The following is a 57671-nucleotide window of genomic DNA, read 5'->3' on the forward strand; positions in this document are numbered from 1 at the left end:
CCCGCCCAGACCCACCCAACCGGGCGCGGCAGCCCGGACCATCGAGCGCGCAGAACCCCCGGCGGGCGGCGGCGTCCTGCAGGCCGCGCACGTCTTCACCGCGCTGGCCGACCGGATCGCACGCAACACGGTCATCGTCGAGGAGAGCCCGTCGAGCCGATCGCTGCTGCACGCGCTGATCCCGGCCAGGGAACCGCTGGGCTTCCTGAGCGCCGCGATGGGCGGTCTTGGCTTCGGGCTACCCGCGGCCGTCGGCGTGAAGATGGCCCAACCCGACCGGCCGGTCATCGGCATCATCGGCGACGGCTCCGCGATGTACGGCATCCAGGCGTTGTGGAGCGCCGCGCACTACGGGGTCGGCGTCCTGATCGTCGTCATGGCGAACGGGCGCTACGCGATCATGGATCAGCTGGCCGCAGCACACGCCGAGAACACCGGTACCGGAATGGGTTCCCCGCCCTGGCCGGGGTTCGAAGAGATCAGCATCAGCCGCATCGCCGGCGGCTTCGGGTGCCCCGCCACCACGGTGCGAACGTTCGACGAACTCACCGCCGTGCTCGATGATGTCCTGCCGACGCTGCCGCATCGCCGGGAGCCGCTGGTACTCGAGGTGGCCGTGGCCTGACCCGAGCAGTGGCCGAGCTGAGCAGTGACCCGAGTGGTGCCCGAGGCGAGCAGTGGTCCGAGGCGGGCGGTGGTCCGAGCCGGGCGGTGGCCCGACCTGCGTGCCCCGGTGGCCGCCGGACCGGCAGACAACGGAAGAGAACAGCAATTCCAGCGCACAGTGAGGTGACGTGATGGTGTTCCTGGACAGAAGCATCTGGGAGGGCAGGATCTACGCCGGGGGGTGGACGGCCGGTTCGGGCGGGGAGTACGACGCCGTCGAACCGGCGACCGGCGACGTCCTGGCACGGGTCGGTGCGGCGACCGCCGCGGATGTGGACAAGGCAGCCGAGCAGGCCGCGCAGGCCCAGGTCGAGTGGGCGGCGATGACCTACGACCGGCGGGCCGCCGTTCTTCGCCGCGCCGGTGATCTCTTCATCGAGCACGAGGACGAGATCCACGACTGGCTCGTCCGCGAGTCCGGCGCCATCCGGCCGTTCGCCCAGTTCCAGACCAGGGCGGTCGCCGCCGAGGAGTGTTACGAGGCGGCGGCACTCGCCAGCCATCCGATCGGTGAGATCCTTCGTTCCAGTCAGCCGCGGCTGTCGCTGGCCCGGCGGCGCCCCGTTGGTGTGGTCGGGGTGATCGCCCCGTTCAACGCGCCGATCATCCTGGCGATCCGGGCGATCGCTCCGGCGCTGGCGCTCGGGAATGCGGTGATCTGCAAGCCCGACCCGCGGACCGCGATCTCCGGCGGCGTCGTCTTCGCCCGGATCTTCGAGGAGGCCGGCCTGCCGGAGGGGCTCTTCCAGATGCTGCCCGGTGGTGCCGATGTCGGCGCCGCCGTGGTCGAGAGCCCGCTGATCCGGGTGATCGCCTTCACCGGCTCCACCCGGGCCGGAAAGGTGATCGCAGCCGCCGCCGCCCAGCGACTCAAGCGCGTGCACCTGGAGCTGGGTGGTAATTCCGCCTTGATCGTGCTGGACGACGTCGACGTCGAAAGAGCCGTCTCCGTCGGTGCTTTCGGGTCTTTCAATCACAGCGGGCAGATCTGCATGGCGACGAGCCGGCACCTGGTCGCCGAACCGATCGCGGCGGAATACGCCGCTGCACTGGCTCGGCACGCCGACCGGATCCCGGTCGGCGATCCCACCCGTGACGACGTGGGAATGGGGCCGATCATCGACGCCAAGCAACGGGACAACGTCCACCGGATCGTGACCCGGTCGGTCGACCAGGGCGCCACCCTGGCTGCGGGTGGAACCTATGACGGCCTCTTCTATCGGCCGACCGTGCTCACCGACGTTCCGCTCACCGCGCCCGCCTATGCCGAGGAGATCTTCGGCCCGGTCGCTCCCGTCGTGCCGTTCGCGGATCTGGACGAAGCGGTCCGACTCGCAAATGGCACCGAATACGGCCTGTCCCTCGGGATTCTCACGGCCGATGTGATGAAGGGATTGGCGCTGGCGGAACGCATTCCGTCGGGATTGGTGCACATCAACGACCAGACCGTGAACGACGAGGCACTCATTCCCTTCGGCGGCGTGGGGGAGTCGGGCACCGGGTCACGGCACGGCGGCACCTCCGCAAATCTCGATGCCTTCACCGACGTCCAGTGGGTCACCATGCGCGGCGACCTTCCGCAGTACCCCTTCTGAGAGAAAGACCCCTCCTGAGAAAGGCGACGTCATGATCGATCGTGGTGGCCCGGTCAATCCCCGCGCGCACTACGCGGGCTGGGTGGCCCCGCTGTGCTGGTCCGCAGTGGCCCTGGAAGGGTTCGACCTCGTCGTACTCGGCGTGGTCCTGCCGTCCCTGCTGAAGGAACCCGACTGGGGACTCAATCCCAACTCGGCATCGGTCATCTCGGTGATCGGGTTGGTCGGGGTGATGATCGGGGCGCTCGCCGTCGGTCCGATCAGCGACATTGTCGGCCGTCGTCGGGCGATGCTGTGGACTGTCGTCAGCTTCTCGATACTGACCCTGCTGTGCGCGTTCGCGCCCAACCCCTGGGTGTTCGGCCTGCTGCGATTCCTCGCCGGTCTCGGACTCGGCGGCGTACTTCCCACCGCGCTGGCGCTGATCAACGAGTATGCGAAGCGCGGCCGGGGCGGCAGTGCGACGACGTCGCTGATGACCGGGTACCACGTCGGGGCGGTGGCGACGGCGCTGCTGGGCATCGTCGTGATCGAGCGCTTCGGATGGCATTGGATGTTCATCATCGGCGCCCTTCCGGCGTTGCTGCTGGTGCCGCTCATCGTCAAGTACCTGCCGGAGTCCAACGCTTTCCTGCGCGCCAAGGCGGCCGGCGTTGTGCATCCGGTGTCCGGGACGGCCCGTCCGGCGACCAAGAACCCGGTCGGGATGCTGTTCCACAACGGGCTCGCCCGTTCGACTCTCGCGTTCTGGGTGACGTCCTTCATGGGGCTGCTGCTGGTGTACGGCTTGAACACCTGGCTACCGCAGATCATGCGCGAGGCGGGCTACGAATTGGGTGCCGCGCTCGCCCTGCTGCTGGTGCTCAACGTGGGCGCCGTCTTGGGCCTGCTGGTCGCCGGCCAGGTCGCGAATCGCATCGGCCACCGCAAGTCCACCATCGCGTGGTTCGCGGCCGCCGCACTGTTCCTGGCCCTGTTGAGCATCAAGCTGCCCGGCGTCGGTGTGTACGTCAGCGTGCTGCTCGCGGGCATGTTCGTGTTCAGCGCCCAGGTGCTGGTGTACGCCTATGTCGCGCACGTCTATCCGGCGGCCGCCCGCGGAACCGCTCTCGGCGCGGCCAGTGGGATCGGCCGGCTCGGAGCGATCACCGGGCCGTTGCTGACGGGCGTCCTGCTGACTGCGGGTCTGGCCTACCCGTGGGGCTTCTACATGTTCGCCGCGGTGGCGGCCATCGGTGCCGTCGCCGTCGTCCTGGTGAATCGCGACCCCGCGCCGGACGAGCCGATGCCGGTGTCCGAGAACGAGGCACAGAGCATGGATTACCCGGCCGACCGTTGACGGGCGCGTCGCCATCGACACCTCCATTCACTGCTGGCATCACTGCTGGCATTCACCGCTGGCATTCACCGCTGCCAATCACGAGCCCTGAAGGAGTGAACTTCCGTGCGAAATCCCGAAGTGATCACCACCCGCGTCGGAATCGTCGGCGGCGGGCCCGCCGGTCTCATGCTGTCGCATCTTCTGTCCAAGTCCGGGATCGACAACGTCGTGGTCGAGAAACGTGACTACGACACCATCCGCACGACCCATCGCGCCGGGATCCTCGAGCACGGCAGCGTGAACATGCTGGTGGACTCCGGAGTGTCGGACCGGGTGCTGCGGACCGGCTACAAGCACGAGGGCATCGACCTCCGGTTCGGCGGGGAGAGCCACCGCATCGACTTCGCCGACCTGGTCGGTGAAGCCGTCTGGCTGTACCCGCAGAACGAGGTGTTCGTCGACCTCGCCGGTGCCAGGTCCCGGGACGGCGGGGAAGTCCACTTCTCGGTATCGGACACCGAAGTTCTGGACCTCACCAGCGACCGTCCGAAGATCCGCTTCACCGACAAGGACGGCGCTCTCAAGGAAATCCACGCCGAGATCCTGGTGGGCTCGGACGGTTCGGCCGGAGTCTGCAAGTGGTCCATTCCGCAGGAGCATCGCACCGACAATTTCGTCGAATATCCTTTTGCCTGGTTCGGCATCCTGGCGGAGGCGCCGCCGAGCGCTGAGGAACTGATCTACTGCAACTCCCCGGAGGGTTTCGCGCTGATCAGCCAGCGCGACGATCACATCCAGCGAATGTATTTCCAGTGTCCGTCGGACGAGGATGTCGACGGCTGGTCGGAGGAGATGATCTGGGCGGAACTGCAGCGTCGGCTCGACGGGCCGGACGGCTTCCAGCTCAAGCAGGGGCACATCTTCGACAAGGTCGTCCTGCGTTTTCGTAGCTACGTCTGTGAGCCGCTGCGGTACGGCAATCTCTTCTTGGCGGGCGACGCCGGGCACACCGTTCCACCCACCGGCGCGAAGGGCCTCAACCTGGCGTTCGCGGACGTGCGCGTGTTGTTCGAAGGCATCGACTCCTACTTCTCGACGGGCTCCCGAGATCTGCTGGACAGGTACAGCGACCGTGCGCTGCAACGGATCTGGAAGGCGCAGAACTTCTCCCTCTGGATGACGACGATGCTGCACGAGCGGCCGGACACCACGCCGTTCGAGCGCAAGCGCCAACTGGGCGAGCTCACCGCCGTCACGTCATCCCGGTACGGGTCTGCCTACCTCGCGGAGGCTTACACCGGGTGGCCTTCCTACTGACCGTCGCCATCTGAGGATCAGCTGGGCGCGAATCCGTCCCCGGCCAGCGCGGCCACCATCCCCGGCGCCAGCGGAAGCCGGGGGATGACGGTCGCCTGCACCGCGTGGTAGAGGTCCGGCTTGCCGGGCCAAACGGTGTCGGTCGGCCGGTTCTGCTCGTCCAACTGGTGGTGCCAGGAGCCGAACTCGTTGTCGAGCAGGAACTCTCGCGCGTACTCCCACCATTGGTCATGCAGCCGGGCATACCGTTCATGGCCGGTCTCCCGGTACAGCGCGACGGCGGCGGCGACCCCCTCGGCGAGCACCCAGTGCAACCGGTCGCGCACGACGGGGGTGCCGTCCCAATCGGTGGTGTAGACGAAACCGGGTTCGCCGTCCGGTGCCCACCCGTCGGTGGTCGCGCGGGCGAACAATTGCTGGGCGGCCTCGCCGAGCCAGCGCGGAGCGGACTCGCCCAGGGATGCCTTGAGGTGCAACAGCAGCCGCGACCACTCGAGCCCGTGTCCGACCGTCGCACCGAACGGCTCGAAGCGGTCGTCAGGCCGGCCCCGGTTGTGCTCGAGCTGGGGATTCCAGGATGCGTCGAAGTGTTCGGGGATGCGCCAGCGGTTCTGCCGGGCGAAGTGGTTGATCAACCGGTCCGCGATCCGAAGCGCGCGGCTGCGCCACTCCGGATCACCGGTGGCATCCGACGCGGCCAGCATCGCCTCGACCCCGTGCATGTTGGCGTTCACCCCGCGGTAGGGGTCCAGTCGCGACCAGTCGTTGTTCCAGTGGTCGACGAACAGGTCGACCTCTCCGTCCCAGAACCGGTCGTCGAGGACCTCGAGGGCGTTCGCGAGCAGCGCGTCCGCACCGGGCCGGCCGGCGATGGTGCCGGAAGCGCCGGCCAGCACGACGAAGACATGGTCGTAGCAGCTCTTCCGGTCCGCCGTCGGTCGTCCGTCCATGACATGCGTGAACCATCCCCCGTTGTCATCGTCGTTCAGCACACCGGTCAATCCGTCCAGTGCGGCGTCGGCGATGGCGTCAGCACCCGGGAAGCCCAGCAACGCGCCGACCGCATAGACGTGCACGGTCCGGGCGGTGATCCAGGTGTGGACGCCCTGCGTCAGGTCCGGCCGCCCCCGCTCGTCGAGCCACGCGGCGCCGCCGTCCGGGTGGGGCAGGGCGCGGCCGAACTCGAGCAGTCGGCGGCATTCTCGATCGAGTTCTGCGGCGTCGGGTTGCAGTTGCCGGTCGATCATCATGTTTGAAGATTCCTTCCCTTGATCCCATCACCGCGCTCGGCGCACCGCGTCAGTCTCGCTGACGTCCGTCATGTCGGCAGATGGCGGATCGCCCGCGGCGACAGCGGACGTCGCAGGACGGTTCGGCACCGTGATATCTGAGGATCAGCAGATCGGTGGCTCATGTTCGCAGACGGGACAGCACAGGCCTTCGGCACGGCTTGATATCGGGCCATCTCGCGGCGATTGCTTCACGTCAGTGGCACATCCCAAGGACGTTCCGAGGACTCGATCACGCATGGTAGTCACGTTCCGTAACTGCTCATTACGTTCAGTGATAGGGTCACTCAACCGTCTCCGTGAGGCGGGGCGCGGGAGACGTCGTCAACGGGGCTCGCAGTCGCATACATGACAGCAGGAGTTCCTCGACTGCCGACGTCGTCGACGCCGCTCCGGGACCTCGACGCTGATTGGCGATCTTCTTCGTCAATGATGCGCGCCCCCTGTTGTCGGACTGATGAGTGATTCGAAGTGACCGTTGCACGAGGCCGGATTTCGGCACGTTCGCACTCAGCGAAGAGGGGAGCGTCTGTGGCAAGCGCACCGACGACCGGGCCGACGACCAAGCGGCTGACGAGAGCGAGTCTCGTCGCGTTACTCGTCCTAGGGGGCAGCTTCACACTGGCTCAACAGACATCCGCTGCTTCGGAGGCAGTCACCATTTCCGCCGCAGCGGATGCCTACACCAGCTCCGCCTACCCGAACAAGAACTTCGGATCGGCGGCAACCCTGCGCACGGACGGCACTCCTCAACAGTCCGCATACGTGAAATTCCACGTCCCCGGACCGGTCGTCACAGCAACGCTGCGCCTGTTCGCGACCACCGACAACGCGAAGGGTGTCGACGCCTTTCAGACCTCGTCAACGAAGTGGTCCGAGAACTCACTCACCCATACCAACAAGCCGACCGTTGGTGCACGGGTGGGAACTTCAGGTGGCATTGTGGCCAATCGATGGGTCGACATCGATGTCACCGAGTCGATCACAACGGCAGGCGACTACAGTTTTGCACTCATCGCGAAGGATTCTCACCATGTGAGTTACCGGTCCCGCGAGGCGGCAGCCAACAGCCCGAGACTGATCCTCGAATTGGCGGGTGATCCGGCTACGACGTCGACCAGCAGTAGTGCGACTCAGCCCGCTTCGACCACCTCGCCGCCACATCCGGTGGAACCGGCAACTGTGCGGGCCGCGTTCTACTATCCCTGGTTCACCGAGACGTGGGGCCGCTCGACGGATCCGTTCAGCGTTTACCACGCGGGCCTGGGCTATTACAGCTCGGATGACAGTGCCGTGCTCGCCAATCATCTCGCCACCATGCAATACGCGAATCTCAATTCAGCGATTGTGTCCTGGTGGGGTCAAGGGGAGCACAGCGAGCAGACAAGGGTCCCTGGACTGCTGAACGCTGCGGCCGGTACCCAATTCACCGAGGCCCTGTATTACGAGAAGGAAGGCTTCGCTGATCCAGGTGTCACCGAACTCTCCGCCGATCTGAACTATATCCAGCAACGCTACGCATCCCATCCCAACTACCTGACCCGGGGCGGGCGTCCAGTGCTCATGGCGTTCGGCGACGCAGATGACGGTTGCTCGATGGCCAGCCGATGGAAGCAGGCCAACGCAGGGCGCTTCTTCATCGTCCTGAAGGTTTTCAACGGATATCGAAACTGTCCGGATCAGCCGGACGGCTGGCACCAGTACGCCCCCGCGGTTGCGCAGGATTCACAAGCAGGCTTCTCCTATTCCGTTTCTCCAGGGTTCTGGCTGAAAGGCGAGCAATCCCCTCGACTGATCCGGGATCCGAGCCGCTTCGCGACCAATCTGCGCGCCATGGTGGCGTCGGGGGCGCCATTCCAGCTGATCACGACGTTCAACGAATGGGGCGAAGGGACTGCGGTGGAATGGGCTGACCGCATGGCAAGTGGCGCCTCCGGGGGATGGTCGTCATCGACCGGGCGTGGCACCTACGTAGACCTGATGCACTCGATCCTGCCGGCAACCGCGTCGGGGCCAACCATGACTTCGTCGTCAGCGACTTCAACGGTGACCACCTCGCGTTCGCCGACGATGAGCTCTCCCACATCAGGCTCGACCACCGCCTCTTCAGTCACGCCGGTCTCGACAACGCCGGTCTCGACAACGCCGGTTTCGACAACACCGGTCTCGACAACACCGGTCTCGACAACGCCCGCTCCGTCCGCAACCGGGCAAAAGATCTTGGTGATAGTCGACGAGAACCACACTCAGGCTCAGGCGCAGGCTGGGATGCCCTACCTGGTCAGCCTGCAGAATCAGTTCGGCGTGACCACGAGGCACACCGCGCCGACACATCCTTCCCTCCCCAACTATCTCGTCATCGCCGGCGGCAGCACGTTCGGTGTCACTGATGACAATTCTCCTGCTTCCAATCCCGTGCGCGGGCAGTCCGTATTCGGTGCCGCGATCGCAAAGGGCAAAACGGCCAAGACCTACAACGACGCTATGACGGCGAACTGCCAGTTGTCCTCCAGCGGGCGGTACGCCGTGAAGCACAACCCCTGGGCCTACTTCGTCGATGAACGGACGCAGTGCCAGCAGGGAGATCTGCCGCTCAGCCGACTGGCCGCCGACGTGAGCGCCGGCGCTCTACCAACAGTCGGGATGCTCACCCCGGACATGTGCAACGACGGGCATGACTGCTCGCTGGCAACAGCGGATGCGTTCCTGCGGAACTGGGTGCCACTGATCATGAACGGCCCGGATTACCGAAACGGCAAGCTCACCATCGTCATCACGTTCGACGAAGGCGTCGGCACCTCACAGACCATCGAGACGGTGGTCGTCAACCCGACGATCCACGGTGCCGTCATCACCACGCCACTCACGCACGCATCTCTGAGTCGCTGGCTCTACCGCGTCAGCGGGTCGACGCCGCTGCGGGACGCCGCATCGGCCGTTGATTTCGGTGCGGCATTCGGCTTGTGACCACCCCTGGTCTGCCTCATCCGACGGCCGAACGTTCTGACGGCTACCCAACTCCACCCTTCAACCCAACGGGATCACCATGAAAAAGCAAGGCGCACTGCATCGTCGGACTCGGTTGCGCAAGGTGGTGGCAATGGCTGCGAGTGTGACGATGTTGTTCGGGTTGGCAGCGGCGCCATCGAATGCATCGGCCACCGTGGCTTCGGCTCGCGCAACAACCACCTCGTACGCCACGAAGGCACCCGTCTTCGCGTATTACTACTTGTGGTGGAGCCGCCGGCATTGGCTGGACATGCTCGGGCCCAACTACCCCACCGCAGCGACTCCTTTGCCGCTGCCGGCGACGCTCGATGCGACGGGATGCAATACGGTCAGCCGCTATGCCGGCAACCGCCTCACCGATGTGCCCGCCAAGCTGTACAGCCAGGACGACGCCGGGTTCATCGAGCGTGACGTGCGCGAGGCCGCGGCTGCGGGCCTCGACGGATTCGCCGTGAACTGGGCCGGGACCGGATCGGCCGCTCAGCTCACCACGGACAACGTCTACAGTCGCCGTTTGCGGTTGATGGTGGCGGCCGTCCACAAGGTCAACTCGGAGGGTATTCCGTTCAAGCTCTGGTTGAGCTACAAAGCGTCGGCGAAGATCCTGCCAACCGCCTACATCATGGGTGATCTGAGCTATTTCGTGCGTACCTACGGCCGTGATCCGGCTTTCGATCGTTCGCGATCATCGAAAACGACGGTCATCTGGCAAGGAAGCCGGAAGTATGCGGTATCGGTATTGCAGACGGTGAGTTCATCGTTCCGGTCCTCGATCCGGGTGATCGGCGACGAGAAGGTGTGGTCATCCTCTCGCGCGCCGTATCTCGACGGTGACGCCTACTACTGGTCGTCGCAGAACCCATGGTCCAATCCAGCTTCGTTCAAGCAGCTCGCGACATTGGCGACTGCCGTCAGGAGCAGCGGTCGGAATGCCGATGGCACGGCAAAAGTGTGGGTCGCACCGGCGGCCCCCGGTTACAATTCGAAGTTGATCGGTGGAACCTCCTGCGTTCCGCGCCGCGGGGGAGAAACGCTGCGAGCACTGATGTCCGGCAACGGATCGACATCTCCGGACGCCTTCGCCTTCATCAGCTGGAACGAGATTGCCGAAGGAACATATATCGACCCGATGACACGCTACGGGCGGCAATCGTTGGATGCACTCAGCGCCATCATCAGATGAGCCGAGGATGATATGGGGGAAGCGATCATCTCGGAATGATTGCGCCGTCGCAGGGTCAGCCACCACCTACCTACCTGCTTGGAGGCCCGGAATTTACTGAAGGCCTGACCCGGGGAGGGGACCGACCCGCATCCAGGCGACGGCTCCGGCGGGTCAGGAGCGTCACGACCGTGATGAGACCGAGTAAGAAGGCACCGAGAAGCGTGATGTTGAAGATGAAGTCGCCGCCATCGGCTGTGGCGGACGAACTGCTGTCCCCCATGTCCGTCTCGGTGGGTGGAGCGGTGGCCGCCGAGTCGGGGGACGTCAGTTGTCGCAACACCGTCAGGTAGCGGTCGCCGAAATTCTCCGACGGTTCCACATGGGTGTTCTCGCTGAACTCATTCCAGCTGATCAACCCCAGAAGGTCCGGTGACGAGCGCAAAGCGGTCTGATATTGCGTGATCAGCGTCGCCCCGTCCTTGCGATCGACCGTGTCGGAACCGCCGACGAGTCGGGCGTCGAAGCCAGGTGAGAAGGGGGCTATCCAGATTTTTCCGTCGGCGTGGACGGCGTTGCCCATGGCGCCTAGCTTCACGGCATAGTTGGAATTGGTGTCCGGGTCGACCGATGACCAGTAGTAGGCGTCACCATCGGTGACGTCGGCGAGTCGTCGGTAGCCGTCAAGGCTCTTCTCGGTCGACAGCACGAGGAGCGAGTCCCGGACGGGGTCGGTGATCGACTGGACCGCCGAGTGATCGAACTCCCAGGAGCCACTGAAGATGGTCAACGGTTTCCCGTCGATTCGGTAGAAGACGGGATCTCCGGCGAAGGTGTCCCTGAACACCTTGAAGTCTGCTGCTACTCGAGCCGTGGGCTGTGGTTTGCGGTTGAAGTCCAGGCCCTGGTAGATCATTGCCAACTTGAATTGTTCCTCCGCGGCGACGGTCATCAACAGCCGGAGCCGGCGGTTGTTGGTCGCGGTGCTCTTCCAGCTGACGATGAACCCGTCGATTCCGGCGCCCTTTGCAGCACGGATCTGCCCGCGAATGATGTCGGGATCGTCGCTGGAGTAGCGGCCCACCGCGGGAAAGTCGATCTTGGCGCGATCCCAGGAACCCGGGTCGAACCACTGGTAGAAGTAGGCAAGGACCGGGGGCCCGCCGTCGGCCAGCGGCGCACCTGCGATGGGACTGCTCTCATCCGGAGCCTTCACGGCTACGGACCACGGGCCGGCGGTGAGGCTCAATGTCAGCGAAATGGCGACGAACATTGCCCGAATGCTCACGTCGATTCAACCTTGGCCGCTCGCGGTCCGGAAGCTCGCAGTCCGGGAAATGGTCTGAGAATTTTACTGCGAAGGGTCCTCCGGCCGATCAACAGCACGCCGATTGCGATGAAGGCGAGAGCAACAGTCAGTACAGCGAGGTCGAGGATGCTGATGACGGGCACGGCGACGGTGACATCTCGGGAGAGGCGTAGGTGCTCGCTGTTGATGATCGCGGGGCCCGCACGGACGACCGCCTGGTAGGTACCGCGGGGGATATGACTGAACACGGCCGTTCCGGAGTCGGCCATCGGCGCTACTTGGACCGATCCGTCGGGGAAGGTCAGGACGACCTCCGTGCCCGTGGGGAAGCCGAACAATGCGTCGTGTGCGGAGACTGTGAGGTCGTGGAACTGTCCTTCGACTGTCGGCGCCGTGGTTTCCGCGGGTATGAACGATTGCCGTCCTGAGTCGATGACATTCGAACCGTCGACCAGAACGGATTGCCACGAGTACGACAGTTCCTCGACCTGGAGGTCGACGCTTGATCGATAGATGACGCGGTTGCTCTCCAGCCACGTTTTCCCGGTCGGTGAGACGGTCACCGTCGCTCCGGTGCTACTGCGCGCCGTGACGGCGGACACCCGAGCTGGGTCGACCGCGTGGCCCTGTTGATCGACGAACTGCGGGCTGATGGCACGCTCAACCGTGAACACGGCTGTGATGGTGTTCCTGGTACGCGTCGTCACGTTGTCGAGGGTCGGCGTGAACGCTTGACTGAAATCCCGCTGCCCGGCCCACCGGGAGAAGGTGTAACGGGTGTCTCGAATTTCGCGCTGGGTGTCCAGCACGGTCAACGTGTGGGCGTCCTGGTTGCGCGCTGCGGTGAATGCCGCTGTTCCGGACGCGTTCGTCGTCGCCGTCTCGCTGTCGAACTTCAGCCTCAACCCCGCGACTGCCGGAACCGTGGTGACGGTCAGTGTTGCGGTCGGCGTGGGTGGTGCGGTGGGTACGGTACGCGCGATCCACGTCGGGGCGGCCGTGAGGGAGGTCAGCGGTGCGACGGCGGCCGTTTCGGGCGCGACGCCCGCAACCGCGGCAGCCGGCGCAAAGCCCATCGCCAGGGTCAGCAGCATTGTGGCGGCAGCGACCAGTCGGATTGTGGCGGCAGCGACCAGTCGGATTGTGGCGGCAGCGACCAGTCGGATTGTGGCGGCAGCGACCAGTCGGATTGTGGCGGCAGCGACCAGTCGGCGGGTACGCCTCATCCGGACAGCTCCAGGGCCGCGGGCCCCCGGTGCCGTCCCCGACGCAACGTGAGCACGCGACGGGCCCGAGGGAGGACCGCCGCCCCGATCAACAGCGCTGCGATGACTGCAACGGCGGCACCGTACGTCCAGTAGACCGCGCTGCTGGACCCGGGGGAAACGACTACAGTGGGCTCGCCGATCGGTAGCAACTGGGCGGGACGGGGCTGGCTGGTGAAGTCGAACGCACCGGCGATGCTGGCTGCAGTGGCGTCGCGCTGGGACAGGGGCGGTAATCTCCAGTTGTCCTGGATGAAGCGCAATGCACTGGTCGAATCGGCCATCGTGTGATCGATGAGTCCCTGCTGTGCGTAGGGACTGACCAGCAGTGCGGGAACCCGCAGTCCGTAGCCGTTCTCATCCACCTGCGTCGGTGCAACGTGGTCGTACCACCCGCCCGGCCCGTCGTACGACATGAAGAACGCCGATTGCTTCCATGCGCTGCTCAGCATCAACGAGGTGACCAGGTTCTTCACCGTTTGCTGGCCGGCCTGCAGTGATCTTCCCGAGCGTTCACTGGATGAGTGCGTCGCGATGTAGGCCACCGCCGGCAACGTTCCGGCGATGAGATCGCGGTAGTACTCACTCAGGTCCACAATTCTGGACCTCAATGCTGGGTTGTCCAGGAAGCGGTCCTGGTTGAGCAGCGGGACACGGGTCGGTTGCGTGGTGGGATCTGTGACAGTTGACGTTCGGTAGGTCTCGTCCGGCCGGTAGTCCTCCACGTAGAACTTCCAGCTCACTCCCGCATCCTGCAGACGGTCGAAGATCGTCGGCTGATCGATCCGGCCTTGGGTGGCGCCGGCTGTCGCGGCAGCATCTCCCGCCCCGGCCGTGGCCGCGGGGGCCCCGCTCACCCAGTAATTTCGGTTGGCGGCCTCGCCGAGTCGGGACGAGGTGAAGAACTTGTCGAACAGCACATAGTTCTGTGCGAGGCTCCAGTAGAAGGGGAGGGCCGCAGCATCGTAATGGCCCATGGCCGTCGTACCGTCGCGCCCCTGAGAGCGAAAGGCCGCCACGAAACGGTCCATCGCGCCGTTGTTCCACTGCCGGTTGATGAGGTTGGGCCCGGCGCTGAGCGATGCGGGCTCATCGTCCTTCATGAGGAAAGGTGTGACGCAGCCCGTCTCCGGCTGGCCGATCACCAGTTCCTGGCAGGCGTCCGCCGGTATTCCGTCGGCGCCTGGGAATGTCCCGAAATAGTTGTCGAATGACCTGTCACCTTGCATCAGGTACACGAAATGCCCGATCGGGGTGGTCGGTTCGGCAGTACCGGCCGCGGAAACCGGCATCGTGCTGGTGAGGGCCACCAGCGCGGCGCTGCCGGCGAGGACGAAGAACCTTCCCCTCATGGCGCTGTCACCTGATAGACGATGACAAGCGGAGTTGGTCCTGCGCCGGAGGTCTCGTCGTCGGGAGTGGATGCGGTGAAGACCGGTGTCCCGTTGTACCGGGCGACCAACGTCTGCAACTTCGCCGCGAAGAACGGAGTCCGCGCAGCGGTGTAGGCATCCCAAACGAGATAGTGGATGTCTCCACTGCGAACGGCGAGGTCAGGGTTGACGATCGGTGTGTAAGACGGGTTGCGGCTTTGCGGATTCGGGCTGACCGACAGCGCGAACGAGGTGTGATGTCCATAGAACTGCAGGATGTTGGCCATCGACGGGCCGATCGTCATCAGCTTCGCCCCCTCCGGAACATTGTCCTGCAGCCAGAGTCCGGCTTCTCTCCCGCCCGCCACGCCTCCCGTGCCCGCGAGGAACGTCCCCTGCGGTGGCGACGTGATCTGATTCCACGTCGGGATGACGGCACTGACGACCACCAGTGCCGTCGCGGCGATGGTCACTCCCAGCCCTGCCTTCGGTCGAATGGCGAGGTTTCCGGCCGTGCCCAATCTGGCGAGCGTGCGCCCGGCCATGAGGGCCACCACCGGTGCAATGGGAAGCAGGTACTGGTAGCCCTTGACCGGCCACACGGTGAAGAAGGCCACCGGAACCACCAGCCAGCACATCAACAAACGCTCGCGCCAGGTGTTCTCGTGACGCAACCACACCAGACCCGCGAAGGCCACTGCCAAGACGAGGAATCCGAGGGCAGCGGGCAGCACTGTGAAATAGAACGGCAGCGGGTGATTGGCGGGACGAAACAGCTGCCAGAGGAGGTAATTCTGACCGGTGCCCGTCGTCCCCGACAAGGTGAGCGCCAAGGGAAATGCCAGCACGATGCCGACCGTGGTGAGCGCTGCAATGAGGAGATGGCGGAAATGTAGCCGGATCGACGGCGTCAGCGCGAAGAAGCAATACAGCGCTCCCACCAGGATGACGCTGTTCTCCTTGGCGAGGATCGTGGCGCCCAGCAGCGCTCCGGTGGCGACGAGCCACCGCAGGGCGGCGCTCTCGCTGTAGCGAACGACGCAGTACAGAACGCCGGTCGCGAACAGCGTCATCAGTCCGTCGAGGAGGACCTGCCTCGTGACGACGACGTGGTAGGTCATCACGGCCAGCAGCAGGGCTGCGATCAGCCCTGTTCGGTGCCCGTACATGCGGCGACCGAGCACATACGTCACGGCCACCGTCAGCACGCCGATCACAGCCGGGACGGCGCGCGCGGTCAAGTCGCTGACGTCATCGCGGAGGAACAGCGACAGCAACATCTGGAACAGCACAGGATGGGCACGGAAGATCGGGAAGATCGATGTGAACGAAGGGTTGCCGTCGATGGAGGCCGCAGTCCCGGTGTACACCGCCTCGTCGCTGTTGAAACCGATGCCGTCGAGATCCCAGAACCGGAACAGGCCGGCGAAGGCCAGGACGAGGAACACCGGTAGTGCCGTCCGCAGCCAGCCCCCGAGCATCATCGGAAGAGGACGCGTCGGCCGCTCCGGGCTATGGTGCCGCCCGGGCTGCCGCTCCTTCTGCTGCTCGTCCTGCCGCTCGTCCGGGTCGTCCCTCGGATGCGCGGTGGCCGTCATGCCAAGGCCGCGTCGGCTTCCGCAACCCTGCCGGCGACGACACGCGGGACGGCCTCGGCGCCCGGCGGGGTGACCCCGAGCAGGACCGGGATCTTGTCCGCCCAGGAGAAGTCGTCGGTGACGACGCCCCGGACCCGTACATTGCGCATGGCCGAGGCAAGGATCCGCTCTTCCTTCAAGCGTAGATTCCGATAATCGTCGTCGCCGATCACGATCGAGGGTGCCATTTCCCGGAATGGTGGGAATCCGTAGGCATCGTCGGTGTTCACGATAAGTGTCTCGAGCGCGGATTTGGCATCGATCTCGCGCAGCGACTGTTCGCCCCGTTCGATGACGAAGAGATTTTCCACCTGCGTGGAGGTCGTCGTGGTGCACTCCACCAGACGATCGACTGTGTACTTCGGCGGCGGGATGATCCGCTGGGTCATCGAGTTGAATCCCATGATGGGGATGTTCAATCGCGCCAGCAGCATGCCGAAGTCGCGGCCCTCCTTGGAATGCAGACGGCTCTGCACCTTCAGACGGCGCCATTCAGCCGGAGTCAGATCACCGGCTTGCACGGCGCGGAGGGTGTGATGGCTGATCGTCAGGGGCTTGGGGAAGCAGTACGCGGTGCCGTTCATGTCCATGACAGTCATGTCATCGGACAGGAATTTGGCACCCTGCTCGCGGAGCATTCGCAGCACGGTCCCCGTCTTGCCGGTGTCCGTGCGTGCCGACAACAAGAACCCGTGCCCGTTCAGTTCCATACATGCCGAATGAAGAAGAATGCAGTTCTTCGACACCATGATGAACCGGAGCAGAGCCTCGATGACGTTGGTATACAGCACATGCGGTGACCGTGCGAGGCTGGGCGAGACGGTGACGTCGACCGGATGACCGATATCGACCCGGAAGTTCGCACCCAGACGGCCGAAGTGCTCCTCATAGCTCAGAGCCGACGGAGCGACATACTGCGTCATCTGGGCTCGGGTTCGCGGGGCGCTGCGTCCCACCTGGCCGATGCGGATGGAGAGGTCGACGTCGCTCCCGACCCACTGGGCCCTGAAGTACTCGAGCTCCGGCAGCTGAACATGCGACCCGATCGTGATCAATCCGTGAATGGAGTACCGGTAGGGCAGGTACCTGTGACCGGGTGCGTGCGGGCGATGCTTGCGCGGGGGAGTCAATTCTGCGGGCGTGACGATGATGCGCATGGGCCGTTTCGCGACCTCGTTGCTGGGCGCCGCATAGATGGCCGCATCTGCAATCAGGAACCGCACGAGGAACAGGGTGACCAGCGTCATCACATTGGCGACCAGCAGATTGATACCGAGTCCCTCGACGAGAAGAGCAAGGAGCGGAATCCGTAGCAGAAGCGCGGTGTTGTTGAGGATGAAGAATTTCACGCCCCTGCTGGTGGCAGAACCGGGTTTGGGGCCGGCGAACACCAGGAGTTCGGTCCACAGCAGGTTCCATGCCGTCGACACCTGAGTGGCGAGTACAGCTGCCAGCAGATAGTGATCCTCGCCCATTCTCCCCGCCAGAAACCACAGCGCAGCCGTGTTGACGAAGATGCCGGAGAGGCCGACCAGCCCGAAGAGAACGAGACGTCGCAAGCGGACACCTCTGCTCTGTGCTGACGACCGTTTGACCTGGGACCGGAAGACGTCCGCGCGCAGCCGGGCGAGATGGTGGAGGTAGCGCAGGCCCTCGCGAAATGAAGCCTTGCTCTCACCGTCGTTTCGCTCTCCGAACACGAAGGGGACCTCGGCGACGAGAAGGTTCGGCTGTCGCACGGCAATCTCGAGCAGAATCTTGAAGCCGGTCGGACGGAGTGTCGCCACATCGAGCGACGACAGCCGCACGGCGAAGAATCCGGACATCGGGTCGGAGAAGCGCGAAAGCTTTCTGGGGAAAAGGAACTTCGCGATCAACGTCGAGGACCGGGATGCTGCGTGACGGTAGGCCCCCGACAGACCCTCGTCCTTACCCTCACCCACCCGTCGGCTTCCGACAACAAGGTCCAGGTCCCGGGCGTGACCGACCTGAACCATTCGTGCGGCCAGCTCCGGCGGATGCTGCAGATCCCCGTCCATGACAACGGCCCATGACCCCCTGGCGGACCGCAGTCCCTGCACGACAGCCGACGACAGTCCACCCGAACGCTGCCCCGCCGGGCGATGGAGCAGCCGCACCGCCAAGCCGAACAACCGGCCGGCAGTTCTGATGACATCGTCAGTGCCGTCCGTGCTGTCGTCGACGAAGAGCACCTCGACCTGCGCACCTGCGACGCCGTCGGACAGGCGCTGCAGGAAGGGTCCGATGTTGCCGGCTTCGTTTCTTGTCGGTACGACGACGGTGAACCAAGGGGCGACACCCGGTGGCAACGTCGTGATCTCTTCAGGCTCTGCCGGAGAGGTCAATGGTTCCGAAGGCTTCGCGGATGGAAGGCCCGGGACCGATACCGACGTCAAGGGCTCGAATGCGGGGCTGAGCGCACGTGCGTCGTCGATGCTTTTTGTCATACCGAAATTTCCCCTCGGCGATTAGCGCCCACTCCCCGAAGCGGGCTGCGCTGACTCCGGCTCATGGCGAGGTCATGGACGTCAGCGTTCGGCGGCAAGCTAAGCGGCAGTTGACCACTCTGCGCAAGGTTTCCTGGCCGCAGCTCACCCATTTGCCGCAAAGACCGTTCGGAAGGCGCAATTCGAGAGGGAGATTCCGGAAAAGCACTTCCGCTGATTCACCTCATTTCCTCACCCACTGGGGGGTCTTTGCGTTTTAAACATTTGATCTAGATTTCAGATCGACAGTGCGCGCCTTCGGGGACGCCTGGCAGGTCTCCGACGAGGTGGACAGGCACGGCAGCTTGGGCCATTCTTCCTGTGTCGGGGATCGGAAGGTCTGCGTGCTGCCGTCATCGGCGCGACTCGTGAGCCGTGCGCGCGCGGTAAGGAAGTCAGACCTGCTGCTGCACAGCATGAGTCGGGGGCATGCGGAATCCGACGTGAGAAACGGGGGAACCATGGCTGATCTCGCGCGCACCGCAACCAGGGCGTCGCCGCTGGTAACCAATTTGTTGCCCGGCTTGTCATAATGTCTGGTTCTCTGTTCATCACAATGGAGGTCGGCGCGGCCGGCCAAAAGATGCATGATTTCACTCGTCGTGGTGCACGGGCTGCCCAGTGTTGCGCAGGAGACAAGGAATCGCATGCAGTGAGCACGATTTTTGAGGTCACAGAACCATCGCGTCACCGCTGAGCAAGTCGGACCCTTCGCGGGCCGGTCGTCAGCAATGGCATCCGACTTCCCGAGGGGACCTATGAACCGAGTCGAGCAGGCGTTGCGGCGCCCGGCGAACACCAGGACACAGGAACGCAGTGTCATCCGGCGCATTCTGTGTGTGACAGCCGTCTGCGTCTGTCTGCTGGGAATGACCGCGACGCCGGCGACCGCGGCGGACACATCTCCGCCGACACAGACCGGGCCGATCACCGTATCCAGTGTCACTGCGGCAACTGCGGCACTGAACTGGGGTCGCTCCACGGACAATGTCGGCATAGAGGGATATCGGGTGTATCGCGGGTCGGCAGGAGATGCCGACAACGCGCTGGCACTCGTGGCCACGACGGACGCCATCACCTCTTACACCGCCACCAATCTGCGGAGCGGCTACGCCTACAAGTTCGGCGTAGTGGCGATTGACGCGGCCAACCTCAAGTCGGCGATGCAGACTGTGACGTTGACCACCGGCCCCGCTACGGACACCGCCCCACCCGCCGCCCCCTCATCCACCAGCGTGGTCGCGACCGCCTTCTCGTCCACTCGGATCGATGTGGTGTGGGGTGCGTCCTCGTCTTCGGACGTCGCCTACTACCAGGTGATCCGGGACGGTGTTCTCGTAGGCACTGTCGAGCGACCGAACTCGCCGCGGTTCTCCGACAACGGCCTCACCCCCGCATCCGCCCACAGTTACACCATTGCCGCCGTTGACTCCGCCGGCAACCGCTCGTCAGCAACGACCGCCAAGTCGGCCAGTACGACCGCCTCCGGAGTCGTCAAGGTCCCGCGCGGCCCGTACCTGTCGAACGTGACCGGGTCTTCGGGGGTGATCTCATGGTGGAGCAACATCCCCACGGCCGGGTCGGTGTCGATCGACGGGAGGACGCTGAGCGACCCCCAGGGCGCTGTACAACACCACCTGGTGACCGTGTCCGGCCTTTCGCCAGGCACGAGCTACCCCTACACGGTGACCAGCGGCAGCGCGACCGCCACCGGTTCACTTCGGACCGCCGCGCCCCCTGGGCAGACGTTCAGTTTCGCCGCGATCGGTGATTTCGGCGGCGGCAGTGGTGCGGAAACGCAGAACGCAGTCAACATCGGCACGGCCGGAACGCAGTTCATCCAGACGTTGGGAGACAATATTTACCCCTCCGCCGGGTTGCCCGACCCCAACTTCAGCACGATATATTCCGATTTCGATGGACGCTTCTTCAAGCAATTCAATCCTGTAGTGAAATCACAGGCCTTTTTTCCCGCCAATGGCAACAAAGAGTATTACGGCGACGGGGCGTTTTGGTCCAACTTTCCCATGCCGGGCAGCAACCACAGCTGGTACAGCTACGACTGGGGTGATGCGCACATCCTGGTCCTGGACAGCGAGCAACCGTTCACCTCTGGCTCTGCCCAATACACCTTTGCGCAGACGGACCTGGCAGCGCACCAGGGCAGTGCCTGGCGAATCGTGGCCATACAACGTCCTCCGTACAGTTCCACAACCACCAACTCCAGCTCAGTGCCGGTGCGGCAGTATCTCGTCCCGCTATTTCAGAATCAGCATGTCGACCTGGTTCTTTCGGGCAACAGTCATAATTACGAACGCACCTTCCCGCTCATCGATGGGAACCCGGTCACCAGTGGGGGCATCACCTACGTGGTGTCAGGCGCCGGTGGCAACGGGTTCAACGTTTTTCAGTTGGCGGCGCCGGCATACAGCGCTTTCCGTGAGTCCAGTTACGGCGAGTTCGTCAAGGTGACCGTTTCCCCCACGGCACTCGTGGTCAACGGCATCCGGGCGGATACCAACTCGGTATTCGACTCCGTGACACTCGGGCAACCGACAGTCGACACCACCGCGCCGACGGCTCCCACCGGACTGACCGCCGGGCAACCCGGGTCGACCAGCGTGCCACTGTCGTGGACCGCTGCAACTGACAATGTCGGCGTCACCGGGTATGAGGTGTACCGGGCCGGTGCGTTGATCAAGACGGTCACCGGCACCGCCTATACCGACACCGGGCTGACCCCGAGCACCAGCTACAGCTACACGGTGAAGGCCGTGGACGCAGCCGGGAACAACTCACTGGCGAGCAATACCGCGACCGCAACCACCACGGCAGCAGCGGATATCACCGCTCCGACGGCTCCGTCCGGTTTGACGGTTGGTCAACCCGGCTCTTCCAGCGTGCCTTTGACGTGGACGGCGGCCACGGACAATGTCGGCGTCACTGGATATGAGGTGTACCGCAACAGTGGCGCGACACCAGTCAAGACGGTGACCGGCGCCACCTATACCGACACCGGGCTGACCCCGAGCACCAGCTACAGCTACACGGTGAAGGCCGTGGACGCAGCCGGGAACAAGTCACCGGCGAGCAACACGGCCACCGCGACCACCGCGGCGGGGGGCAACGTCATCACCCTGGCGCCGACCAACGACGCCACCATCGACCCCGTCACCACCAACAGCAACACGACCAGTCGGATCAAGGTCGACGGCAGTGCTCCGACCAATGATCTCCTGGTGAAGTTTGTAGTCCCGACCTCGTGCACACCGACGTCTGCCACGCTGCTGCTGACAGTCGGCAGTGGGAGCAACGACCCCTCCAGTCGGGGTGGTGACCTTTACGCCACTTCTCCCAACGACGTGAACGCCGCTTGGGTCGAGAGCAGCGTGACATGGGCAACGGCGCCTGCGAAAGACACTGCCATTCCACCGGTATCGCTGGGGGCCGTGGCGGCCGGCGTCACCTACCCGATCAACGTCAGCACCCTGGTGCCGACCGCGGGGGGAACCGTCACGATTCGAGGCTCGTCCGCCAGCGCCGACGGTGCCGGTTACTTCTCGAAGGAGGGCAGCACCACCAGCGGCCCTCGACTCCAGCTGGCCTGCGGTTAGTTCTGCCACGGGACTCGGACCAAACTCCCGGAACCGAGGGACCACCATGAAACGCCATGCCCTGTTCGCCATTCTCATGGCTATTTGCCTCGCAGTCAGCGGGTGCACTTCCGACGCCGCCGACTCGACCGGCTCCCAGTCGGCCACATCGCCGCACTACACCACCGCCCATGAGGACCGCAGGACCTCCTCAGACGGCAGTACCCCCCTTGATGCGCCCTCGGTCGTGCCGACCGCCGACAGCAGCGCTGCCGGCGGCCCGACCAGCGAAGCGCAGACGTCGGAAAGTCCCCGCCCGGAGACGCTTCAGCCGGTCGCGCCTGCGTCACCTTCAGCGGCCGTCACGCCGCAGCGGCCCACCTCGATGCAGACTGTCCCCACGCCTTCGGATAGCCAGATCAACGTGCTCGATCCGGGCAGCGTTCGATGGTTCACCACGTTCTGTTCGACGATGGCCAATGTCGACGCGGTCCGCAACAACGCCGCGGAGGTCAACGTCGGCGACGCGGCTTCCATGCAATCAGCACTCATCGGCTCTCTCACCACGCTGGCGGACCTTTTCGACACGTCAACGTCGACAATGGCAGGGCTCAAGCCCCCCGCCGTCCCGGGTGGCGATCAACTCAACTCGACCATCACGAAGGCATTTCGGCAATACGGTCAAAGGTTCACTGCATCAGCGGCGAAGCTGGCCGCCGCGAACCCGGAAGACACACTCGCACAGGCCGACGCCACCAGGAGCCTGCAGTCTGACACCCAGCACGCTATCGACTTGACCAATACCGTCAGGGATCTCAGTGTGAACAGCACGACAAGAGCTGCGATTCGTGACGTCGTTCCATGCCGAGGTCTGGCTCTGTGACCCCTGAGTTTGCTTGCTGGGGCCACGCGCTGGATGTACCTGCACGAGGAGTCGAGGAGGTGCTCGACCCCCGTGCGCAGGAGTCCCAGGACTCCGCCACCCGTTTGCCTCATGAAATCGCTCGGGAGGGCTCAGAGCCCGAGATCTCAGAGGTGCGTGCCATCTGCGCGCGGAGCCCAGCCATGACGGAGGTATGGCAGTAATACGTTTGGCCCTGCGAGTCGATTGTCGCTTCGACCGTGGTCCGCGGGTACGGAGAAGACAATTGATCTTCTCTGTGGACGCGGCCGGATGTTTAGGCCATCGTTGTATCGCGGCGAGTCGGTAGGTTCCCGCACGGCGAGTGCGGAACCCGCCCGCAGGAAGTCCCCGGACCGCTCTGGGCGCAAACCTTTTGTGGTATCAGGGGTGTCAGTCAGCGGCAGGGGATTCGTTTGCCACGCGCAGTGCGTGCATGAAACGTCGAAATTGTTGAACCCGGGGGAATAGAGAATCGCGGAGATTCATGAGCCGCGAAACCCCCACTTCGTGCGGATTCATCCACCGTGCGGTGATAGGGACTGGAGTAGCCATGGTTCATCCCGTCAGTTCGCGACGTCGACCACGTCACCGTTGGAGCATTGTGCTCATTGTGGGGGTAGCTGCGTTGTTGATGATCATCTCGACTGGCGCGGGCCGCGACGACCATGGGTCTGCCGCTCAAGCCGGCGCCAGCCCAGTGGCCGTCAATCCTGTACCCCCAGGTATCCAACCGCCGGTGCAAGCGTGGTTGAAGGTCCGGGAAAAAAAGCTCATCGACCTCAACAACGCGCTGGTCCCTGTAGTACAGGCGCCGGGATTGCCGGCTGCAGCGGCGTGCGCACGAGTTCTGGCGGCCGCCAAGACGATGTCGGGCCAGGCCAAGGCCCCCAACGCTCAGGTGGACGTCCTGGCCCGGGCGGGTCTGGCCAAGATCGAACAGGGCGCGGCTGCCTGTGTTACCGGCGACGCAGGCGGAGGGAAGCGGCTCATCGCCGAGGGGTTGGCCGAAAGGACCGCGGCGACCGAACCGTTCGACGAAACGCTCGAGGGTGAATGACGAAGTGGGGGACACCGTGCGCGATCGAGTCTTTGTGGTTGTGACCGCAGTTTTGATTGGCGCTGGGCTCATGGTCGTCGGCGCCACGCCGGCCGCGGCCAGCACGATCACACTGCATCCGGTCGCCGACAGTTATGTGCAGTCGGACCTGCCAACGTCGAATTTCGGGACGGCGACGTCCGTGAAGGTGGACGGGTCCCCCGTGACGACGTCCTACCTGAAGTTCAACGTTCAGGGACTGGCCGCAGCGCCGGGAAGGGCGACACTGCGCGTGTTCAAGTCGTTGTCCACAACGACTGCCATCACACTGCGGCCGGTCGCCGACACGTCATGGAGCGAAACCGGTATCAATTACAGCAACAAGCCGGCGCCCGGTGGGACGCCGATCAGCCCGCCCACCCCCTGGGGAACCGACGTCTGGCTTTCGTACGACGTCACCTCATTGGTGAAGGCCAACGGGATTGTCTCGTTCGCGCTGGACACCACCAGCACCACGTCGAAGAGCCTGCCGAGTCGGGAAGCGTCGACGAACAAGCCGGAACTGGTCCTGGAAACTGCGACCGCACCGGTTGGGTCGGTCACCCTCGCCGTCGGAGGCGACGTTGCCTGCGGCACCACGGAGACCTACTACAACGGCGGTGCCGGGACAGCGACGGCCTGTCGTATGAAGACGACATCTGATCTCGTGCTGGGGATCAATCCGCAACAGGTTTTCGCCCTGGGTGATCTCCAGTACAACAGCGGGAGCACAGTCGACTTCAATATCAGCTATCAGAACAGCTGGGGGAGATTCAAGGCCATCACCCGGCCGGTCGTCGGGAATCACGAGTACGGAACAAGCGGCGCCGGAGGGTATTTCGGGTACTTCGGATCTGCCGCCACCCCGCTCGAACCCGGCTGCACGAAGAACTGTCTTGGGTATTACAGCTTCGATGTGCCTGTCGGTACGTCCAAGTGGCACGTGGTCGTCATCAATTCCGAGTGCACCCGGATCAATGCCGGCATCGGTTGTGCAAAGGATTCGCCGCAGTACAGGTGGTTGGCCAGCGACCTGGCTGGCAATCCGGCACTGTGCACCGCAGTGCTGAGTCACCGGCCCCGTTGGTCGTCCAACAGCTTCGCGAGCCCGGACATCCAACCGCTGGTTGATGTTATGAGTGCGAACAAAGTTGACCTCTTGCTCACCGGGCACGCGCACAGTTACGAGAGTTTCGCGCCGCAGAACGCGGCGGGACAGTCGGATCCTGCAGGCATCAGAGAAATCATCGTCGGCACCGGTGGTCGTGACTCTCAGGGCTTCGGCACTGTGGCGGCGAACAGCCTCGTGCGGAAGAACCACATCTTCGGGGTGATGAAGCTTTCGCTGACCGCGACGGGTTACGGCTACAGCTACGTTCCCGATCCGACGACGCCGTTCACCGACTCGGGCTCTGGCTCGTGCCACTGATCGGACTGGGCCACCGAGCGGACTGGTGCGACTGACCGGAAACGACGCAGGGGCTGAAGCGGATTCGGACCGTCAGCTGGTCGAGCCCAGCGCCCGGTCGAGGTCGGCGACGCGCACGTGGCCGGGCCCGTCGGCCCACTGCTCGAGGTCGCGCAGCGCCCGCACGCGGTTGAGCGCCTCGTTGAGCTCCGCGATCTCCCGGTCTTGACGAAGGATGAGCTCCTCCAGCCGCTGACGGTGACCGATGTCCAGGAAATCCGAACTCCGGTCCGGGCGCGCACCGGCGGCAGCGTCATCGGCACCGTTCCTCCCGCGGGAGGATCCGTTCGCCGCTGAGTGCACCCGATGCACCGCCGGGGAACGAGCGGGCGTGAGCCGAGCGGCCTCATAGGCGCGCACAACGGCGTTCTCGATGCGGACACTCTCCGTACGATCTTCGACGTGGTCGGCCAGTACGAGAAGTTCTAGGTCATCGGACCGTTCGGGTGCGTTTAACAGAGCCGTGACGGCGTCGATCTCGGGGCCGTCGGAGTCGTCGGCCGGGCGGATCCGGGTCCCGACGAAGACGATTGTCCCGGAACCGCGCTCGCGGATCGCGTACACCTGGAAGTGTTCGGTCGACTGTCCGCGACCAATTCCCACGCCGTCTCTGCTGAGGCCCATGCCGCCAGGGTAGGCGGCGAAGATGGACAGCAGTTGGGAAGCGCGTGAACATTGGAGAGGCCATCGGGGTGATCTCGGTCGCTGGGGCGCCAGGAGGCGCTTCTTCGGGGGACATCCTTCCGGTCGCCACCAGGGCCGCAAGCTCGGGTGGCAACGACCATGGAAGCGTGGCGCCCGGGCTGTCGAGATGTGCGGGGCGACGCTCGGGACTGTCCCTACAGTGAGGTACCTGTCGAGCTTGCCGCGCGGGCGCAGTCGCTGGAGTCAGACCTTGCCGCGGCGTTCGGCGCGCTGGAAGTGGCGGACGAAGTGGCCGCGCCCGACGCCGCAGTGGTCACGTTGATGGTGGCGCTCCGTGGGGACTTGTTGCCGGACAGGTCGAGAGCCTGCACGTAGTAGGCATAGGTCGTTGCGGGAGTCAGGCCGGTGTCGGTGAAGGTTGCAGTCGACGTCGTCGCGATAGGGGTGTCGGTCGAGTCGCGGAAGACCTGATAGCCGGCGACCGCGACGTTGTCGGTGCTGGGAGCCCAGGTCAGAGTGGTCGTGCTGGCCGTGGTCCCATCGTCTCCCGGGTTGCCGGGCACGCTCGGTGCGACGCGGTCCGGCTGAGAATGCACAATCGTCGCAGAATCGAAGGTCCCGGCGGTGTCCGCAGCGACGCCCTCCACGAGGATGTTTTCCGGTGACACGGTGACCTTGGCGAACTCGAACTCCGTGTCCTGGCGGAAGGCCGTCCACGCGGGCTGAGGCGCGGTGAAAGCCGTCAAGGTGTTCCCGCCACCACCGGACACGACGTAGGTGATGCCGCCGGACTTCACGGGCGCACCGTTGATGAGGGGGAACGTGCGTTCGTAGTTGTGACTGTTCCCGGAGAGCACCAATGCAACGTTCGATGTCTGGAACAGCGGCACGAGATACTGCTGCACCGCCAGCGAACTGGAGTTACCGGAGGTCGAACTGTACGGCGGCCGCTGGAAGACGACGATCCGCCACTTCTCCGCCTGGTGTGCGGCAAGGTCACGAGCCAGAAATGCGTACTGCTTGGATTTCGGGCCGAAGGGCAATTCGGTATCCAGGACAACGATGTGCGCGTCGCCCCACGTGAAGCTGTACCAGCTATGGTTCTCCCCCGGCATGGGGATGTGCTCCCAGAAGGCGCCGTCGGCGTAGTACTCCTTGTTGCCGTTCGCCGGGAAGATTGCCTGACCTCTCAGCACAGGCTCCATCGGGTCGTAGAATCGATTGTCGAAGTCGGACAGCGACGTGGTGAAGTCGGCGTCCGGGAGGCCGGCACTCGGATAGACGTTGTCGCCGAGCGTCTGCACGAACTGGGTGCCGGCGGCAGCGATATTTTCCGCGTTCTTCTCCTGGCTGGGGCTTCCCGTGCCGAAGTCGCCTATCGCGGCAAAGCTGAACACTGCGCCCGGTCCGGCAGCCGTCCAGAATGAGCCACTTGCACCGTCGGAGACCGTGTACGGATATTGCCTGCCGGCCGAAAGCCCGGTAAGGGTCACCTGGTGGTGCTGAACGGCACCGGACTCGTCCTCGAAGGAAGCACCATTCACCGACACCGAGCCCGTCGTCGGAATGTTGGTCCACCACGACACCACCGCGGAATCACCGGTGACATCTGACACCACGGGGCCGCGGACCACGCTTGATGTGCCGGGGGCCAAGGTAGTCGCGGACTTGGCGACGGTGGCGGCCGAACGATTGCCGGCAGAGTCGATGGCGGTGACGGTGTAGCTGTGGGTGGAGGAGGGGGAAAGGTTGTTGTCCGAGTACCGGTCTGCGAAAGGCCGTTCGACAGAGCCCACCAGCACGCCGTCCCGCGAAACCTCGTAGTAGCTGAGGTCGCTCGAGGGCGATCGGCCCCAATCAATGTCGATGCGGCTATGGGAAAACGGCTTCACGACCAGGCTGCCATCAGGGACCGGGTCAGGTGGGGTTCGGTCCTTGCTGACCGCAGTCGTCACGACACCGACGCGGATGGGGAATTCGTTGTTGTGGACATCGATGGCAGCAACTCCGAATTTGTAGCGGTGGCCGCTCCGCAATTGGACGGCGCGGTAGGCGGTGCTGGGGTCGACCGTCTCGATCAGTGCGAGCCGATCGTCGGCCACGTCGGCCGCGCCGCGATAGATCCGGTAGCCCTCGACAGAACCGCCGGTGGACGGCTTGGTCCAGCTGAGCAATGCGCTGGTATCTGTGACCTGGGTGAAGCGGAGTCCGGCGTCGGTCGCCGTTGCCCGCACGACCGCGCCGCAGGCGGAATTTGCCCACGCCACCAGTAGTCCTGCGATGAGGACGGCAACGCCCGTCAGAGCCAGCACAATGGGAAGACGCCGGCGCGACAGGACGCCTTGCGGCTGCTTCCTTCCAGCGTCGGGTATCACAGCAATCTCCCCGTAGTCGATCGGCATTTACTTCTCGTGCTATCGGCCCCGGCCCCAACCCCTGCGTGGAGAGACTAGTCGTTGATCAGCCCCATACACGTAGCGTGTCAGGCCGCAAACCGTCGTCGGCGGATTAGCTCTCTTGAAACCCGTATGCCAGTGAGTTATCACCGATCCTTGTGCAGTTCGTGCATCCGTCACCTTGCTGAGCGAATTGTTCGTCCGACTGGTGTAATTCTTCGGTGATCCGCGCGTGCGCACTCACACATTCAGATTGACGTCCTAGCACTGGCGGCTGTATCGACGATTGGGCTCTTGCCCGGGGACTTCGGACGGAGGGCACCGATGAATCAGATCACCGGGACCGCGGCGTCATCGGATGGGAGGCCGCTTCTGATGGCCCGCACGGCCGTCATCACCGGGGCCGGCTCGGCGCGCGGCATCGGCCGGGCGCTGGCCGAGCGCCTCGCACGGGACGGCTGGGCGCTGGCGCTGCTGGACATCGACGGTGACGCCGCGGAGCGCAACGCCGCGCAGATCGCTGCTACGTACGGGGTCACGGCACAGGGCTTCCCGGTGGACGTCGCTGACGAGCAGTCCGTCGACACCGCCGCCCGCGCCGTCGAGTCGAGCCTGCCGCCGGTCGTCGCACTGGCCAACCTCGCCGGGATCAGTTCACCGACCGAATTCGCCGCCGTTACGCCCGCCGAGTGGGACCGGGTCTTCGCGGTGAACATGCGCGGCACCTACCTCGTCACCCATGCGCTGCTGCCAGGCATGGTCGAGCGGCGGCTCGGCCGGATCGTCAGCGCCTCGTCCATCTCCGCCCAGCGGGGCGGCGGCACCTACTCGAAGGTCGCCTACAGCGCCTCGAAGGCGGCGATCATCGGCTTCACCCGCGCCCTCGCCCGGGAGGTCGGCAGGTCCGGGGTGACGGTCAATGCGGTCGCCCCCGGACCGATCGACACCGACATCATGGGCGGCACGCTGACCGACGAGCGCAAGGCCCAGCTCTCCGCCGACACCATGGTCGGCCGGGTCGGCACGCCCGCGGAAGTGGCCGCACTGATGGCGTTCCTGATGGGTGAGGACGCCGGCTACATCACCGCCGCCACCTACGACATCAATGGTGGGCTGCAGATCTCCTGACCCGATGGCCCAGGGTCGACCGCCGAGTGCGCGACCCGTCGGCTCCGTGACGGCAACCTCGAGAAGCGGTGACGGCCCGCCTCAAGAAGCGTTGTGACCCAGCTGCCGTTCGAGCACCTCGTGTTGGGTGCGTTGCAGAAAATCCCTGATCGTGTCGCGGCTGCGGGTGAGGCAGGCGATCCTCGCCTCGATCGGGCCGAGCTCGGCTGCCAGTTGCTCGGCGACATCAAGGGGGCAGGTCGGCTCGTTCCGCGCGGCTGCGTCCTCGGCGTCGAGCAGCACCTTGACCAGGCGGGTCGGGATGCCGGCCTGCACCAGCCCGGCCACCCGGCTGATCCGGTCCACGTGCTCCCGGGTGTAGCTGCGGTAGCCGTTGGGGGTCCGGTCAGCCCGCAACAGCCCCTGCTGCTCGTAATAGCGGATCAGCCGGGGCGCGACCCGGGTCTGCGCGGCCAACTCGCCGATCTTCACAACAGGTCCCTCCGAGGCTTGACATTGACATCAGTGTCAAACTTTATCGTAGCCACATGGCAACAACCATCCGTTCCTCCAGCACTGTCCAGGCCCAGCTTCCATGGCCCGCATTGCTCACTCTCGGCGCGGCCACGCTGATCATGGTGACCGCCGAGATGTTGCCCACCGCAATCCTTCTGCCGATGAGCGACGGACTCGGGGTGCCGATTTCGCGCACCGGCCAGCTTGTCGCCATCTGGGCGGTGACCGTCGTCGTGGCCAGCCTGCCGCTGACCCGGCTGACCAGGCACATCGACCGGCGCTCTCTTCTCGTGGCCGGACTCGTCGCCCTCGCGGTCTCGTCGGCCGGGACCGCCCTCGCGCCGTCGTACCCCTTCGTGGTCGGTGCGCGCCTGCTCGGCGGCGCGGCGGTGGGGCTGCTGTGGGCGACCGCGAACGCCCACGTCGCCGACCTGGTCAGCGAGGCCCTCCTCGGTCGCGCGATCGCGGTGGTGCTGGGTGGCGCGACCCTGGGCACGGTGATCGGAACGCCGCTCGCGCGACTGATCGCCGACGGTGCCGGCTGGCGCGTCGCCTTCCTCGTGTTGGCCGTGGCCGCCCTGGCGATCGCGTTGTTGGTGAGGGCCCTGGTGCCGGGCCGGCCGCGGTCCCAACCCGGAACTGCCGACCCAACGGCTGTCCGGGACCCACTCCGCCCTGCACTCCTGGTCATCGTCCTGGTCGGTCTGCTGCTGGTGGGCTACTACGGCGCCTACACCTTCATCACCCGCACCGGTGAGCCGGCCGCCGCCCTGGTGCCCGGCGGGATGAGCACGCTGCTGCTCGGGTACGGCCTCGCCTCCGCCGCTGGCGTCGCACTCGCCGGCCGGGTGACGAGCCGTACCGCCGGCTGGCTGGTCGCCAGTTCGGCCGCGACTGCGCTGGGGTTGGCGGGTCTTGCCTGGGCCGGGCGCCCCGTCGTCGGCCTGGTGGCGATCCTGGCGCTCGGTCTCATCTCCGGCGGATTGCCTCCGCTGGCGCAAACGGTGATCCTGCGACTGGCAGGGCGGAGCCACCGCGATCTCGCCGCGGCCCTCATTCCCGTTGTCTTCAACGGCGGTATCGCGATCGGCGCGGCCGCAGCGAGCCTGCTCGTCGCCCGGGCCGGCCACGACGCGCTCGCATTGCCGACCTCGGCGGCGGTTGCCGTTGCGGCGCTGGGGCTCTGGTGGGTGACCCGCGCGCGCGGAACGAGAGACGTTCGACCGCCATCGCGGTGACGAAGCAACCCGTCCGGCCGGAGCGCAAACGTGTCCGACCGACGGGAGCCGGCAAGGGGGTCGAGCGGGCACGCTCAACAGGTCCGACCGACGGACCCCGACCACGAAGGAGAATCCCGATGCTCATCGCCGTGCTCGACCTGCACACCACCGCCGCGGACCGACCGGCGGCGCTCGCCCAGCTGGACAGTGAGCGCGACGAGATCCGCTCCATGCCAGGCAACCTCGACTTCAGGGTGTACGCCGATCGCGATGACGCGGGGGCCGTCGGGGTCATCCACGAGTGGGCTGACGAACCGTCGTTCAAGGCATACCTGAGTTCGCCGGCGTTCGCCCGATCGGGCACGGTTCTCCGTCCCATGCTGACCACTCCGCCGGTGAGCCGCCGGTTCCGGGCCGCTCTGCTGGAAACGGTCTGACCGACCGCCCGGTCTACCCTGAGCGGGTGCGAGGCGGTCCGTGAGACGCGAGGCATATGCGTTCGCGCGCGAGTTCGCCGCAGCCCCGACCACCGAGTTGTGTGTCGACCGGCACTATCTGCTGTGCGCCGCCTCCGGTGCCCTCCGCCTCGAGGCACACGGCAGTACCTGGGTGCTGCCGCCGGCCCGGGCTGCGCTGATCGCGGCCGGTGAGCCGATTCAGGTTTCCATCCCGCGGCCGGTGACGACGTCATCCGTGCTGTTCGACTCGCAGTTCGTGGCGGAGCCTCCTCAACCGCTCACCGTCTTTGACCTCAGCCCGCTGGCCCGGTCCCTGCTGACGGAGTGTGTGTCCTGGCCCGATGCCGACGAGCCCCTCCCTCCCTACGCGCGGAGCATGTTCGTCGCGTTGGCCGCCGTCGCCTGGCGGCTCGCCGAACACCCCAGTCCGGTGACGGTCCCGGCCGGTCGGTCGGCGGAGCTGCGCCGCGCATTGGCACTGACCGGCGAACGACTCGCGCAGGACATCCGGTTCGAGGACATCGCCCGCGAGGTCGGGTTGGTACCGCGGTCGCTTGCCCGCCGATTCGAGGACGAGTGCGCCATGACCTGGCGCGCTGTCCTGCGCCGGATGCGGGTGCTGCGCGCGGTCGAGGAGCTGGCCGCGGGTGAGGACTCCGTCACGACCGTCGCCCATGCGGTCGGGTACACGTCTCTGTCCGCGTTCAATGCCGCCTTCAGGGAGCTCACCGGTCGAACCCCGACGCAGTACCGCGCCACCTTCCGTTCCTGACGACGCCGACAGCGCCGACGGGACCCAGCGCCGACGGGACCCAGCGCCGACGGGACCCAGCGCCGACGGGACCCAGCGCCGACGGGACACAGCGCCGACAGGACACAGCGCCGACGGGACACAGCGCCGACGTACACAGCGCCGAGGTGACCGGTCAGCGTTCCGGGACGTTCCGCTCGATCTCCGCGAGCCACACCGCCGCGTTGCCGTCGGACGGCGCCCGCCAGTCCCCGCGCGGGCTCAGCGAACCACCGGCAGACACCTTGGGGCCGTTGGGCATCGCCGACCGCTTGAACTGGCTGAAGCCGAAGAACCGCTTCACGAAGACGATCAGCCAGCTCCGGATGGCGGGCAGGTCGTAGGCGCGCCGGCGTTCCGGCGGGAAGCCGACCGGCCAACCGCCGGCCTCGACGTCACCCCAGGCATGCACCGCGAGGAATGCGATCTTCGACGGACGGAATCCGTACCGCAGTGTGTAGAACAGGTTGAAGTCCTGCAGCTCGTACGGGCCGATCGACTTCTCCGTGCTCTGCGGCACCTCGCCCTCCTTGACCGGGATCAATTCCGGTGAGATTTCCGTGCCCAGAATCGAGAGCAGGATGTCGTCCACCTGGTCGGAGAAGTCGTCGAGCCCGCTGACCCACCGGATCAGGTGCTGGATAAGAGTTTTCGGCACCCCGCCGTTGACGTTGTAGTGCGACATCTGGTCGCCTACCCCGTACGTGCTCCAGCCGAGCGCCAATTCCGACAGGTCACCGGTGCCCAGCACGATGCCGTGGTGGTGGTTGGCGAGACGGAACAGGTAGTCCGTGCGCAGACCGGCCTGGACGTTCTCGAAGGTGACGTCGTAGACCTCCTCGCCCCTCGAGTACGGGTGCTCGAGATCGGCCAGCATCTGCCGGGCGGCGGGCCGGATGTCGAGTTCCGCGGCCGTCACGTCCAGCGCCCGCATCAACGCCCAGGCGTTGGACTTGGTGGCGTCCCCGGTCGCGAAACCAGGCATGGTGAACGCCAGGATGTTGCTGCGCGGCAACCCGAGCAGATCCATCGCCCGCGCCGCGACGATCAGCGCGTGGGTGGAGTCGAGCCCGCCGGACACGCCGATCACCACCCGGTCGGTGTGGATCGCGCGGAGCCGCTGCACCAGTCCGTCGACCTGGATGTTGTAGGCCTCGTAGCAGTCCTGGGCCAGCCGGTCCGGGTCCGCGGGAACGAACGGGAAGCGCTCGATCGACCGGAGCAGGCCCAGGTCCCCGTCGGGCGGGTCCAGGGCGAACCCGATGGTGCGGTAGCCGTCCGAGCCGCCGACCACCCGGCTGTTGTCCTCGAAGGTGCCCTGCCTGGCCCGTTCCTGCCGGAGCAGGTCAAGGTCGACATCGGCGACGGTGACCTGCGGGTCGTCGGCGAACCGCGCACCCTGGCCGAGCAGCACGCCGTTCTCGAAGATGGTGGTCTGGCCATCCCAGCTCAGGTCGGTGGTCGACTCGCCCTGCCCGGCGGCGGCATAAAGGTAGGCGGCCAGGCAGCGCATGGACTGGCTGCGGCACAACAGACTTCGGGTGTGCGCGCGGCCGATGGTGATCGGGCTGCCCGACAGGTTCGTCAGGACGGTCGCGCCGGCGAGCGCCAGTCCACTGGACGGCGGGACGGGGACGAACATGTCCTCGCAGATCTCGACACCGACGGTCAGCCCCTCGACGTCGGTCGCGTCGAACAGCAGGTCGGTACCGAACGGCGCCGACGCACCGGCGACGGTGATCTGCAGGCCGGTGATCCCGCGCCCGGACGCGAACTGGCGGCGCTCGTAGAACTCGCGGTAGTTCGGCAGGTGCAGTTTGGGGACGACGCCGAGCACCCGCCCGCGGTGGATCACCACGGCGGTGTTGAACAGCCGGGCCCGATGCCGCAGCGGGGCGCCGACGATCAGCACCGGAAGCAACCCCGCGGTCGCGTCGATGATCGCCCGCAGGCCGGCGTGCACGGCGTCCAGGACCGCGTCCTGGCCGAGCAGGTCCTCGATGGAATAGCCGGTCAGCGCGAGTTCGGGGAACACCGCGACGGCGACGCCGCGGTCCGAGCAGCGGGTGGCGACCTCGACGATGCTGTCCGCGTTCCGGACCGGGTCGGCGATGACGACGTCCGCGGTGCACGCGGCGACGCGGGCGAAACCGTGCGCGTAGAGCGACTGGAACGTCATCGGTCCATCCTCGCCGACGCGGAGCCGGTGGCGTGAACCGGCTCGTCCTGCGGCGGCCCACCGACGAGCCCGGCTTCACCGCTGAACCGTTGACGGCGTGGCAGCGTGGTGTACGCAGAGCACGGACGCCCACCACGCCCGGATGCCGTCCCCGGTAGCCGTCGGGGGTGGCGGGAATCGGCAATCGCCGTGGTGGGCCGTTCGGCTCAGGTCTGGATGACGGCCCGGCGGAGGGGAGGTGCCAGTGACGCAGGATCCGTCGGCCGACGACTCCGCGGTCCCGCGCATCGGCGCCCGGTCGACGACGAGTGCGGACGACGAACTGCTGCGTGTCCTGCACGATCAGCACGCGGCGGCGCTGTGGGGATTCGTCCTGCACCTCACGGGCGGCGACCGCAGCCGTGCGGAGGACGTGGTTCAGGAGACGCTGTTCCGGGCGTGGCGCAAGCCCGCGGTGCTCGCACAGAAGGACGCCTCAGCCCGCGGCTGGCTGTTCACCGTGGCCAGGAACATCGTGGTGGACGACTGGCGCTCGGCGCAGCGCCGCCCGACGACGTCCTCCGAGCTCCTCCCGGAGTTGCTGGAACCCGACGGTACGGACACCGCGGTCCAATCGCTGATGGTCGCCGATGCACTGCGCCGGCTGACCCGCGATCATCGGGCCGTGCTGCTCGAGTGCTACTTCCGCGGCTGTACCGCGGCGCAGGCGGCCGGCCGGCTCGGCGTCCCGGTGGGCACGGTGAAGTCGCGGCTGCACTACGCGCTGCATGCATTGCGGTTGATCTTCGAGGAGATGGGGGTGGTGACGTGAGCGACCTGTGCCGCAGCGATGCCGCCTACGTGCTCGGTGCCCTGTCGCCCGCGGATCGGCACGCCTACGAGGACCACCTGCGGGGATGCGACGCGTGCCAGGCGTCCGTGCAACGCATTGCCGGGCTTCCCGGGTTGCTCGCACTGACGTCGGCGGAGGCCGTCGAGGACCCGGGTCCGCCGGTGCCAGAGACCCTGCTGCCGTCGCTGATCGCGAGGGTGCGGTCGGCGCAGCGGCGTCGCCGGTGGGCGACCGGGGGCTTGCTGGCCGCGGCCGCGGCGGCGGTCCTGGTGATCAGCGGGGTGCTGATCGTCCACGAGAACACGGAAGACGCGCTGTACGAGGCCGGCGGCGGCACCACCGCAGGGGCGACGACCAGCCCGGGAACGGTGCCCGCCGTCCCCGACGAGCAGACGCCGATGATCCCGGTGGTGCCCGGGCCGATGACGGCGTCGCTCGAGCTGACCGACAAGAAGTGGGGAACCGCGATCACGGTGATCTGCTCCTACACCGACACAATCGACTCGTCGGTGTCCTACGACCTTGCCGTCATCGACACCCAGGGACAGCACAGCCCCGCCGGCAGCTGGCGTGCCGTTCCGGGTGCGACCGCGAGAGTGGCGGTGGCGACGGCGGTTCCGCGGAACCGCATCGCGTCGCTCGAGGTGCTGCTGCCCGACGGCCGGACCATCCTGCGGTCATCCCCGTGACGGTGGTCCGCGACCGGGCCCGTGCACGGGGCGGCCGCCGGCGCCGCGGTGCAGACCCGGCGGACGGTCAGCGCGGCAGGCCGTACTGCAGCTGAACACCCTGTCCGACAGGCGGTCCGGCAGCAGCGCGCGGGTCGCGACGAGCGACTTCGCGACCGCGTTGATGAGGTAACGGGTGCGTGGCCGGTCGGTCGTCACGGCCTTCACGATGACCTCGGCGATGTCGTCGGCCGTCGACCCGAGCCGGGCGAGCGGCCCACTGCCGATGGTGCCGAAGGCCTTCCCGACAGCCTCCTTGTAGTCCGCGTACGGATCGGGCTCGCCGGACGCCCCGCCTGCCGCCGCGTCCGACTGCGCGATGCTGCCCGCGGCGATGTCGTTCCAGGGCGTGCGAACCGGACCCGGCTCGATCAGCACGACGTCGATGCCGAACTGCGCGAGCTCCATCCGCAGGGCGTCGCTCAGCCCTTCGACGGCGTACTTGCTGGCGTGGTAGAACGCGCCACCGGGGAGTGTGACCCGGCCGCCCATCGACGAGACGTTCAGGATCCGACCGGCTTTCGCCTTCCGCATCCCCGGCAGGACCAGCTGGGTGAGCCGCACCAGGCCGAAGAAGTTGGTCTCGAACTGCCGTCGGACGTCGTCCATCGGCACCTGCTCGACCGGTCCGTACAGCCCGTAGCCGGCGTTGTTGATCAGCACGGCGACGGCACCGGATTCGTCCTCGACTGCGCGGACAGCTGCGGCCATCGACTCCTCGTCGGTGACGTCGAGTGGGAGGGTCGCGATCCCGCGGTCCGCGAGGTCCGAGATGGACTCGAGGCGGCGTGCGGTCGCGTAGACAGGGCGTCCCGCATCGTGCAGAGCGATCGCCGCGGCGTGCCCGATACCGGACGAGCAACCGGTGATGAGGATGGCGCCGGTGGTGGGAATGGTCGGCATCGGATGCCCTTTCGTCGGTCGGTCAATGGTCGGTCTCTAACTGGTTGGTTACCAACCATGCCAGCGCGGTGTGACGCTGTCAATAACCAGTTAGTTACTGCTACGGTGGGCGGCACCATGCCTCCGGATTCCACTGACACCAAGCGCCGGTTGCTGGCGGCCGCACTCGACGAATTCGCCGAGCACGGCCTCGCCGGAGCGCGGGTCGACCGAATCGCCGAGCGCGCCAAGGCCAACAAACGGCTGATCTACGCGTACTTCGGCAACAAGGAGCAACTGTTCGACACCGTGATGGCGCATTCTCTCGGCGTCCTGGCCGACGCGGTGCCGTTCACTGCCGACGACCTGCCCGGTTATGCGGCCGGCCTCTTCGACCACATGATCCTGCACCCGGATCTGGTCCGGCTGACCCTGTGGAAGTCGCTCGAGCGGCCGGCAGTGTCCGTCCTTGAGATGGACGTCTACCGGCCGAAGGTGACCGACGTCGCGGCCGGTCAACGCGCCGGCACGATCGCCGAAGGGATAGCACCGATCGACGTGCTGATCCTGGTGATCGGCCTGGTGGCCTCGTGGTTCACCGCGTCGCCCTCCCTACAGGCGCTCGGCGACGGCGCGCCGCAGGAGCGGCTCCTGGAGCACCGGGAGGCCCTGATGCTTGCCGTCCATCGGATCACCGGGCCGTCGGGACAGATCGACCGCTGAGGTGACCGCCCGTGTCGGCTGCCTTGTGGAAAGTCCCGCCGCGGAGAGGCTGATGCGATGAGTTCGCGTGTGGTGCGGCGTCTACCCCGGTCGGCGACACCGGACCGACCCCAGTTCCTTTCGACAGGAGACACGACGATGCCCACCACGAACGACCCGCGTCCGCTGGACCTCTCGATGACCGCGGCGATCCGGAAGGACGGGGCGTTCGCGACCTACCTCGAACTGGCCGGCTGCGATGCGGCCCTGGGTACCCGTCGCGCGGTGAAGGTCGCCGGCACGCTTGACGGGCATCCGTTCCAGGCGACCCTGATGCCCTCGGGAACAGGGCCGCACTGGCTGCCGCTGCGCGCCGCACTCTGCAAAGCCATCGGCAAGTCGGAGTCCGACCAACACGTCGACGTGCACCTCCTGCAGCGCCTGAGCTGAGCTGCTTGATCCGACAGGTGACTGACGGCTGATTCGGGCCGCCTCCCCATCGCCCGGGTGGGCCTGGCGCAAACTGGGTACTGGACCCGGAGCCCGTGCGCGCGGGCGCCGAACCGGGACCCGGGAGGGATGGGAACGTGATTCGTCACGAGTGGTGGATCCACTTCGAACCCTCGCAGGGTGATGCCCGTCGCGAATGGATCTTCGCCGCCCAGCACTTCGGCGCACTCGGGTGGGACATCAGCGCCATCGGTTGCCGGGCGATCAGCCCGCAGGGTCACTGGTTCGAGATCAGCTCACCGGCCCGGGACCTCGTCGGCGTCGCGCCCACCCGGATGACGGCGTCCGCCTGTTGGCTGCGGCGGGTCGGTGGCCGGACGTACCGCGAGGTGGAATGGCTTGCCGGGAAGAACGGGCTCGATCTCGAGGTCAGGGAGAACCTCCACACCTTGCTCGGCGACCCGCTGCGATTGGCGAGTTGAGGTGGCCACCCGAGAGGCCGGCGCCGCACAGACCTATCCCGTCGTCCGGCAGGTGGTGCTGGACTGCACGGACGTGCGGAAGCTCGCCGAGTTCTACCGGGAGCTGCTGGGGATGCGATACCGGCCCGGGGACGAACCGCCCTCGGCGGGTCGCGACGATGCCGACTGGCTGGTGCTGCGGCCCACGAACGGGTCGGCCCAGCTGGCGTTCCAGCAGGTGGCGGAGCTGCCGGAGCCCACCTGGCCAGAGGGTCCGCGCCCGCAGATGCTGCACCTGGACATGACAGTGCCGGACACCGATGAGCTGCTGGCGCAGCGCGCGCGGGTGCTGGATCTGGGTGGTCGCCAACTGCTGGACCGCTTCGACGACCCGGACGAGCCGCTGTACGTTTTCGCCGACCCGGCCGGTCACCCGTTCTGCATCTTCGTGGGCTGACCGACTGTCCGTCGGCACGGCCCGGCCGACGCCTGGCGCGCTCCGGCTTGTCAGGTCCCAGCGCACCGCCATGCACCGAACGACGAATGCACCGAACAACGAATGCCCAGAAGGCGAACGCCCCGAAAGACGAACGCATCGACACCCAGGAGGACGAAAGTGGTAGCACTGCCAGCACTGTCCGTGCAGCTGTACTCCGTGCGGAACCAGCTCGCCGAAGATCTGCCCGGAACCCTGGCCAGGCTCGCCGAGATCGGGCTGACGAAAGTGGAGCCGTTCGACCTGCTCGGCGACCCTGACGGGTTGCGGGCGGCGCTGGACGCCAACCGGCTGTCGGCTCCCAGCGCCCACGCGCGGGTCGCGGATCCGGGCGTCGAGTTGGATCCGGTCTTCCGCGCGGCGCAGACGGTCGGCGTGCAGACCGTCGTGGCGCCGATGACTGATCCGTCCCGCTGGACTTCCCGCGAGGGTGTGCAGGGAGTGGCCGACGATCTGACCCGGGCCGCTGAGGTCGCTGCCGGCTACGGCCTGCAGGTCGGATACCACAACCACGCCTTCGAGCTGGAGAACACCGTCGACGGCCGGCCGGCCCTCGAGCTGCTGGCGGAGTTGCTGGACCCGACAGTCGTGCTGGAGGTCGACACCTACTGGGCGGCCGTCGGCGGCGGCTCGGTGCCCGAGCTGCTCGGCCGGCTCGGCGACCGGGTGCGGCTGCTGCATCTCAAGGACGGACCGATCAACAAGGAGAACTCGGAACAGCTGCCGCTCGGAGCCGGCGCCATGCCGGTGGTCGACATTGTCGCTGCGGCAAGAACGGTCGAGATCCCGGTCCTCGAGTTCGACGACTACGCAGGCGACTTGTTCGAGGGCATCGCCGAGAGTTACTCCTTCGCATCGGGTCTGCAGGTGAGCCGATGACGGCCGGGTCGGTGGCCGGCGGGCAGCAAGGACGGTCGGGTCCGGTCGGCGTCGCGATCGTCGGGGCCGGGAAGATCAGCGAGCAGTACCTGGCGCATCTGAACCGCTACCCCGATGTGCAGGTGTGCTTCGTCGCGGACCTGTTTCCCCAGCTGGCGAGCGCGAAGGCCGAGGAGTTCGGGATCGCAGCTTCCGGCACGGTGGAAGAGGCGTTCACCGCGGACGACGTGGAGATCGTCGTCAACCTGACGGTGCCGGTGGCCCACGCCGAGGTCGCATCGGCCGCGATGGCGGCGGGCAAACATGTCTGGAACGAGAAACCGCTTGCGTTGCAACGGGAAGCCGGTGCGGCGCTGGTCGCACAGGCGGCGCAGTCCGGCCTCATGCTGGGGTGTGCGCCGGACACCGTGCTCGGTCCGGGCCTGCAAACCGGGTTGCGGATGATCCGTCGCGGCGACATCGGCCGGCCGCTGACCGCGTCGATCGTCTTCCAGACGGGCGGCCCGCACCATTGGCACCCCAACCCCGACTTCCTGTACCAGGCCGGCGGCGGCCCGCTGCTCGATATGGGCCCGTACTACCTGACGGCTGTGACGCAGGTGTTCGGCCCGATCGCCGGGGTGGCGGCGCGCGCGTCGACGATGTCGCCGACCAGGACGATCGGATCCGGCCCACGCGCCGGGGAGGTCTTCGACGTCACGGTGCCCACCTTCGTCACCGCCATCTACGACTTCTCCGCCGGCGAGATCGCGGCGGCCACCTTCAGTTTCGACTCGCCGCTGTCCCGGATGGGGGTACTGGAGATCGCCGGCACGGACGCCACCATCGCGATGCCCGACCCCAACAAGTTCGGTGGCGACGTCCGCCTGTTCAGGGCCGGGGTCGATGACCCGGACACCGTGTCGGTCGACGAGGCCGGCGCGGGCCGCGGCATCGGTGTGGTCGACATGGCCCGGGCACTGCGCACCGGCGGCCGGCACCGGGCCACCGGGGAGCAGGGGCAGCACGTGCTGGACGCGATGTACGCGACCCTGGAATCGGCGGAGGGCGCCACCTTCGTGCCCGTCACGTCGACGTTCGGGCAGGTCGACCCGCTGCCGCCGGAGTGGGATCCGCTGGCCCGGACCGTGTAGGAAACTGGCCCGGACCGTGGAGGAAACGGCCCGGGCCAGCGGAGTGCATACGGTCAGACGCCGCTGATCAGCTCCTGCAGGGTGGCCCGCGCACCGCGCTCGTGCAACGCGGTCAACGTCGCGAGATAGGGCTCGGTGAAGCGGGTGTCGTCGACCAGATCGCCGAACAGCTCGCGGTTGGCCATGAACGCCAGCGGCTCGCTGCGCTGGCGTTGCGCGGTGGCGATCAGGGTGTCCTTGAGCCGGTCGACGACGTCGATCGGCTCGCCCTGTTCGTCGACGGCCTCGGCGTACCGGGCCCAGCTCGCGACGATCGCGGCCGACAGGGTGACCTGGCCGCCGGCGGCGAGGTTCTCCCTGACCACCGGGATCAGCCACTTCGGGATCCGGTCCGAGCTCTCCGCGCACAGCCGCGGCACCGTGTCGCGGACCCCGGCGTTGGAGAACCGTTCGATCAGCTGGCGCCGGTAGGCGTCCAGGTCGATCCCCGGCACCGGGCGGAGCGTCGGCGTTGCCTCTTCCTCCATGTAGTCGAGCAGGAACCGGGCGAACAGCGGGTCCTGGGCCACGTCGTGCACGAGCCGGTAGCCGGCCAGATAGCCGAAGTAGCACAGCCCCTGGTGGCTGGCGTTCAGCAACCGGAGCTTCATCAGCTCGTAGGGCTCGACGTCCTCCACGAGCTGCACACCGACGTCCTCCAGCGGTGGCCGGCCGTCGACGAAGTGGTCCTCCAGCACCCACTGGGTGAACGGCTCGCAGACCACCGGCCAGCCGTCGGCGATGCCGAACCGCTCGGCGATGTCCGCCCTGTCCTGGTCGGTGGTGGCCGGCGTGATCCGGTCCACCATCGAGTTCGGGAACTTCACGTTCCGCTCCACCCAGTCGCCGAGACCCTCGTCGCCCCAGGCTTTCCCACGTAGCCGGGCGAAAGTGGTGAACACCTTGTGCGCGACATGGCCGTTGCCCTGGATGTTGTCGCAGGACATGATCGTGAACGGCGGAATCCCACGGTCGCGGCGCCGCACCAGGGCCTCGGTGATCAGCCCGAAGGTGGTGGCCGGGACGGCGCCGGGGACCAGATCCGCGGCGACGGCGAGGTTCTCGGCATCGAACTCGCCGGTCACGTGGTGGAAGTTGTAGCCGCCCTCGGTGACCGTCAGCGAGACGATCCTGGTCGCCGGGTCGGCCATCTTCTCGATGACGGCATCAGGGTCGTCGGGGGCGAAGAGATACTCGACGATGGACCCGATGACCCTGGGCTCCCAGGTGCCGTCCGGGTCCTTGAGGACCAGCGTGTACAGGCAGTCCTGCTGGTCCATGACCTTCTTCATGGTGGCGTCGAACGGCATCACCCCGACGCCGCAGATGCCCCAGTCCAGCGCCTTGCCCTCGTTCATCAACCGGTCCAGGTACATCGCCTGGTGCGCGCGGTGGAACCCGCCGACACCGAAGTGCACGATGCCGGTGGTGACCTGGCTCCGGTCGTAGGACGGGCGGGGGATGTCCTCGCGCAGGTTCTCGAGGGACGCGGTGCTCAGTGCGAGCGGGGTGGAGATTCGGGTGCTGCTCACTTGACGGCTCCCAGGGACAGGCCCTGGACAAGCTTGTCCTGGGCGGCGAATCCGGCGATGAGGACGGGCAGCGAGACGACGGTGGTGGCCGCGCAGAGCTGGGCCAGGAACAGGCCCTGCGAGGTGACGAAGCCGGTCAGGTAGACGGGGGCGGTCTGCGCGACGACACCGGTCAGGACCTTGGCGAACAGCAACTCGTTCCAGGCGAAGATGAAGCAGATCAGCGCGGTCGCCGCGATACCGGGGGAGATGATCGGCACGATGATCCGGCGCAGTGTCTGCACCAGATTGGCGCCGTCGATGGATGCTGCCTCGAACAGAGCCGGCGGGACGTCGGCGAGGAACGAGCGGAGCATCCAGATCGCGATCGGCAGGTTCATCGCGGTGTAGATGATCACCATGAACCAGATGTTGTCCAGCAGCCCGATGGCCGATGCAATCAGGTAGATCGGCATCAGCCCGGCGACGGCGGGCAGCATCTTGGTGGTGAGGAAGAAGAACATCACGTCGGTCCACTTGCGCACCGGCTTCACCGACAACGCGTACGCGGCAGGGATGGCCAGCAGGATCACCAGGATGGTCGACCCGACCGACGCCCACGCGGAGTTGATCAGCGAGGGCCACGGGCTGGCGCCCGACTCGCCGCCGAAGAACGCCTTGTAGCCGTCCAGGGTGAGCGGCGCGAAGATGTCCGGCGGGTTCGATGCCGCGTCGATCTCGGAGTGGAAGCTGGTCAGCACCATCCAGGCCACGGGGGTGATGAACAGCAACCCGATCAGCCAGGTGAGGGTGGTGAGGGCGGATTTGCCGAGCCGGTTCTTGCTCTGTGGTTTCTCGGGGGCGGGTCGAGCCGCCCCAGTGGTCGTCGAGGGTGCGGTGATGGTCATTTGTTGTCCTCCGACAGCAGGCTGGAGACGTTCTTGACCGCGAACGTGGCGATGATGATGGATCCGATGACGACGATCACGCCCTGCGCGGAGGCGAGCCCGTAATCCTGTGCGGTGAACAGGGTCTGGTAGATGGTGAAGGGCAGGTTCGCGGTGCCCAGCGCGCCGGAGGTGATGGTGTAAACGGCGTCGAAGGTCTGGATCACGTAGATTGAGCCGAGTAACCCGGCCAGTTCCAGGTACTGCCGCATGTGCGGCAACGTCATGTGGGTGAACATCTGCCAGTGGTTGGCGCCGTCGACGGATGCGGCCTCGAGGACCTCACCGGGGCGGGACTGCAGGCCGGCCAGCAGGATCAGCGTCATGAACGGGGTCCACTGCCAGATCAGGGTGATCTCGATCGACAGCAGCGGGAACTGGGTGATCCAGTCCACCTGTGGTGCGTTGTCGCTGCCGAAGATTCCCCACACCCAGGTCATCACGCCGTTGAGCAGGCCGAAGATCGGGTTGTAGATCGCGTGTTTGAACACCAGCGCCGCCGCGACCGGGACGATCAGGAACGGCGTGATCATCATGGTGCGGACCAGGCCGCGGCCGCGGAACGCCCGGTTGAGCAGCAGCGCGATGCACAGGCCGAGGACGAGGCTGACCAGCACGACGGTGACCGTCATCAGGATGGTCACCCACACCGACCGCAGCAGGTCGGCGTCGGTGAAGACCTTGGCGTAGTTGGACAAGCCGGCGAAACCCCGCTGGTCAGGGCGGTAGGCGTTCCAGTTCATGAACGAGATGACCAGCGTCGCCACGAACGGCAACTGGGTCAGGATGATCGTGAAGATCAGCGCCGGCAGCAGCGGGATACGTCGGAACCATGCCTGTTTCGGGGTCAGCTCCAGCCTGTTGGGGACAGGCGCCTTCGGTGGCGCGGTGGCCGTCTTCGATTCGGTGGTGGAACTCATGCCGGGACCTCCGAGTGGGAGCAGATGCATGCAGTGGACAGCGGGCCGAGAATGCTGATTCCGGTGCTGATGTCGGGGAGGGTGATGGTTCTGGTGGTGGTCATTGTTGGTAGGTCACCCCGACGTCGGTCGCGAGTTCCTGGCCTCTGTTCAAGGCGTCGGTGACGCTCATCTGCCCGGCGATGGCACTGGAGATGTCCTGCGAGACCTTGGTTCCCAGATTGGTGAACTCCGGGATGTCGACGAACTGGATACCCACCGTCGGCCGCGGCTGCACGCCTGGGTTGGTCGGGTCGGCTTCGGTGATCGCCGTCTTGGTCGGTTCGGCGAACGCCTTCGCGGCCTCCACGTACTGCGGGATCTCGTACGTCGAGGCGCGTTTCCCGGCCGGTACCCGGGACCAACCGATCTCGTTGCCGACGAGGTTCTCGTAGTCCTTCCCGGACGCCCAGGAGATGAACGCCCACGCATCCGCCGATTTCGGGGTGCTCTTCTCGATGGCCCAGGACCACGCATAGAGCCAACCGGAGGCCTTGGTCTTCACCACCGGGGCCTGCGCGTAGGCGAGCTTGCCCTTGACCGGAGATTCGTCCGCCTCCAGGCTGCCGGCGGCAGACGTCGCGTCGTACCACATCGCGACCTTGCCCTGCGCGAGCGCCGTCAAGCACTCCGTGAAACCAGCTGACGGGGCACCGAACTCGCCGTGCTGCTGGACCAGGTTCACGTAGAACTCGGTGGCCTCGGTGAACCCCGGCGCGTTCACCTGCGCATTCCAGTCCTTGTCGAACCAGGTACCGCCGAAAGTGTTCACCACCGTGGTCAACGGGGCCATCACCTGGCCCCACCCCGGCTGACCACGCAGGCAGATGCCCCGCATGTCGGGCTGGGCGTTGTCGACCTGGGCCGCGATATCCGCGACCTCCTGCCAGGTCGGCCGCTCGGGCATCGTCAGGCCCTTCTCGTCCAGGACGTCCTTGCGGTACATCAGGAACGACGACTCCCCGTAGAACGGCTCTCCGTACAGCACACCATCCGCGCTCAATGATTGAGTCATCGACGGGAAGATGTCCGCCTGGTCGAACTCGGTGTCAGCCGCGACGAACTCGTCAAGCGGGTACAACCAATCATTGCCCGCGTAAATCGGGATCTCGAAGTTCGACAGCGTCGCCACGTCATACTGATTGGCCTGGCTCGTGAATTCCTGCGACACCTTGTCCCGCAGGTCATTCTCCGGCAACACCGTGTAATTCACCACGATCCCGGTCTCGGCGGTGAAATTCTCCGCCGTCAACCTCTGCAGATCCACCATCTGCGGGTTGTTCACCATCAACACGTTGATGGACCGGCCGCTGTCGGACTTCCCGCCGGCACCGGCGGTGCACGCGGTGGTCGCCATCAGCAGGGCGGTCGCGACCGCGACGGTCCTGGCGCCCCGTCCGGTGACGGTCCGTCCGGCGGAGCGCCGCCCGCGGGCTGCTCGCCCTGGGTCGTGGGTGGCTCTGCGGTGGGGCAGTCGCATGAGTCGTCCTCTCGATTGTTCGTGCGCACGGGTGCGCGCTGAACCGCCCGTCCGGGGGATCCCGGCCGGTGGTGGGTGGCTGTGCGGTTGTGTGCGGCCGGCGGCTAGACGCGGACCACGGCTGGTCCCAAGGCGCTGTAACGGTGGGCGTCGTGCGAGGACATTCCGGTGTCGGTGACGAGGGTTTCGAAGTCCGCGACGTCCGCGAACTTGCAGAAGCTGTTGATGCCGAACTTGGTGTGGACCCCGACGAACAGGCGGCGGCGGGAGACCTCGACGACCTTGCGCTTGACGGCCGACACCGCCGGCACCGGCGTGGTGAGGCCGCGGTCCCGGGAGATGCCGTTGGTGCCGAGCACGGCGAGATCGATCACCAGATCCGAGAGCATGGCGATAGCCCAGTGATCATTGGTCGCCAAGGTGTGGCCGCGGACCCTTCCGCCGAGCATGATCACCGACATGTTCTCCGCCGGCGCGAGCAGTCCGGCCGCGGTGAGCGAGGAAGTCACCACGGTGAGCGGGCGTTGCAGTTGCAGCAGTTCCTCGGCGACCAGTTGCGGGGTGAAACCCTCATCCAGGTAGACGGTCTCGGCGTCACCCAGGTTCTCCACGGCGGCAACTGCAATCCGCCGCTTCTCGGGCACCCGGTGCCCGCTCCGGTGATCCATGTTCGACTCGAACCCGGCACCCTCGACGGGATACGCGCCGCCGTGGATGCGGCGGACGAGCCCGTGCTCCTCGAGCACCTTGAGATCACGCCGAACGGTCTCGGCGGCGACATCGAGCCGGACCGCGACCTCGGAGACCTCGATGTGGCCCGTTCCGCGGGCGTGATCGAGGATCATCCGCCGCCGCTCCTCGCCCTGCTTGGTCTGCACTGACCTCACCCGCTCTCCCGACTCCGTCTCGCCGCGCTGTGTCGATCTGCCTGTCGATCTGCCTGAGCCCGTTACTCGGGCGCATCTACCGGTGCGCATCGAACTGTGTGAATGATGGTTCGTGTGGTGCGGCTCTCACAATGGTCCGTCAACGGTCACGCGTCGAGTGGTTGTCGTCACATCGTGTAGTCCGGTTGTTGCCCGGATACGGGCAGGCCAAACTCGGGTTAGCAGGGCGCTGCTGGGCATTTCGGGCGGGCCGGCTGCCCGAAACCATGCCCGGCGGCGACCGTTCCGTGTGGTTCTCCGGGCGATGCCCGCCGGAGCGCCCGGTTTCGGGTCGTCCCGGTCCGCGCCGGCGCCGTTGAATCCGCTCGCGACAGCGACATCGTCGAAGGTCGTGTCCTGCAGAGCAGCAGGATCCTTCGCGATCCGCCGACCACGAGCCCATCAGGCATTCGCGCCGACCCGTGCGACGCCCGGCAGAACGACGACCTTCATCGCGGCCGGGTCTGCATCCAGCGACAGCGCCCGCTCCGCGTCCTCCAGCCCGTAGCGCGAGGTGACCATCCGGTCGAGTTCCACCCGGCCGGACGCGGCGAGCGCGATGGCGGTGGGGTAGGTGTTGGCGTACCGGAACGTGCCGGTGACGGTGATCTCCCGACCCTGGATCAGCCCGAGCGGCAGGGTGATCTCGTCGGCGCCCATCCCGACCAGCACCAGCCTGCCGGCCGGGCGCACGGCCCGGATCGCCTGTGCGATCGCCGGCGGCGCGCCGGAGCAGTCGATGGCAGCGTCGACGTCGAGCCCGTCGATCTCCCCGCCGTCGGTGCGCGCGTCCAGCGTCCTGGTCGCCCCGAAGCTGCGGGCGGCCGCCAGCCGGGCCGGTGCGACGTCGGAGACGACGATCTCGGTGGCACCGAGCGCGCGCGCCACCTGCACGGTCATGATGCCGATCGGCCCGGCGCCGCTGATCAGCACCCGGCGGCCCGCGCCGACCTGGGCCTTGTCACAGGCCCACACCCCCACGGACAGCGGCTCCATCAGTGCCGCGGCGTCATCGGACAGGGTGTCCGGTACCGGATGGGCGAAATCGGCTGCCAGCGCGACGAACTCGGCGAACGTCCCGTCGATCGGGGGAGTGGCGAAGAACCGCACATCCCGGCAGAGGTTGTACCGGCCAGCCTTGCACTCCCGGCACAACCGGCACGGCACGCCGGGCTCGAGCGCAACGCGCTGGCCGATCCGGCCCGGGTCGACGCCCTGTCCGACTGCGGTGATCCGGCCGCCCGCTTCATGCCCGAGCACCAGTGGCTCGCGCACCACGTACTCGGCGATCCGGCCGTGCCGGTAGTAGTGGACGTCCGATCCGCAGATGCCGACCGAGCCGATCTGCACCAGTACCTCACCCGGGCCGGGACGTGGCACGGGGCGCTCTTCGAGTTCGACCTTGCCCGGTCCGTGCAGCACGCTGACCCGCATGGAGGTGGGCTGTTCAGCCGCAGTATGCGCTGAATCGGTGCGGGAAGTGGCCGTGTGGGTCCGTGACTGCGTCGTGGCGGGACTGCCGCCGTGACCGGGTTGGGCGGTGGAAACCATCTGTTGACCTCCGGACGGGACTGGAACTCGGAACACCGACCGTCGCACCGGATGTGGCCGTCGCGAAGTGTGATCGAGGTGCTGCCGGTGCCCGGACTCTGTGGGTCTTGCTCGGTCGCCGTGGGTCTTGCCCGGACTCTGTGGGTCTTGCTCGGTCGCCGTGGGTCTTGCTCGGTCGCCGTGGGTCTTCCCGGTCGCCTCCCCCGCGCGGTCCACCCACAGGTGGATTGCCTGCGGTGCGGGGCGCCCTAGTGTTCGACCATGCTCCGCACTCTCAACCGCTGGCTGGAGGTCAATCGCTGGGTCGGCGACGCCATCATCGTGGGCGTCCTGCTCGTCCTGACCCTGATCGGATATTTCGCGTCCGGGCAGCGGGCCGAGTTGGTCGTCAGTGCGATTCTGATCCTCCCGCTCTTCGCGCGCCGGTCCCTGCCGCGCATGGTCTCGGTCGTCGTCGCCCTGCTCTGCCTCTGGCAGTTGACGGTGGTGTCCGGGCCGATCCTGGGTGACGTCGCGGTGGTGATCGTGGTCCATGCCGCCACGGCGCACGTCCGGGCGCGCTGGTGGGGGATCACGACGTGGGCAGCCGCGGTGTGCGGAGCGGGCCTCGGGGCGGTGCTGTGGTTCGGGGCCGACGCGCCGGGTCTCGCGATGGTCGGCTTCGCCGCCGGCTTCGGCGCGGTGTCCGCCGCCTACCTGCTCGGCGCGCGGCAACGTGACCAGCGCGAGCACGTCGAGGAGCAACTGGCGGCGCTCGAGGAACGCAACAGGCTGCTGGCCGTCGAGCGGGACCAGCGGGCCGAGATGGCCGCAGCGCGGGAACGCACCACCATCGCCCGCGAACTGCACGACATCGTCGCCCACTCGCTGACCGTGATCGTGGTGCAGGCAGACGGCGCGGCGGCAGCGGTCCGGGCGGCACCGGACCGGGCGGACATCGCGCCGATGGTGCTCGACACCATCGCTGCCACCAGCCGGGAAGCGCTGGCCGAGATGCGCCGGCTGGTCGGCGTCCTGCGGTCCGGTGCGGCACCGGATGCGTCTACCGTGTCCTCCTCCGGGTCTGGCCTGGCCTCCGGCTTCAAGCTGGTCTCCGGCTCTGGCCCGGGTTCTGGTTCCGGCCCGGTTCCCGCCTCAGGCCCGGGCTCCGGTCGGGGTTCTGGTTCCGCCCCAGTTCCCGGCTCAGGTTCAGGCCCGGGCTCTGCCTCGGGCCCGGCTCCCGCCGCGGGTGAGGCGCCGGTGGTATACGCACCGTCGCCGGGCGTCCCGGATCTGGCCCCGTTGATCGAGCAGGTGACCGGCACCGGCCTCGACGTCACGCTCACCGTGTCCGGTCGGCAGCGGCCGCTGCCGCCGGCGCTGGGGTTGACGGTCTACCGGATCGTCCAGGAGGGCCTGACCAACGTGCTGCGACACGGCGGCCCGGCGGCCTCCGCCGAGGTCGAGTTGCTCTTCGGAGCAACCCATCTCGAGCTGACGGTAACTGACGACGGTCGCGGTGCGGCAGCATCGCCGGGGCCGTTCGGTGACGAGGGCGCCGGCGGGCACGGGTTGGTCGGCATGCGGGAGCGGGTCAGGGTGCACGGCGGGACTCTGGCCACCGGGCCGCGGCAGGGCGGCGGCTTTCAGGTGGCCGTGACGCTGCCGTTGCCACCAGCTCCGCCCGGCTCGACCGCCGTGGGAGCCGGCCCCGCCGCGGATACCCGGCCGATTGCGGGATCCGGCGTCACCGCCGCGGCGAACGACGGCCCGCGATGACGATCCGGGTCTTCATCGTCGACGACCAGGCCCTCGTCCGGGCGGGCTTCCGGATGCTCGTGGACGCCCAGCCGGACATGACCGTGGTCGGTGAAGCCGCCGACGGCGCCCAGGCCGTGGCCGCCATCGGGCCGACCGGTCCCGTTCGATCGCGCACCGACGTCGTGCTGATGGACGTCCGCATGCCGGTGATGGACGGTGTTCAAGCCACCGGCCGGATCACCGGAGGTCCCGGCGGCCCCGCAGACGCCCCGAAGGTGCTGGTGCTGACCACCTTCGACCTCGACGAGTACGTGTTCGCCGCGCTGCGGGCAGGGGCGAGCGGGTTCCTGCTGAAGGACGCCCGACCGGACGAACTGCTCGGTGCCATCCGCTCGGTCGCCGCCGGGGACGCCGTCGTCGCACCCAGTGCGACCCGTCGGCTGCTCGAACAGGTCACCCACGCACTGCCCGGCGGGCCGGCCGAGCCCGATCGGCACCGGGAGCTGCTCGGAACGCTGACGAACCGCGAGCGGGAGGTGCTGGTGGAAGTGGCGGCCGGCGCGACCAACGCCGAGATCGCGACCCGGCTGTACATGGCGGAGGCGACCGTCAAGACGCACATCGGCCGACTGCTGGCGAAGCTGCATCGCCGCGATCGGGTCGGCCTGGTGGTACTCGCCTACGAGAGCGGCCTGGTCCAGCGCCGCTGAGCCCGCAACCTGGCTGAAGAGGGCGGGGCCGGTCCAGCGCCGCTGAGCCGCTGCGACCACGGGTGCCTCGCCGACGCAGGTCCACCCACGGTCGTAGCCACCGTCGCCGCATCAGGGCCCGTGCTCCGATGGCAACGAGCGCCGCCGCTCCTAGCGTGCTGGGTGCCGTCATTTCGCCGCACCAGCGGCAAAGCGGCTTCAGCTCAGGGAGTTTCACGTCATGACGCCAACAGTGCCAACCGGGGTGCCAACCGGGGTGCCAACTGAGATGCCAACCGGGGTGCCAACCGGAGTGACCACCAGGACCCGACCGGCCTCCGCCGCCACCGGCGTCGTGAAGATCTACGGCAGCGACGGCACCGCGGTGCGCGCCCTCGACGGGGTCAGTGTCGAGTTCGCCGCCGGCTCGTTCAGCGCCATCATGGGTCCGTCCGGCTCGGGGAAATCCACCCTGATGCACTGCCTCGCGGGCCTTGACACCGTGACCGCCGGGTCGGTCTGGCTGGGCGAGCAGGAGCTCACGTCGCTGCCCGACCGCGCCCTGACGCTGGTCCGCCGGGAACGGGTCGGCTTCGTCTTCCAGTCCTTCAACCTGCTGCCGACGCTGACAGCGGAGCAGAACATCCTGCTGCCGCTGGAGATGTCCGGACGGCGGGTCGACCGGGCCCACTTCGATTCCCTGGCAACGTCCCTCGGCATCACCGACCGGTTGCGTCATCGGCCCAGCCAGCTCTCCGGCGGGCAGCAACAGCGGGTTGCCATCGCCAGATCGCTGATCACCCGCCCCGACGTCGTGTTCGCCGACGAACCCACCGGCGCCCTCGACCTGCGCACCGGACAGGCCCTGCTGAGTTATCTCCGCACCAGCAGCCGGGAGTCCGGGCAGACCATCGTGCTGGTCACCCACGATCCCATCGCGGCGTCGTACGCCGACCGGGTCGTCCTGCTTGCGGACGGCCGGCTCGCCGGTGAGATCGCCGAACCGACAGCCGACGACGTGCTGGCCGCGATGCGCACGTTGGGGGCCTGACAATGCGTTCCGCACTCACCCCAGCCCTGTCCCAGATCCGTTCCTATCCCAGCCGTTTCGTCGCCGTGACGTTGGCGGTGGTGCTCGGGGTCGGCTTCGTCGCCGCCACCCTGGTCTTCAGCGCCACCTACCGCTCGGCGCTGGCCGACAGCGTGGCCGCGCCGTACCGGGGCGCCGACCTGATCGTCACGCCGGTCCCGGACTTCACCGGGTCGGAATCCGGGTCGTCCTCCGGTTCATCGGGTGACGACCTGCTGACCCGGGTGCGGGCCGTGCCCGGCGTTGCGCACGCCGAGCGGATGCCCACCGGCTACGTCAGCTACGCCGCTGCCGAATCCCGCGGAGGTCTTGCGCTGCAGATGGTCCCGGAGGACGACCGGCTCCGCTGGTTCGGTCTCGAGGAGGGTCGCTGGCCGACCGGGGTCGATGAGGCGATCGTCGATCGGTCGACCGCCACCACAGCGAACCTCGCTGTCGGACAGACCTTCTCGGTGACGAGCGGGTCCGACGACCAGCCGGGCCGCGAGCTGAGCATTGTGGGAATCGCCGATACCTCGTCATCGGCCTTCAGCGGTGCGCAGCGGACCGCCTTCGTGTCCGCGAGCCTGATCGCTGCTGTGACCGCTGCCTGGGGTGGGGTGACCGACGCTCCGATCGCTGTTCTCACCGGGAATGAGGTGCCCGCAGGCGATCTCCGCACCGCGGTCGAGGCGGCGGTCGGCGACACTGCGGTCGTGCAGAGCGCCGGCGAGCGCGCGGACGAGGCGATCGCCGACCTGACCAACGGCGTCGACATCCTGGCCATCGTGCTGCTCGGGTTCGCGGTGATCGCCGTGGTCGCGGCGGGGATCGTCATCGCGAACACCTTCACCATCCTGATCACCCAGCGCCGCCGGCAGATCGCGCTCACCCGCTGTGTCGGTGCGACCTCGGGTCGGGTCCGCCGGGACCTGCTGATCGAGGCCGGGTTGATCGGCGTCATGGGTTCGGTGCTGGGCATCCTGGTCGGCGGCGGCGCCGGGTGGCTCGGTGCCCGGTTGACGGGGCTCGCCGACGGCTGGCCCGTGTTGCCGGTCGGGCTGGCCGTCACCGCGGCCGGCGGGGTCGTGTTGACCGTGCTCGCCGCTGTTGCGCCCGCGTCCGCGGCGATGCGGGTCGCACCGCTGGTCGCGCTGCAGCCGGTTCCGGAGGACGCGCCACGGCGCCGGGCCGGACGCCGCAGGGTCGTCACCGCGGGCCTCCTGACGTCCGCCGGCCTCGCCCTGCTGGTGCTGGCGGTGCTGGGTAATCAGGTGCTGCTCGCCCTCGGCGGCGGAGCGCTGTCGGCCGTTGGCATCCTCCTGTTGAGCCCCACGTTCGTGCCGCCGCTGCTTCGGCTGGTCGGGATGGTCGCCGGGTTGGCCGGGGTGCCGGGCCGGCTGGCCGCGCTGAACGGCCGGCGCAATCCCGGCCGCGCCGCGGCGACCGCCGCCGCGTTGATGCTCGGCGTCGGGCTGATCGTGACCATGCAGGTCGGCGCAGCGAGCGCGCAGGCCTCGCTCGATCGGGCGCTGACAGAGCAGTACCCCGTCGACATCTCCATCACAGGCGAGGGTGATGCGATCTCCCGCACCGTCATCGACGCGGTCGCCGTACAGCCGGGCCTGCGGGCGACCGCGGCGCTTCCCGGCGCGGCCGCGGACGTCACCGGTCCCGCCGGTGACGAGATCGCCACGGATGCGACCGTGCTCGGCCTCGGGGACGGCGCGGATGCCGTTCTTCCCGAGGTGCCGGCCGAACTCCGGGACGACACCGTGCTGGTGCCCGGCTATCTGCTGTCCGGATCGTTGTCGGTCGGGGACCGGGTGACCGTCACGGTGGGCGGCCGCAGCGGGACGTTCTCCGTTGCCGCGGGTGCGCTGCCCGATCAAGGGGTCAACGGTGGGTCCTTCGTCCTCACCGGGGCGTCGCTGGCGAAGCTGGCGCCGGACGCGGCGCCCCTGGTGATCTGGGCCGCGTTGGAACCGGGAGCGGACGCGGAGCAGGTCACCTCGGAGTTGAACCGCACCATCGCCCGTACTCCGGAGCTCACCCTTGGCGGATCGGCGCCGGAACGCGCCGCAACGTCATCGGCGCTCGGCACCATCGTCACGGTGGCGATCGGCCTGCTCGCCGTCGCCGTGGTGATCGCGGTCGTCGGTATCGGCAACACCCTCGGTCTGTCGGTGATCGAGCGCACCAGGGAGTCGGCGCTGCTTCGCGCACTGGGATTGCAGCGCCGCCAGCTGCGGCTGATGCTCGCGGTCGAGGCGGTGATGCTCGCGGTGATCGCGGCCATCGTCGGTGTGCTGGCCGGTATCGGGTACGGCTGGGTCGGTGTCCGGTCCGCCTTCTGGGAAGCGGGTGGGGAGTCGACCCTGGCCATCCCGTGGGGCTCGTTGGTGCTGGTCATCGGCGTCGCGGTGGTCGCCGGACTGCTCGCCTCGGTGCTGCCGTCCCGGCGGGCGGCGATGACGCCGCCGACGCACGCACTGGCGGCCGAGTGAACGGCGCGCAGGTGACCGCCCCTGGCGAGCGAGCGGCAATCCGGGCTGCCGGTACGATCATCAGCGAAGCACCCAGCGCTGAGGTCCGGTTTGCCGCGGGCGACTCGTCATGAGCCGTCCGCAGGGAGCCGAGCCGGCGCCGGCTCATTGTTCCGTTCCTTCCGGGTCGGGACGAGGAGCAGGCGTCCAGCCCTGACCGAACAACCGATCGATTTGCAGGTGTCCCGCACGCGCGGGTAGCCTGTGCGATTGGCCCGGTCCTGCTGGGTCGATGTTCTGTGCCCTCAGTCGTGTGCCGCGTGGCGCTCGGTTTTCTGGCGCCTCGCCACCATCGGTGGCGTCCGCGCGGGGGCAACGGATCACCAGCACTCAGACCGTCATAGCACTGCCTCGTCGCGGAACCGCGAAGGAAGAAGTCGCCAGCACATGCCCACGATCCAGCAGTTGGTCCGCAAGGGCCGCACCGACAAGATCGGCAAGACCAAGACGCCGGCCCTCAAGGGCAGCCCGCAGCGGCGCGGCGTTTGCACCCGCGTGTACACGACCACCCCGAAGAAGCCGAACTCGGCGCTTCGCAAGGTCGCCCGGGTCAAGCTGACCAGCCAGGTCGAGGTCACCGCCTACATCCCGGGCGAGGGTCACAACCTGCAGGAGCACTCCATCGTGCTGGTGCGCGGTGGCCGGGTGAAGGACCTCCCCGGCGTCCGCTACAAGATCATCCGCGGCTCGCTCGACACCCAGGGCGTCAAGAACCGCAAGCAGGCTCGCAGCCGGTATGGCGCGAAGAAGGAGAAGAGCTAATGCCCCGCAAGGGACCCGCTCCGCGTCGGCCGCTCGTTGCCGACCCGGTCTACAACTCCCCGCTGGTGACCCAGCTGGTCAACAAGGTGCTGATGGACGGCAAGCGGTCCATCGCCCAGTCGATCGTGTACGGCGCCCTCGAAGGCTGCCGCGACAAGACCGGCGGCGACCCGGTCGTCACCCTCAAGCGCGCGCTGGACAACGTCAAGCCCGCCCTCGAGGTCAAGAGCCGGCGCGTCGGTGGCGCGACCTACCAGGTGCCGATCGAGGTGAAGCCCGGCCGGTCCACCACGCTGGCGCTGCGCTGGCTGGTCGGCTACTCCAAGGCCCGCCGCGAGAAGACCATGACCGAGCGGCTGATGAACGAGCTGCTCGACGCCTCCAACGGCCTCGGCGCCTCCGTCAAGCGGCGCGAGGACACGCACAAGATGGCCGAGTCGAACAAGGCCTTCGCGCACTACCGATGGTGACAGCTTCATCGTCATCCATCGGTCAATTGATACCGTCGCTGGTGACCCACTGTCAGCGTTGGACAGGAATATCGCACCCCTGTTCGGCGCTGTAATGGGTGCTGCCTTTCGGGCGGACGGACTCCCTGTGCGAGCCGTCCAGCACGCAGCACACCCCCACTTTCATTGAGACGAGGAAGAAGCCACCGTGGCCACGAACGCCCTGGACAAGGTCCGCAACATCGGGATCATGGCGCATATCGACGCGGGCAAGACCACCACCACCGAGCGCATCTTGTTCTACACCGGCATCACGTACAAGATCGGCGAGGTCCATGAGGGCGCCGCCGTCATGGACTGGATGGACCAGGAGCAGGAGCGGGGGATCACCATCACCTCCGCCGCCACAACGACGTCGTGGAAGGGCCACAAGATCAACATCATCGACACCCCGGGTCACGTCGACTTCACCGTCGAGGTGGAGCGCTCGCTTCGCGTCCTCGACGGTGCCGTTGCCGTGTTCGACGGTGTCGCCGGTGTCGAGCCGCAGACCGAGCAGGTCTGGCGTCAGGCCGAGAAGTACCACGTGCCGCGGATGTGCTTCGTCAACAAGCTCGACCGCACCGGCGCGAACTTCTTCCGCTGCGTCGACATGATGGTCGAGCGGCTCGGTGCCACCCCGCTGGTGCTGCAGATCCCGATCGGTGCCGAGGGCGGTTTCATCGGCGTCGTCGACCTGTTGCAGATGCGTGCACTGACCTGGCGCGGCGAGACGGTCAAGGGTGAGGACTACTCCGTCGAGGAGATCCCCGCCGACTTGGCCGATCAGGCCGCAGAGTGGCGCGAGAAGCTGATCGAGACGATTTCTGAGAACGACGACGAGGCCATGGAGGCCTATCTCGTCGGCGAGGAGCTCAGCCTCGAGCAGCTGAACGCCGCCATCCGCCGGGCCACCATCGCCGGCAAGGTCAACCCGGTCGTCACCGGCTCCGCGTTCAAGAACAAGGGCGTTCAGCCCATGCTCGACGCGGTGGTCGAGTACCTGCCGTCACCGCTGGACGTCGGCGCCATCGAGGGCACCCTCACTGACGGTGTCACCCCGGCCGAGCGTCACCCGGACCCGAAGGACACCTTCGCCGGGCTGGCGTTCAAGGTCGCGACCGACCCGCACCTGGGCAAGCTGACCTTCGTCCGCGTCTACTCCGGCACCTTGAACACCGGCACCCAGGTCGTCAACGCGACCAAGGACCGCAAGGAGCGGATCGGCAAGATCTACCAGATGCACGCCAACAAGCGTGAGGAGCTGGCCTCGGTCAGCGCCGGCGACATCGTCGCGGTCATGGGGCTCAAGCAGACCACCACCGGCGACACGCTGACCGACCCGGCGCACCAGATCGTGCTCGAGTCGATGAACTTCCCGGACCCGGTCATCTCGGTCGCCATCGAGCCGAAGACCAAGTCCGACCAGGAGAAGCTCGGCACCGCGATCCAGAAGCTCGCCGAAGAGGACCCGACGTTCAAGGTCAAGAACGACGAGGAGACCGGCCAGACGGTCATCTCCGGCATGGGCGAGCTGCACCTGGACATCCTGGTGGAGCGCATGCGGCGTGAGTTCAACGTCGACGCCAACATCGGCAAG

General features: G+C 66.9%; 46 protein-coding genes and 1 pseudogene (1 of these 47 running past the window's edge). 30 read left to right on the forward strand and 17 right to left on the reverse strand.

All coding sequences use genetic code 11. The annotated features are described in order from the left end of the window. From ACVBEQ_RS21390 to ACVBEQ_RS21405, 4 genes are all read left to right on the forward strand, one after another. Positions 1–625, forward strand: a 625-nt coding sequence (locus tag ACVBEQ_RS21390; RefSeq protein ID WP_447155427.1) for a thiamine pyrophosphate-dependent enzyme, incomplete at its 5' end; no start/stop codon positions are given. Between the two features lie 172 nt (positions 626–797). Continuing rightward, positions 798–2261 (forward strand): aldehyde dehydrogenase family protein, encoded by a 1464-nt coding sequence (locus ACVBEQ_RS21395; RefSeq protein ID WP_447155428.1) that lies wholly within the window; start codon positions 798–800, stop codon positions 2259–2261. 31 nt (positions 2262–2292) lie between these two features. Beyond that, on the forward strand, positions 2293–3600 hold the full coding sequence (locus tag ACVBEQ_RS21400) for an MFS transporter (RefSeq protein WP_447155429.1): 1308 nt from the start codon (positions 2293–2295) through the stop codon (positions 3598–3600). Positions 3601–3705: 105 nt separating this feature from the next. Beyond that, positions 3706–4899 carry a 4-hydroxybenzoate 3-monooxygenase gene (locus ACVBEQ_RS21405; protein ID WP_447155430.1) on the forward strand — a complete coding sequence of 398 codons (1194 nt, stop codon included), beginning with the start codon at positions 3706–3708 and terminating at the stop codon, positions 4897–4899. A 17-nt stretch (positions 4900–4916) separates the two neighbouring features. Here the strand turns inward: ACVBEQ_RS21405 and ACVBEQ_RS21410 are convergent, their stop codons facing one another. Further along, positions 4917–6149, reverse strand: coding sequence for an AGE family epimerase/isomerase (locus ACVBEQ_RS21410; protein ID WP_447155431.1), 1233 nt, complete (start codon positions 6147–6149; stop codon positions 4917–4919). A gap of 570 nt (positions 6150–6719) precedes the next feature. Between ACVBEQ_RS21410 and ACVBEQ_RS21415 the strand changes: the two genes are divergently transcribed. After that, positions 6720–9155 carry a CBM96 family carbohydrate-binding protein gene (locus ACVBEQ_RS21415; RefSeq protein ID WP_447155432.1) on the forward strand — a complete coding sequence of 812 codons (2436 nt, stop codon included), beginning with the start codon at positions 6720–6722 and terminating at the stop codon, positions 9153–9155. 124 nt (positions 9156–9279) lie between these two features. Then, positions 9280–10380, forward strand: coding sequence for an endo-1,3-alpha-glucanase family glycosylhydrolase (locus tag ACVBEQ_RS21420; protein WP_447155518.1), 1101 nt, complete (start codon positions 9280–9282; stop codon positions 10378–10380). Positions 10381–10450: 70 nt separating this feature from the next. Here the strand turns inward: ACVBEQ_RS21420 and ACVBEQ_RS21425 are convergent, their stop codons facing one another. The 5 genes from ACVBEQ_RS21425 to ACVBEQ_RS21445 are packed head-to-tail and all read right to left on the reverse strand — an operon-like array spanning position 10451 to position 18411. Then, a complete protein-coding gene (locus ACVBEQ_RS21425; protein WP_447155433.1) occupies positions 10451–11647 on the reverse strand; it encodes an endo-1,3-alpha-glucanase family glycosylhydrolase in 1197 nt (398 codons plus the stop codon). Further along, the gene (locus ACVBEQ_RS21430) at positions 11644–12894 is read right to left on the reverse strand and encodes a hypothetical protein (protein WP_447155434.1); all 1251 of its coding nucleotides are present in this window, start codon (positions 12892–12894) and stop codon (positions 11644–11646) included. The genes ACVBEQ_RS21425 and ACVBEQ_RS21430 overlap by 4 nt, the downstream gene beginning before the upstream one ends. Continuing rightward, positions 12891–14285 carry an alkaline phosphatase family protein gene (locus ACVBEQ_RS21435; RefSeq protein WP_447155435.1) on the reverse strand — a complete coding sequence of 465 codons (1395 nt, stop codon included), beginning with the start codon at positions 14283–14285 and terminating at the stop codon, positions 12891–12893. Before ACVBEQ_RS21435 ends, ACVBEQ_RS21430 begins: the two co-directional genes overlap by 4 nt. Continuing rightward, complete coding sequence (locus ACVBEQ_RS21440; protein WP_447155436.1) at positions 14282–15904, reverse strand: ArnT family glycosyltransferase; 1623 nt, start codon at positions 15902–15904, stop codon at positions 14282–14284. The genes ACVBEQ_RS21435 and ACVBEQ_RS21440 overlap by 4 nt, the downstream gene beginning before the upstream one ends. Then, a complete protein-coding gene (locus ACVBEQ_RS21445) occupies positions 15901–18411 on the reverse strand; it encodes a glycosyltransferase (protein ID WP_447155437.1) in 2511 nt (836 codons plus the stop codon). The genes ACVBEQ_RS21440 and ACVBEQ_RS21445 overlap by 4 nt, the downstream gene beginning before the upstream one ends. A gap of 1049 nt (positions 18412–19460) precedes the next feature. On the opposite strand from ACVBEQ_RS21445, the gene ACVBEQ_RS21450 reads away from it, so the two are divergent. The 5 genes and pseudogenes from ACVBEQ_RS21450 to ACVBEQ_RS21470 all read left to right on the forward strand — a co-directional run bounded on the left by ACVBEQ_RS21450 (position 19461) and on the right by ACVBEQ_RS21470 (position 25451). Then, positions 19461–22064, forward strand: coding sequence for a fibronectin type III domain-containing protein (locus tag ACVBEQ_RS21450; RefSeq protein ID WP_447155438.1), 2604 nt, complete (start codon positions 19461–19463; stop codon positions 22062–22064). A gap of 46 nt (positions 22065–22110) precedes the next feature. Continuing rightward, positions 22111–22926 carry a hypothetical protein gene (locus tag ACVBEQ_RS21455; RefSeq protein ID WP_447155439.1) on the forward strand — a complete coding sequence of 272 codons (816 nt, stop codon included), beginning with the start codon at positions 22111–22113 and terminating at the stop codon, positions 22924–22926. A 571-nt stretch (positions 22927–23497) separates the two neighbouring features. Next, positions 23498–24004: a hypothetical protein gene (locus ACVBEQ_RS21460; protein ID WP_447155440.1), complete on the forward strand. Its 507-nt coding sequence runs from the start codon at positions 23498–23500 to the stop codon at positions 24002–24004. Between the two features lie 70 nt (positions 24005–24074). Then, a pseudogene (locus tag ACVBEQ_RS21465) lies at positions 24075–24500 on the forward strand (CBM96 family carbohydrate-binding protein); the annotation flags it as partial. 168 nt (positions 24501–24668) lie between these two features. After that, positions 24669–25451, forward strand: coding sequence for a metallophosphoesterase (locus tag ACVBEQ_RS21470; RefSeq protein WP_447155519.1), 783 nt, complete (start codon positions 24669–24671; stop codon positions 25449–25451). Positions 25452–25523: 72 nt separating this feature from the next. Here ACVBEQ_RS21470 and ACVBEQ_RS21475 read toward each other — a convergent pair whose 3' ends face one another. After that, positions 25524–26114, reverse strand: coding sequence for a hypothetical protein (locus ACVBEQ_RS21475; protein ID WP_447155441.1), 591 nt, complete (start codon positions 26112–26114; stop codon positions 25524–25526). 215 nt (positions 26115–26329) lie between these two features. After that, a complete protein-coding gene (locus ACVBEQ_RS21480) occupies positions 26330–28402 on the reverse strand; it encodes a fibronectin type III domain-containing protein (protein ID WP_447155442.1) in 2073 nt (690 codons plus the stop codon). Positions 28403–28855: 453 nt separating this feature from the next. On the opposite strand from ACVBEQ_RS21480, the gene ACVBEQ_RS21485 reads away from it, so the two are divergent. Then, entirely contained in the window at positions 28856–29659 is an 804-nt protein-coding gene (locus tag ACVBEQ_RS21485) for an SDR family NAD(P)-dependent oxidoreductase (protein ID WP_447155443.1), read from the forward strand. Between the two features lie 81 nt (positions 29660–29740). Here ACVBEQ_RS21485 and ACVBEQ_RS21490 read toward each other — a convergent pair whose 3' ends face one another. Next, positions 29741–30130, reverse strand: a complete 390-nt coding sequence (locus tag ACVBEQ_RS21490) for a MerR family transcriptional regulator (RefSeq protein ID WP_447155444.1) — start codon at positions 30128–30130, stop codon at positions 29741–29743. A gap of 56 nt (positions 30131–30186) precedes the next feature. Between ACVBEQ_RS21490 and ACVBEQ_RS21495 the strand changes: the two genes are divergently transcribed. The 3 genes from ACVBEQ_RS21495 to ACVBEQ_RS21505 all read left to right on the forward strand — a co-directional run bounded on the left by ACVBEQ_RS21495 (position 30187) and on the right by ACVBEQ_RS21505 (position 32604). Continuing rightward, entirely contained in the window at positions 30187–31392 is a 1206-nt protein-coding gene (locus ACVBEQ_RS21495) for an MFS transporter (protein ID WP_447155445.1), read from the forward strand. A 119-nt stretch (positions 31393–31511) separates the two neighbouring features. Then, positions 31512–31811, forward strand: coding sequence for a putative quinol monooxygenase (locus ACVBEQ_RS21500; RefSeq protein WP_447155446.1), 300 nt, complete (start codon positions 31512–31514; stop codon positions 31809–31811). Between the two features lie 40 nt (positions 31812–31851). Beyond that, positions 31852–32604, forward strand: a complete 753-nt coding sequence (locus ACVBEQ_RS21505) for an AraC family transcriptional regulator (RefSeq protein WP_447155447.1) — start codon at positions 31852–31854, stop codon at positions 32602–32604. 154 nt (positions 32605–32758) lie between these two features. Here ACVBEQ_RS21505 and ACVBEQ_RS21510 read toward each other — a convergent pair whose 3' ends face one another. Then, on the reverse strand, positions 32759–34801 hold the full coding sequence (locus ACVBEQ_RS21510; RefSeq protein WP_447155448.1) for an NAD(+) synthase: 2043 nt from the start codon (positions 34799–34801) through the stop codon (positions 32759–32761). A 286-nt stretch (positions 34802–35087) separates the two neighbouring features. Between ACVBEQ_RS21510 and ACVBEQ_RS21515 the strand changes: the two genes are divergently transcribed. Beyond that, a complete protein-coding gene (locus ACVBEQ_RS21515) occupies positions 35088–35612 on the forward strand; it encodes a sigma-70 family RNA polymerase sigma factor (RefSeq protein WP_447155520.1) in 525 nt (174 codons plus the stop codon). Further along, positions 35609–36322 (forward strand): anti-sigma factor family protein, encoded by a 714-nt coding sequence (locus ACVBEQ_RS21520; protein ID WP_447155449.1) that lies wholly within the window; start codon positions 35609–35611, stop codon positions 36320–36322. Before ACVBEQ_RS21515 ends, ACVBEQ_RS21520 begins: the two co-directional genes overlap by 4 nt. Here ACVBEQ_RS21520 and ACVBEQ_RS21525 read toward each other — a convergent pair. Next, positions 36311–37264 (reverse strand): oxidoreductase, encoded by a 954-nt coding sequence (locus tag ACVBEQ_RS21525; RefSeq protein ID WP_447155450.1) that lies wholly within the window; start codon positions 37262–37264, stop codon positions 36311–36313. The genes ACVBEQ_RS21520 and ACVBEQ_RS21525 overlap by 12 nt on opposite strands. A gap of 117 nt (positions 37265–37381) precedes the next feature. On the opposite strand from ACVBEQ_RS21525, the gene ACVBEQ_RS21530 reads away from it, so the two are divergent. The 6 genes from ACVBEQ_RS21530 to ACVBEQ_RS21555 all read left to right on the forward strand — a co-directional run bounded on the left by ACVBEQ_RS21530 (position 37382) and on the right by ACVBEQ_RS21555 (position 41364). After that, positions 37382–37966, forward strand: coding sequence for a TetR/AcrR family transcriptional regulator (locus ACVBEQ_RS21530; protein ID WP_447155451.1), 585 nt, complete (start codon positions 37382–37384; stop codon positions 37964–37966). A 138-nt stretch (positions 37967–38104) separates the two neighbouring features. Beyond that, positions 38105–38395, forward strand: coding sequence for a DUF1905 domain-containing protein (locus tag ACVBEQ_RS21535; RefSeq protein WP_447155452.1), 291 nt, complete (start codon positions 38105–38107; stop codon positions 38393–38395). A 137-nt stretch (positions 38396–38532) separates the two neighbouring features. Continuing rightward, positions 38533–38877: a hypothetical protein gene (locus tag ACVBEQ_RS21540; RefSeq protein ID WP_447155453.1), complete on the forward strand. Its 345-nt coding sequence runs from the start codon at positions 38533–38535 to the stop codon at positions 38875–38877. A gap of 1 nt (position 38878) precedes the next feature. After that, on the forward strand, positions 38879–39313 hold the full coding sequence (locus tag ACVBEQ_RS21545) for a VOC family protein (protein WP_447155454.1): 435 nt from the start codon (positions 38879–38881) through the stop codon (positions 39311–39313). A gap of 159 nt (positions 39314–39472) precedes the next feature. Further along, positions 39473–40231 carry a sugar phosphate isomerase/epimerase family protein gene (locus ACVBEQ_RS21550; protein WP_447155455.1) on the forward strand — a complete coding sequence of 253 codons (759 nt, stop codon included), beginning with the start codon at positions 39473–39475 and terminating at the stop codon, positions 40229–40231. Continuing rightward, on the forward strand, positions 40228–41364 hold the full coding sequence (locus tag ACVBEQ_RS21555; protein WP_447155456.1) for a Gfo/Idh/MocA family protein: 1137 nt from the start codon (positions 40228–40230) through the stop codon (positions 41362–41364). The genes ACVBEQ_RS21550 and ACVBEQ_RS21555 overlap by 4 nt, the downstream gene beginning before the upstream one ends. Positions 41365–41417: 53 nt before the next feature. On the opposite strand, the gene ACVBEQ_RS21560 is transcribed toward ACVBEQ_RS21555, so the two are convergent. The 6 genes from ACVBEQ_RS21560 to ACVBEQ_RS21585 all read right to left on the reverse strand — a co-directional run bounded on the left by ACVBEQ_RS21560 (position 41418) and on the right by ACVBEQ_RS21585 (position 48660). Further along, on the reverse strand, positions 41418–42935 hold the full coding sequence (locus tag ACVBEQ_RS21560; RefSeq protein ID WP_447155457.1) for a mannitol dehydrogenase family protein: 1518 nt from the start codon (positions 42933–42935) through the stop codon (positions 41418–41420). Beyond that, positions 42932–43822, reverse strand: a complete 891-nt coding sequence (locus ACVBEQ_RS21565; protein ID WP_447155458.1) for a carbohydrate ABC transporter permease — start codon at positions 43820–43822, stop codon at positions 42932–42934. The genes ACVBEQ_RS21560 and ACVBEQ_RS21565 overlap by 4 nt, the downstream gene beginning before the upstream one ends. Next, entirely contained in the window at positions 43819–44781 is a 963-nt protein-coding gene (locus ACVBEQ_RS21570) for a carbohydrate ABC transporter permease (RefSeq protein WP_447155459.1), read from the reverse strand. Before ACVBEQ_RS21570 ends, ACVBEQ_RS21565 begins: the two co-directional genes overlap by 4 nt. A gap of 100 nt (positions 44782–44881) precedes the next feature. After that, positions 44882–46300: an ABC transporter substrate-binding protein gene (locus tag ACVBEQ_RS21575; protein WP_447155460.1), complete on the reverse strand. Its 1419-nt coding sequence runs from the start codon at positions 46298–46300 to the stop codon at positions 44882–44884. Positions 46301–46404: 104 nt separating this feature from the next. After that, on the reverse strand, positions 46405–47178 hold the full coding sequence (locus tag ACVBEQ_RS21580) for a DeoR/GlpR family DNA-binding transcription regulator (protein WP_447155521.1): 774 nt from the start codon (positions 47176–47178) through the stop codon (positions 46405–46407). Positions 47179–47628: 450 nt separating this feature from the next. Further along, positions 47629–48660, reverse strand: coding sequence for an NAD(P)-dependent alcohol dehydrogenase (locus tag ACVBEQ_RS21585; RefSeq protein WP_447155461.1), 1032 nt, complete (start codon positions 48658–48660; stop codon positions 47629–47631). A gap of 378 nt (positions 48661–49038) precedes the next feature. Between ACVBEQ_RS21585 and ACVBEQ_RS21590 the strand changes: the two genes are divergently transcribed. The 7 genes from ACVBEQ_RS21590 to fusA form a co-directional block, all read left to right on the forward strand. Continuing rightward, entirely contained in the window at positions 49039–50535 is a 1497-nt protein-coding gene (locus tag ACVBEQ_RS21590) for a sensor histidine kinase (RefSeq protein WP_447155462.1), read from the forward strand. After that, positions 50532–51227 carry a response regulator gene (locus ACVBEQ_RS21595; RefSeq protein WP_447155463.1) on the forward strand — a complete coding sequence of 232 codons (696 nt, stop codon included), beginning with the start codon at positions 50532–50534 and terminating at the stop codon, positions 51225–51227. The genes ACVBEQ_RS21590 and ACVBEQ_RS21595 overlap by 4 nt, the downstream gene beginning before the upstream one ends. A gap of 268 nt (positions 51228–51495) precedes the next feature. Further along, positions 51496–52257 carry an ABC transporter ATP-binding protein gene (locus ACVBEQ_RS21600; protein WP_447155464.1) on the forward strand — a complete coding sequence of 254 codons (762 nt, stop codon included), beginning with the start codon at positions 51496–51498 and terminating at the stop codon, positions 52255–52257. A gap of 2 nt (positions 52258–52259) precedes the next feature. Continuing rightward, positions 52260–54782: an ABC transporter permease gene (locus ACVBEQ_RS21605; protein WP_447155465.1), complete on the forward strand. Its 2523-nt coding sequence runs from the start codon at positions 52260–52262 to the stop codon at positions 54780–54782. Positions 54783–55208: 426 nt separating this feature from the next. Next, positions 55209–55583, forward strand: a complete 375-nt coding sequence (gene rpsL, locus ACVBEQ_RS21610; protein WP_447155466.1) for a 30S ribosomal protein S12 — start codon at positions 55209–55211, stop codon at positions 55581–55583. Then, positions 55583–56053 carry a 30S ribosomal protein S7 gene (gene rpsG / locus ACVBEQ_RS21615; protein WP_447155467.1) on the forward strand — a complete coding sequence of 157 codons (471 nt, stop codon included), beginning with the start codon at positions 55583–55585 and terminating at the stop codon, positions 56051–56053. The genes rpsL and rpsG overlap by 1 nt, the downstream gene beginning before the upstream one ends. Positions 56054–56240: 187 nt before the next feature. Then, positions 56241–57671, forward strand: partial view of an elongation factor G gene (gene fusA, locus ACVBEQ_RS21620; protein WP_447155468.1) — the 5' portion only. Its footprint extends 666 nt past the window's final position; 1431 of the gene's 2097 nt are visible here — the first part of the coding sequence; its start codon is at positions 56241–56243; its stop codon lies beyond the right edge, outside the window.

The organism is Nakamurella sp. GG22, from assembly GCF_052976845.2.

Excerpts from the sequence above, each read along its gene's own strand:
- ACVBEQ_RS21555 (WP_447155456.1), top strand. The coding sequence starts at position 40,228 with ATGACGGCCGGGTCGGTGGCCGGCGGGCAGCAAGGACGGTCGGGTCCG.
- ACVBEQ_RS21400 (WP_447155429.1), top strand. The coding sequence starts at position 2,293 with ATGATCGATCGTGGTGGCCCGGTCAATCCCCGCGCGCACTACGCGGGC.
- ACVBEQ_RS21585 (WP_447155461.1), bottom strand. The coding sequence starts at position 48,660 with ATGCGGGTCAGCGTGCTGCACGGACCGGGCAAGGTCGAACTCGAAGAG.
- ACVBEQ_RS21475 (WP_447155441.1), bottom strand. The coding sequence starts at position 26,114 with ATGGGCCTCAGCAGAGACGGCGTGGGAATTGGTCGCGGACAGTCGACC.
- ACVBEQ_RS21605 (WP_447155465.1), top strand. The coding sequence starts at position 52,260 with ATGCGTTCCGCACTCACCCCAGCCCTGTCCCAGATCCGTTCCTATCCC.
- ACVBEQ_RS21590 (WP_447155462.1), top strand. The coding sequence starts at position 49,039 with ATGCTCCGCACTCTCAACCGCTGGCTGGAGGTCAATCGCTGGGTCGGC.
- ACVBEQ_RS21430 (WP_447155434.1), bottom strand. The coding sequence starts at position 12,894 with ATGAGGCGTACCCGCCGACTGGTCGCTGCCGCCACAATCCGACTGGTC.
- ACVBEQ_RS21410 (WP_447155431.1), bottom strand. The coding sequence starts at position 6,149 with ATGATGATCGACCGGCAACTGCAACCCGACGCCGCAGAACTCGATCGA.
- ACVBEQ_RS21495 (WP_447155445.1), top strand. The coding sequence starts at position 30,187 with ATGGCAACAACCATCCGTTCCTCCAGCACTGTCCAGGCCCAGCTTCCA.
- ACVBEQ_RS21460 (WP_447155440.1), top strand. The coding sequence starts at position 23,498 with ATGGTTCATCCCGTCAGTTCGCGACGTCGACCACGTCACCGTTGGAGC.
- rpsG (WP_447155467.1), top strand. The coding sequence starts at position 55,583 with ATGCCCCGCAAGGGACCCGCTCCGCGTCGGCCGCTCGTTGCCGACCCG.
- ACVBEQ_RS21510 (WP_447155448.1), bottom strand. The coding sequence starts at position 34,801 with ATGACGTTCCAGTCGCTCTACGCGCACGGTTTCGCCCGCGTCGCCGCG.
- ACVBEQ_RS21470 (WP_447155519.1), top strand. The coding sequence starts at position 24,669 with ATGAAGACGACATCTGATCTCGTGCTGGGGATCAATCCGCAACAGGTT.
- ACVBEQ_RS21575 (WP_447155460.1), bottom strand. The coding sequence starts at position 46,300 with ATGCGACTGCCCCACCGCAGAGCCACCCACGACCCAGGGCGAGCAGCC.
- ACVBEQ_RS21565 (WP_447155458.1), bottom strand. The coding sequence starts at position 43,822 with ATGACCATCACCGCACCCTCGACGACCACTGGGGCGGCTCGACCCGCC.
- ACVBEQ_RS21485 (WP_447155443.1), top strand. The coding sequence starts at position 28,856 with ATGAATCAGATCACCGGGACCGCGGCGTCATCGGATGGGAGGCCGCTT.
- ACVBEQ_RS21595 (WP_447155463.1), top strand. The coding sequence starts at position 50,532 with ATGACGATCCGGGTCTTCATCGTCGACGACCAGGCCCTCGTCCGGGCG.
- ACVBEQ_RS21435 (WP_447155435.1), bottom strand. The coding sequence starts at position 14,285 with ATGAGGGGAAGGTTCTTCGTCCTCGCCGGCAGCGCCGCGCTGGTGGCC.
- ACVBEQ_RS21570 (WP_447155459.1), bottom strand. The coding sequence starts at position 44,781 with ATGAGTTCCACCACCGAATCGAAGACGGCCACCGCGCCACCGAAGGCG.
- rpsL (WP_447155466.1), top strand. The coding sequence starts at position 55,209 with ATGCCCACGATCCAGCAGTTGGTCCGCAAGGGCCGCACCGACAAGATC.
- ACVBEQ_RS21455 (WP_447155439.1), top strand. The coding sequence starts at position 22,111 with ATGAAACGCCATGCCCTGTTCGCCATTCTCATGGCTATTTGCCTCGCA.
- ACVBEQ_RS21525 (WP_447155450.1), bottom strand. The coding sequence starts at position 37,264 with ATGCCGACCATTCCCACCACCGGCGCCATCCTCATCACCGGTTGCTCG.
- ACVBEQ_RS21395 (WP_447155428.1), top strand. The coding sequence starts at position 798 with ATGGTGTTCCTGGACAGAAGCATCTGGGAGGGCAGGATCTACGCCGGG.
- ACVBEQ_RS21600 (WP_447155464.1), top strand. The coding sequence starts at position 51,496 with ATGCCAACCGGGGTGCCAACCGGAGTGACCACCAGGACCCGACCGGCC.
- ACVBEQ_RS21500 (WP_447155446.1), top strand. The coding sequence starts at position 31,512 with ATGCTCATCGCCGTGCTCGACCTGCACACCACCGCCGCGGACCGACCG.
- ACVBEQ_RS21440 (WP_447155436.1), bottom strand. The coding sequence starts at position 15,904 with ATGACGGCCACCGCGCATCCGAGGGACGACCCGGACGAGCGGCAGGAC.
- ACVBEQ_RS21530 (WP_447155451.1), top strand. The coding sequence starts at position 37,382 with ATGCCTCCGGATTCCACTGACACCAAGCGCCGGTTGCTGGCGGCCGCA.
- ACVBEQ_RS21535 (WP_447155452.1), top strand. The coding sequence starts at position 38,105 with ATGCCCACCACGAACGACCCGCGTCCGCTGGACCTCTCGATGACCGCG.
- ACVBEQ_RS21445 (WP_447155437.1), bottom strand. The coding sequence starts at position 18,411 with ATGACAAAAAGCATCGACGACGCACGTGCGCTCAGCCCCGCATTCGAG.